The sequence below is a fragment of the Shewanella morhuae genome, from assembly GCF_003028295.1.
Classification (GTDB): Bacteria; Pseudomonadota; Gammaproteobacteria; order Enterobacterales; family Shewanellaceae; genus Shewanella; species Shewanella morhuae.
Window position 1 is genome coordinate 461,371 of record NZ_PYSG01000003.1, and the last position, 57,671, is coordinate 519,041.

The 57,671-nt window shown below is 45.2% G+C and carries 50 protein-coding genes and 1 riboswitch (2 of these 51 only partly in view); of the genes, 14 read left to right on the forward strand and 36 right to left on the reverse strand.

Annotated elements, in window-relative coordinates; translation table 11 throughout:
• Both C9I43_RS16680 and C9I43_RS16685 read right to left on the reverse strand, forming a co-directional pair.
• Positions 1-124, reverse strand: the 5' portion of a protein-coding gene (locus C9I43_RS16680) for a DUF481 domain-containing protein (RefSeq protein ID WP_258192019.1). The gene continues 572 nt to the left of window position 1, outside the view; the window shows 124 of its 696 coding nt (coding positions 1-124); it begins with the start codon at positions 122-124; the stop codon falls past the left edge of the window.
• A 138-nt stretch (positions 125-262) separates the two neighbouring features.
• Positions 263-892, reverse strand: a complete 630-nt coding sequence (locus tag C9I43_RS16685) for a DUF3157 family protein (RefSeq protein WP_107884625.1) — start codon at positions 890-892, stop codon at positions 263-265.
• A gap of 244 nt (positions 893-1,136) precedes the next feature.
• On the opposite strand from C9I43_RS16685, the gene C9I43_RS16690 reads away from it, so the two are divergent.
• Positions 1,137-1,529, forward strand: coding sequence for a DUF1090 domain-containing protein (locus tag C9I43_RS16690; RefSeq protein ID WP_107884627.1), 393 nt, complete (start codon positions 1,137-1,139; stop codon positions 1,527-1,529).
• Positions 1,530-1,935: 406 nt separating this feature from the next.
• Positions 1,936-3,201 carry a mechanosensitive ion channel family protein gene (locus C9I43_RS16695; protein ID WP_076497390.1) on the forward strand — a complete coding sequence of 422 codons (1,266 nt, stop codon included), beginning with the start codon at positions 1,936-1,938 and terminating at the stop codon, positions 3,199-3,201.
• Here C9I43_RS16695 and C9I43_RS16700 read toward each other — a convergent pair.
• Positions 3,198-3,821 (reverse strand): LysE family translocator, encoded by a 624-nt coding sequence (locus C9I43_RS16700; RefSeq protein WP_107884629.1) that lies wholly within the window; start codon positions 3,819-3,821, stop codon positions 3,198-3,200. The genes C9I43_RS16695 and C9I43_RS16700 overlap by 4 nt on opposite strands.
• Before the next feature lie 137 nt (positions 3,822-3,958).
• Between C9I43_RS16700 and C9I43_RS16705 the strand changes: the two genes are divergently transcribed.
• Entirely contained in the window at positions 3,959-4,411 is a 453-nt protein-coding gene (locus C9I43_RS16705; protein WP_076497387.1) for a YybH family protein, read from the forward strand.
• Positions 4,412-4,425: 14 nt separating this feature from the next.
• On the opposite strand, the gene C9I43_RS16710 is transcribed toward C9I43_RS16705, so the two are convergent.
• Positions 4,426-5,226, reverse strand: coding sequence for an NRDE family protein (locus C9I43_RS16710; RefSeq protein WP_076497385.1), 801 nt, complete (start codon positions 5,224-5,226; stop codon positions 4,426-4,428).
• 61 nt (positions 5,227-5,287) lie between these two features.
• Entirely contained in the window at positions 5,288-6,895 is a 1,608-nt protein-coding gene (locus C9I43_RS16715; RefSeq protein WP_107884631.1) for a ZIP family metal transporter, read from the reverse strand.
• A 221-nt stretch (positions 6,896-7,116) separates the two neighbouring features.
• Here C9I43_RS16715 and C9I43_RS16720 point away from each other — a divergent pair, with 221 nt between their 5' ends.
• Together C9I43_RS16720 and C9I43_RS16725 are read left to right on the forward strand one after the other, a co-directional pair.
• A complete protein-coding gene (locus C9I43_RS16720) occupies positions 7,117-7,710 on the forward strand; it encodes a YhgN family NAAT transporter (protein ID WP_076497383.1) in 594 nt (197 codons plus the stop codon).
• A gap of 333 nt (positions 7,711-8,043) precedes the next feature.
• Positions 8,044-10,602: an immune inhibitor A domain-containing protein gene (locus C9I43_RS16725; protein WP_107884633.1), complete on the forward strand. Its 2,559-nt coding sequence runs from the start codon at positions 8,044-8,046 to the stop codon at positions 10,600-10,602.
• Between the two features lie 94 nt (positions 10,603-10,696).
• Here C9I43_RS16725 and C9I43_RS16730 read toward each other — a convergent pair whose 3' ends face one another.
• Positions 10,697-11,260 carry a chorismate--pyruvate lyase family protein gene (locus tag C9I43_RS16730; RefSeq protein ID WP_076497381.1) on the reverse strand — a complete coding sequence of 188 codons (564 nt, stop codon included), beginning with the start codon at positions 11,258-11,260 and terminating at the stop codon, positions 10,697-10,699.
• Between the two features lie 115 nt (positions 11,261-11,375).
• Here C9I43_RS16730 and C9I43_RS16735 point away from each other — a divergent pair, with 115 nt between their 5' ends.
• Together C9I43_RS16735 and rlmF are read left to right on the forward strand one after the other, a co-directional pair.
• Positions 11,376-11,807 carry a flagellar basal body-associated protein FliL gene (locus C9I43_RS16735; protein WP_076497380.1) on the forward strand — a complete coding sequence of 144 codons (432 nt, stop codon included), beginning with the start codon at positions 11,376-11,378 and terminating at the stop codon, positions 11,805-11,807.
• A gap of 72 nt (positions 11,808-11,879) precedes the next feature.
• Entirely contained in the window at positions 11,880-12,971 is a 1,092-nt protein-coding gene (rlmF, locus tag C9I43_RS16740) for a 23S rRNA (adenine(1618)-N(6))-methyltransferase RlmF (RefSeq protein ID WP_107884635.1), read from the forward strand.
• Positions 12,972-13,036: 65 nt separating this feature from the next.
• On the opposite strand, the gene C9I43_RS16745 is transcribed toward rlmF, so the two are convergent.
• The 5 genes from C9I43_RS16745 to ribB form a co-directional block, all read right to left on the reverse strand.
• Positions 13,037-13,291 carry a putative hemolysin gene (locus tag C9I43_RS16745; RefSeq protein ID WP_107884637.1) on the reverse strand — a complete coding sequence of 85 codons (255 nt, stop codon included), beginning with the start codon at positions 13,289-13,291 and terminating at the stop codon, positions 13,037-13,039.
• Between the two features lie 26 nt (positions 13,292-13,317).
• Complete coding sequence (locus tag C9I43_RS16750) at positions 13,318-13,980, reverse strand: Bax inhibitor-1 family protein (protein ID WP_107884639.1); 663 nt, start codon at positions 13,978-13,980, stop codon at positions 13,318-13,320.
• A gap of 83 nt (positions 13,981-14,063) precedes the next feature.
• A complete protein-coding gene (gene moeB, locus C9I43_RS16755) occupies positions 14,064-14,840 on the reverse strand; it encodes a molybdopterin-synthase adenylyltransferase MoeB (protein ID WP_107884641.1) in 777 nt (258 codons plus the stop codon).
• Between the two features lie 10 nt (positions 14,841-14,850).
• Positions 14,851-16,104 (reverse strand): molybdopterin molybdotransferase MoeA, encoded by a 1,254-nt coding sequence (moeA, locus tag C9I43_RS16760; RefSeq protein ID WP_107884642.1) that lies wholly within the window; start codon positions 16,102-16,104, stop codon positions 14,851-14,853.
• A gap of 368 nt (positions 16,105-16,472) precedes the next feature.
• A complete protein-coding gene (gene ribB / locus C9I43_RS16765) occupies positions 16,473-17,126 on the reverse strand; it encodes a 3,4-dihydroxy-2-butanone-4-phosphate synthase (protein WP_076497375.1) in 654 nt (217 codons plus the stop codon).
• Positions 17,127-17,314: 188 nt separating this feature from the next.
• Positions 17,315-17,543, reverse strand: a riboswitch (FMN riboswitch).
• A 169-nt stretch (positions 17,544-17,712) separates the two neighbouring features.
• On the opposite strand from ribB, the gene C9I43_RS16770 reads away from it, so the two are divergent.
• Positions 17,713-19,848 (forward strand): S9 family peptidase, encoded by a 2,136-nt coding sequence (locus C9I43_RS16770; protein ID WP_107884644.1) that lies wholly within the window; start codon positions 17,713-17,715, stop codon positions 19,846-19,848.
• Between the two features lie 11 nt (positions 19,849-19,859).
• Positions 19,860-20,321 carry a GIY-YIG nuclease family protein gene (locus C9I43_RS16775; RefSeq protein WP_107884655.1) on the forward strand — a complete coding sequence of 154 codons (462 nt, stop codon included), beginning with the start codon at positions 19,860-19,862 and terminating at the stop codon, positions 20,319-20,321.
• A 405-nt stretch (positions 20,322-20,726) separates the two neighbouring features.
• Here C9I43_RS16775 and C9I43_RS16780 read toward each other — a convergent pair whose 3' ends face one another.
• The 3 genes from C9I43_RS16780 to C9I43_RS16790 form a co-directional block, all read right to left on the reverse strand.
• Entirely contained in the window at positions 20,727-21,914 is a 1,188-nt protein-coding gene (locus C9I43_RS16780) for a reverse transcriptase domain-containing protein (RefSeq protein ID WP_258192021.1), read from the reverse strand.
• Positions 21,892-22,662: an SLATT domain-containing protein gene (locus C9I43_RS16785; protein WP_181317924.1), complete on the reverse strand. Its 771-nt coding sequence runs from the start codon at positions 22,660-22,662 to the stop codon at positions 21,892-21,894. Before C9I43_RS16785 ends, C9I43_RS16780 begins: the two co-directional genes overlap by 23 nt.
• A 652-nt stretch (positions 22,663-23,314) precedes the next feature.
• A complete protein-coding gene (locus tag C9I43_RS16790; protein WP_107884659.1) occupies positions 23,315-24,142 on the reverse strand; it encodes a DUF4097 family beta strand repeat-containing protein in 828 nt (275 codons plus the stop codon).
• Positions 24,143-24,427: 285 nt separating this feature from the next.
• On the opposite strand from C9I43_RS16790, the gene C9I43_RS16795 reads away from it, so the two are divergent.
• A complete protein-coding gene (locus C9I43_RS16795) occupies positions 24,428-25,195 on the forward strand; it encodes a class I SAM-dependent methyltransferase (protein ID WP_107884661.1) in 768 nt (255 codons plus the stop codon).
• 25 nt (positions 25,196-25,220) lie between these two features.
• Here C9I43_RS16795 and C9I43_RS16800 read toward each other — a convergent pair whose 3' ends face one another.
• The 20 genes from C9I43_RS16800 to C9I43_RS16890 all read right to left on the reverse strand — a co-directional run bounded on the left by C9I43_RS16800 (position 25,221) and on the right by C9I43_RS16890 (position 50,723).
• A complete protein-coding gene (locus tag C9I43_RS16800) occupies positions 25,221-27,266 on the reverse strand; it encodes a M14 family metallopeptidase (RefSeq protein WP_107884663.1) in 2,046 nt (681 codons plus the stop codon).
• A gap of 133 nt (positions 27,267-27,399) precedes the next feature.
• On the reverse strand, positions 27,400-28,557 hold the full coding sequence (locus tag C9I43_RS16805; protein ID WP_107884665.1) for an FUSC family protein: 1,158 nt from the start codon (positions 28,555-28,557) through the stop codon (positions 27,400-27,402).
• A gap of 265 nt (positions 28,558-28,822) precedes the next feature.
• Complete coding sequence (locus C9I43_RS16810; RefSeq protein ID WP_107884667.1) at positions 28,823-30,058, reverse strand: dicarboxylate/amino acid:cation symporter; 1,236 nt, start codon at positions 30,056-30,058, stop codon at positions 28,823-28,825.
• A gap of 357 nt (positions 30,059-30,415) precedes the next feature.
• Entirely contained in the window at positions 30,416-30,742 is a 327-nt protein-coding gene (locus tag C9I43_RS16815) for a DUF3325 domain-containing protein (protein WP_076497352.1), read from the reverse strand.
• Entirely contained in the window at positions 30,739-32,343 is a 1,605-nt protein-coding gene (locus C9I43_RS16820) for a PepSY-associated TM helix domain-containing protein (RefSeq protein WP_107884669.1), read from the reverse strand. The genes C9I43_RS16815 and C9I43_RS16820 overlap by 4 nt, the downstream gene beginning before the upstream one ends.
• Positions 32,340-32,708, reverse strand: coding sequence for a hypothetical protein (locus tag C9I43_RS16825; protein WP_181317925.1), 369 nt, complete (start codon positions 32,706-32,708; stop codon positions 32,340-32,342). Before C9I43_RS16825 ends, C9I43_RS16820 begins: the two co-directional genes overlap by 4 nt.
• On the reverse strand, positions 32,701-35,880 hold the full coding sequence (locus C9I43_RS16830) for an efflux RND transporter permease subunit (protein WP_107884671.1): 3,180 nt from the start codon (positions 35,878-35,880) through the stop codon (positions 32,701-32,703). The genes C9I43_RS16825 and C9I43_RS16830 overlap by 8 nt, the downstream gene beginning before the upstream one ends.
• Positions 35,881-35,884: 4 nt before the next feature.
• Positions 35,885-36,934: an efflux RND transporter periplasmic adaptor subunit gene (locus C9I43_RS16835; protein WP_076497344.1), complete on the reverse strand. Its 1,050-nt coding sequence runs from the start codon at positions 36,932-36,934 to the stop codon at positions 35,885-35,887.
• A gap of 27 nt (positions 36,935-36,961) precedes the next feature.
• The gene (locus C9I43_RS16840) at positions 36,962-37,603 is read right to left on the reverse strand and encodes a nickel transporter (protein ID WP_107884673.1); all 642 of its coding nucleotides are present in this window, start codon (positions 37,601-37,603) and stop codon (positions 36,962-36,964) included.
• Between the two features lie 40 nt (positions 37,604-37,643).
• On the reverse strand, positions 37,644-39,830 hold the full coding sequence (locus C9I43_RS16845) for a TonB-dependent siderophore receptor (RefSeq protein WP_107884676.1): 2,187 nt from the start codon (positions 39,828-39,830) through the stop codon (positions 37,644-37,646).
• A 380-nt stretch (positions 39,831-40,210) separates the two neighbouring features.
• Positions 40,211-41,458 carry a glutamate-5-semialdehyde dehydrogenase gene (locus C9I43_RS16850; protein WP_107884678.1) on the reverse strand — a complete coding sequence of 416 codons (1,248 nt, stop codon included), beginning with the start codon at positions 41,456-41,458 and terminating at the stop codon, positions 40,211-40,213.
• Between the two features lie 48 nt (positions 41,459-41,506).
• Positions 41,507-42,607, reverse strand: coding sequence for a glutamate 5-kinase (gene proB, locus C9I43_RS16855; protein WP_107884680.1), 1,101 nt, complete (start codon positions 42,605-42,607; stop codon positions 41,507-41,509).
• Positions 42,608-42,618: 11 nt separating this feature from the next.
• Positions 42,619-44,115: a sodium/proline symporter PutP gene (gene putP, locus C9I43_RS16860; RefSeq protein ID WP_076497334.1), complete on the reverse strand. Its 1,497-nt coding sequence runs from the start codon at positions 44,113-44,115 to the stop codon at positions 42,619-42,621.
• A 3-nt stretch (positions 44,116-44,118) separates the two neighbouring features.
• Complete coding sequence (locus tag C9I43_RS18945; protein ID WP_167368902.1) at positions 44,119-44,295, reverse strand: hypothetical protein; 177 nt, start codon at positions 44,293-44,295, stop codon at positions 44,119-44,121.
• Between the two features lie 164 nt (positions 44,296-44,459).
• Positions 44,460-46,517: an FUSC family protein gene (locus C9I43_RS16865; RefSeq protein WP_107884682.1), complete on the reverse strand. Its 2,058-nt coding sequence runs from the start codon at positions 46,515-46,517 to the stop codon at positions 44,460-44,462.
• Between the two features lie 7 nt (positions 46,518-46,524).
• Entirely contained in the window at positions 46,525-47,388 is an 864-nt protein-coding gene (locus C9I43_RS16870; protein ID WP_107884684.1) for an efflux RND transporter periplasmic adaptor subunit, read from the reverse strand.
• A 5-nt stretch (positions 47,389-47,393) separates the two neighbouring features.
• Complete coding sequence (locus C9I43_RS16875; RefSeq protein WP_107884686.1) at positions 47,394-47,594, reverse strand: DUF1656 domain-containing protein; 201 nt, start codon at positions 47,592-47,594, stop codon at positions 47,394-47,396.
• A gap of 181 nt (positions 47,595-47,775) precedes the next feature.
• Positions 47,776-49,131: a glutathione-disulfide reductase gene (gene gorA / locus C9I43_RS16880; RefSeq protein WP_076497326.1), complete on the reverse strand. Its 1,356-nt coding sequence runs from the start codon at positions 49,129-49,131 to the stop codon at positions 47,776-47,778.
• Positions 49,132-49,265: 134 nt separating this feature from the next.
• Positions 49,266-49,826 carry a hypothetical protein gene (locus C9I43_RS16885; protein ID WP_107884688.1) on the reverse strand — a complete coding sequence of 187 codons (561 nt, stop codon included), beginning with the start codon at positions 49,824-49,826 and terminating at the stop codon, positions 49,266-49,268.
• Positions 49,827-49,931: 105 nt separating this feature from the next.
• Entirely contained in the window at positions 49,932-50,723 is a 792-nt protein-coding gene (locus C9I43_RS16890; RefSeq protein ID WP_107884690.1) for a hypothetical protein, read from the reverse strand.
• A 269-nt stretch (positions 50,724-50,992) separates the two neighbouring features.
• On the opposite strand from C9I43_RS16890, the gene prlC reads away from it, so the two are divergent.
• Together prlC and C9I43_RS16900 are read left to right on the forward strand one after the other, a co-directional pair.
• Positions 50,993-53,032, forward strand: coding sequence for an oligopeptidase A (gene prlC / locus C9I43_RS16895; protein WP_107884692.1), 2,040 nt, complete (start codon positions 50,993-50,995; stop codon positions 53,030-53,032).
• A gap of 197 nt (positions 53,033-53,229) precedes the next feature.
• Complete coding sequence (locus C9I43_RS16900) at positions 53,230-53,760, forward strand: thioesterase family protein (protein ID WP_107884694.1); 531 nt, start codon at positions 53,230-53,232, stop codon at positions 53,758-53,760.
• 20 nt (positions 53,761-53,780) lie between these two features.
• On the opposite strand, the gene C9I43_RS16905 is transcribed toward C9I43_RS16900, so the two are convergent.
• Entirely contained in the window at positions 53,781-54,428 is a 648-nt protein-coding gene (locus tag C9I43_RS16905; RefSeq protein ID WP_107884696.1) for a glutathione S-transferase family protein, read from the reverse strand.
• A 206-nt stretch (positions 54,429-54,634) separates the two neighbouring features.
• Here C9I43_RS16905 and C9I43_RS16910 point away from each other — a divergent pair, with 206 nt between their 5' ends.
• On the forward strand, positions 54,635-55,324 hold the full coding sequence (locus tag C9I43_RS16910; RefSeq protein WP_107885195.1) for a DNA-3-methyladenine glycosylase I: 690 nt from the start codon (positions 54,635-54,637) through the stop codon (positions 55,322-55,324).
• A 118-nt stretch (positions 55,325-55,442) separates the two neighbouring features.
• Here C9I43_RS16910 and C9I43_RS16915 read toward each other — a convergent pair whose 3' ends face one another.
• The gene (locus C9I43_RS16915; protein WP_107885197.1) at positions 55,443-56,189 is read right to left on the reverse strand and encodes a TorF family putative porin; all 747 of its coding nucleotides are present in this window, start codon (positions 56,187-56,189) and stop codon (positions 55,443-55,445) included.
• An 878-nt stretch (positions 56,190-57,067) separates the two neighbouring features.
• Between C9I43_RS16915 and C9I43_RS16920 the strand changes: the two genes are divergently transcribed.
• Positions 57,068-57,671: the 5' portion of an efflux RND transporter periplasmic adaptor subunit gene (locus tag C9I43_RS16920; RefSeq protein WP_107884698.1), read on the forward strand. The gene runs 542 nt beyond the window's last position; the window shows 604 of its 1,146 coding nt (coding positions 1-604); its start codon is at positions 57,068-57,070; its stop codon lies off the right edge, out of view.

Below are 57,671 nucleotides of genomic sequence, written 5' to 3' on the forward strand. Positions count from 1 at the left end.
CTTTGATTTCACCGCTAATTTTATCGCCATTGAGCAAGAAAACCGTATCGGCCAAGCACAATGGGCTGAGACTAAAGAGTGTGGCAACAAGGTACAATGCTGGATTGGGTATCAGATTATGCATCTTGCTGTGAGCTCAAAATAAGGGGCGTTAGTGTGTGGTTATTCTACCCGAACTGTAGCACTACAAAGCAATAACATTCGCTAAAAGTATTGATAAGGGATTGAACACTGTCTCGCAATCCCTTATTCATTCGCCGTGTTAGCGAGAGTTGATCTCAGTGATCTTGAGGTTGATTAACTGCTTTTGCCATTGTGCTTTATCTATACCTTCGACCCAAATCACGCTGCTGTTACGCTGCTCGCCTTTGCGTAAATAGGTTTCAGGCATGCGGAATATCGCTTCCCACACTGCCAGTTTTTCAGTCTTGAGTAACGTGCCATTATCGGCAAAAAAGCTGGCTTCAACTTCCACTAATGTGACATGTTTATTACTCGTACTCGCCAGCTCAAAGCTAAGTCCGAGTTTATTCTCTTTCCATTGTGCTGTTGTAAAGCTGACTTTAATGCCGTCTTTAGCGGTTGAGCCTAATAATTCTGGCTGGGCAATGGCTGTGGCTGTTAGTGTGGTGACGGGCGCTGCAATAGCCTGACTTGCTTCGGCAGTACTCGGAAGGCTGGTAACACTGCTGGAGCTGTCAATAACGGCGTCAGTGGCTAAAACATTGGGTGCCGCTTGGGTCTGCGTAAGCACATATTCCCAAGTAAAGTCGTCTTTAAGTCTGACTTGGGCACCGTTTTCGAGGGTGATATTGGCTACGTCGGCGGCCATAACCGATGATGATAGCCACAATAATGAGCTAAGTGCGCTAAGGCGTAATGAGGTTTGCATTGATTTTTGGGCTCCAGTATCTGTCTAAGTCAATATTCTGCCTTAACCTAAACAATTTAGCGCATGTTAATCACTGCCTAAGTGTTGTTTTAACTAAAAATCAGGTTTAAAGAGAAGATTCTAACGCTAACACAGATTGAACTAACAGATTGTGTCACTATATTGATAGCGCAGTGGCATGACACCATCACATAGCACAGTCACATAGCAGCATTATCAATAAAGAACGTGAGGAGATAATAGTATGCAAATGAAGTACGGAATTTATAGCTTGGTCATTGGTTTAGTTTTTAGCACAACAAGCTGGGCTGCTGATGCACCTAAAACCGGTTGCGCGGCAAAGTTAGACGCCATTAGCGCACAGCTTGCGCAGGCGAAAGCGGCGGGTAATAAGCATAGAGTTGCTGGGCTTGAAAAGGCCTATAGCGAAGTCTCTGCCCACTGTGACAACGACAGTCTATACGCTGAGCGACTAGCTAAAGTTGAGAAATTAGAAGAAAAGTTAACTGAGCGCCAAGATGAGTTGGCTGAAGCTATCGCTGAAGGTAAATCTATGGAAAAAATCACTAAGAAACGTGAGAAAGTGGCACAGGCTGAGGCGGAGCTGGCTCAAGCTCGAGCTGAGTTAGCCCATTAATCATGCGGCGTACTCGCTTAACTAACTCTACATCACCCATTCGATATGGTTGTTAAGGCTAGGCGTGAGTGTTCTCGCCTAGCCTTAACTGTTTTATGATCTGCTAAGTTTGATGACAGATGTAACTCATTACCTCTGACAGGCATATTCGATGTATTAAGTGGTGAGTATTTATGTGGCCATAAACCCAAGCTAATCAATGAATCATAAACGGCATTGTGCCTTCGTATCGGCTTAAAGATGTTCATTGGCTTTTGTGTTCGGTATGTTCAAAATGCTAATATCTATTTAAGAATAAGTAATTGTAAATAAACTGTATTTATAGTGAGTAGGTATAACTCTGAGTAACTCAATCGTTACCTTTGTATAGATTTATTGCGCTAGCGGCTAAAAATTGGAGTGAATTGTGGATCAGGAAATAAAACTCAAGATTTCGGCATGGTTAGCGAGCTTTGGAATTGATAGCCAGCCTTCGGACGGCATATCAACCAGCATTATGATTATTGCTTTCATGCTGATAGCGGGCATAGCTTATTTTATTGTTCTGCGCGTGGTTGTGCGTGCGGTCAACATGGTGATCTTACGTTCTAAAGCAACGTGGGATGATGTGTTTATGCGTTATAAAGTGCTCGAAAAGTTAGCTATGTTGGTGCCTGCAATCGTACTAAGTCTTTTAGTGCCCATTGCACTCACTGAGTATCAAATTTTAAATACTTTAGTTAGCCGTTTGTTAAGTATTTGGATCGTAGTGCTGATGATCCGTGCTATTTATGCTGGTTTAGATGCGATTGATGAAATTTCAGATGTTAATTTGGTGAGTCGGCGTTTACCCGTTAAAAGCTTTGTGCAGTTAACTAAACTATTTTTATTCTTTGTTGGGATTATCGTTTCTATCTCAATCTTGGCCAATCAATCGCCGGTGTATTTCCTCAGCGGCTTAGGTGTGGCGACCGGTTTTGTGATGTTAGTGTTCCGCGACACTATTTTAGGTTTTGTGGCGGGGATTCAGTTAGCGGCTAACCGTATGGTAAGTAAAGGCGACTGGATCCAGATGGACAAATACGGCGCCGACGGTGCGGTAGAAGAAGTGTCACTGACCACGGTCAAAGTGCGCAACTGGGACAAAACTATTACTATGATCCCCGCTTATGCTCTGGTGTCAGATGCGTTTCGTAATTGGCGCGGCATGTCTGAATCGGGTGGCCGTAGAATAAAGCGTGCAATCAATATTGATATCAATAGCATTGCATTTTTAACTGAGGAAGAGCGTGAACGCCTGAGCAAGGTTCATTGTTTGAAAGAATATTTCCCTGCCAAAATTCATGAAATTCAAGAGTCTAATGCGAGAATTTCAGATCTGGATATAAAAGTGAATGGTCGTCATTTGACTAATGTCGGCACCTTCCGCGCTTATTTGCAAGAATACTTACAGCGCCATGATAAAATCCATAAAGAAATGACCCTAATGGTGCGCCAATTAGCGCCGACCACAGAGGGATTACCCATCGAGATTTATGTTTTTACCAACGATACTCGCTGGGCTTTTTATGAAGCAATACAAGCGGATATTTTTGATCATATTTTTGCAATATTACCTGAGTTTGGTCTAGTGTCATTCCAAGCCCCCACAGGTAATGACATTCGTAGCTTAAAGTCGGCTAAGGTCGATTAATCTCTCGATACTAGAATTGCGGCTAACGTTAAAAAGACACCGCCGCTGATTCTGTCAAACCAATGTAGCTTGTTACTGGTTTTTAAACTGGGAGCAAGCACGTTGGCCATGCAGGAATAGAACATCACAAAACTAAAATCGACCACTACCCAAGTGAGCGCCAAAATGGTGAGTTGTGGTAATTGCGGTGCTGATAAGTCGATAAATTGTGGAAATAAAGCCGCAAAAAATAGTAAATCTTTCGGGTTACTAATACCCACCAAAAAAGCCTGCTTAGCAAGTTGTTGAGGCGTACCTTTACCTTGTAAATGGCACATTTCAATCGTTTGCCCTTGGTTCTTTGTCAGCAATAACTTGATACCTAAAAAAACTAAATATGCAGCGCCTCCCCATTTAAGTACGGTAAAACCATACTCAGAGGCGCTAATCAACGCCCCAAGACCCGCGGCAGAAGCCATCATTAATATTAAGGCTGCACTGACACTACCTAAGGCCGTAGCAAGGCTACGCATTTTGCCAAAATGTATGCCATGAGACATGGACAAAACGGCGATGGGCCCAGGAGATATTCCGATTAACATAATGGCAATAAAATAAAGTAGCCAAGTATCTGTTTGCATAAGTAACGCTCTAAATCTGTTAAATAAAAAATGAATTATATCATCTACTTTTTAGGTTTTGTGCTGACTTTAACGAGCGAGCCTGTGATGATTTCGCTATAGTATAGTTTAGCCTGATTGTGAGGGGGAACAATACTGTGTTGAAAAATGGACTGTGGAATAAAGGTATGTGGCCAAGAGTATTGGCGACATTATTGCTGTTGGTCACTTGTCATGTGAGCGCTGTACCTACGGATGAAATTACGCAAATGCTTAAAGGCCAGCAGGACGCGTGGAATCGCGGCGATCTTGATGCTTATATGCAAGGTTATTGGAAGAGCGATCGATTACGTTTTGTTTCTAATGGTAAATTTCGTTTTGGATGGGATGAAACTCTCGCCACCTATAAAAAGAATTATCCTAATAAAGAAGCTCTTGGTGAACTTAAATTCACTATAAAAGAAATCAAAATGCTGAGTAATTACGCGGCTATGGTGGTTGGTCGCTGGGATTTACGTCGCCAAAAAGATGCGCCTACAGGCGTGTTTACTCTGCTAGTTGAGAAAATAGATGATAATTGGGTGATCACTATGGATCACAGCTCAGATTAATCACGTGATAAAAATTAAGAAAGAATTAAACATTCTGGTGTTGCGGGAGGCTCGGATGGCAGGATTATATCGAAATCCTGTTGCCCGAGCTGTCGGCCTTTGCCATCGTATCTCACCTCGGTGAAATGCATTCTACCTTGGGTATCTTCAAGCAAAATACTGGTGGAGCGCGTGCCGTAGTCGGGATGCTGAATATAAATTGCTGCTAAGCGCCGTTCCCATTCAAGCCCCACGCCCGTATTGGGCAACTCATGATCTTGCGGCTGAGAATCATCTTTCATCAGTTGGATCAACGCTTGCACATCAATATCAGTAGATTGATTAATTAGGGCTTCTAGTGCTTGTTGTCCTTTGGCCATTTTGGGCCAAATATCATCAAGAGTGCCATTACATATCGCATGAAATCCATTGGCTAGTTTTACGGTGTTTTTATTTATGCTATTAAAACAAAATAAGTCCGTTCCTTGGCCAAAAATAAAATTAAATGGCTGATAATTATCGCTATGTTCAATAAGCCAATTTGGGCACACCAGTGAGCCAGAACTAAGTGTATTCGTGACTAACTCACCACGAGTACGCATCGCAGCAGAACTCTTTTGCGCCACTCGCAAATTAGTAACGCCTGCTATTTGCCCTTGCTTATTTACACCAAACCAAGTGCCGCCCGCTTGCAGATCTTTTCCTGCGAGTATGTTTTCTTCAGGTAGCCAGAAGTGTGCTGGCGCTGTGGGTCGATGATGAAACTCATCGCGGTTAGCACAGATGATTAAGGGGTACTTAGGATGGGCATTAATAGCGACAAAGAGTATGCACATAACAGGCTAAATTAATCCAAAGGTAGATTAATTTAGCCTGTCTGCACATAAATGAACAGTGTTAGTGATGTGAATGTTTATCTGTCTTTGTGTGCTCGTGTGCATGTTTGTCAGAATGTGGACTGACTGGGTTGGGCATTTCGGCATGGCTGTGAGCGTGGTTATGTGTATGACCCGCAGGCTTGCTGAGCATCAAACGACGTAAAAATTTACGTGGACCTAAGCGTAGTAGGCTGGCGGCAAATAACCCTGACAGCGCTAAGAGTGCAATTAAGTTGAGTATTTCCGGTAAAGAGATTAACGAGAACCACAAAGGTAGACGTAATGCCGCCATTAACCCTAAGGCAATAATACTCAGTAATATAGCCTTTTGTGGCCAGGTCATTAATTTCAGTTGCGCTAGGTTAAGTACGGGGGCAGCAATCAATGGCATCATCACAGCAACAGAACTCCAGCCGCTGTAAGCCAGTGCTAACGCGAGCACCGCTGCGCCTAAATTACAGAAACGCATCGGTAAAAATACCAATAACAGCACTATGACTTGTAATAATGGATTGCTTAATGGTACTGAAGGGTGACCAATCAGGTTCACGAGCACTAAGCTGAGCAAAATCCACGGTGCACTGCGATCGACCAAATGCGCAAAGCCAAAACGTAAAGATTTAGTGGGTAATGTTGTGTGTGGATCGGTAATGTTGACCTTGGCATGGCTTAAGTAAGCACTCAAGATAAACACAATAAATAGCTGAAATAGTGCCAACCAAGGACCCAGTAGCAAAGCGGTGATAACTAGCGCTTCTGGCCCCACTAAACGTTGGAACCAGCGGCGAGCTAAACTGCTATCCTGCGGTGTTAGGCCACATTTAAAGCGAAGCGCCGCCGCAGCGTAGCTCAGCAACAGTACTGGGGCGAGTGTCAGTAACCAAGTGACTAACTGTTCGGTGCTGTGATCGTGGTGAGTATGCTCGTGGCCACCAGAATCAATCATCAGTAGCATCACCAGTAGACCTATACCCAATAAACTACCAATTCCAGCTTGGTATTCGTATTTACCCTGTACGTTAGTATCGTGCTGGCCATGGGGTTGATGTAGTACAACATGTAAAATTGAGCCCGTAACAAACGCTTGTAAATAAACGGTATTATCTAAGCTTAGTTGAGATAATAACTGTTCACCTGCGAAGTAACCCACAGCTGTAAGAATCATCATCGCGACCAGCACTAAACTGGCCCAGCGCGTGCCGACTTGTGGTTTAAGTAGCCACCAAATAGCCAATCCGACAGGGAGTCGATGCATAATGACCCCGAGCGCAAGTAAGATAGAACTGCCTTCTTGTTGTGCTAATACCATAGCCCCACCATCGGTGATGGTGTGTAACAATAAACCGCCGATGCCTAAGGACAGGGTGAGATTATGGGTTATTTCTGAATAACGATGAAATAGTCGCTCACTAGCCGTTGGCCCCCAGATACCAAGCAATACAAACACAATCGCCAGCACTCCACCATGTTCTAATAGCTCAGGCAAAATATGGATCAGCACTAATCCGCCCAATGAGACGAATATAAAACCGTCGAGCGCTTTTTGTAATCCGCTTCCCGATGAGAAATAACGGTAAAAAAGTGGCCCGATTAATAGTGCGATACAGCTAGCAAGAAGATAGAGCATGGATTCCACGGGAAATTGGCTGAAAAAACGCTGTAGTATATCAGCTACAAGGCAAAGTGAGCAGAAACTTGCTGGTAATTTACTTAACGGTTGCCATTTTTTAGCCTGTTTTTAAGCGGATACTTTTATTCACTGTGGTTATTTTTATATAAATTTTCAGATCTAAGCCGCGAAAAGTTATACAATAGCGATCTATGTTGGCTTGGATGTTGATAAGTTAAATGGATATATTTTCTGCTGCAGTAATGTTGTTTCTTATTATGGATCCCCTAGGTAATTTGCCGATTTTTGCATCGATTCTTCGGCATATCGATCCTAAAAAACGTCGTAAGGTATTGATCCGCGAATTGCTCTTTGCGTTAGTTATTATGCTGTCTTTTCTTTATGCGGGCGAAGCTATCTTAAGTTTCTTAAATCTCCGTTCTGAATCGGTCAGTATTGCGGGCGGGATTATTCTGTTTTTGATCGCGATTAAAATGATTTTCCCTCAGCCTGGCGGTGTGGTTGGTTTAGCCGCGGGAGAAGAGCCCTTTATCGTACCTATGGCGATTCCTTTGATGGCTGGCCCGTCGATTCTTGCTGCCTTGATTTTACTGGCGCATACCGATAGTTCGCGGATGGGTGATTGGACGATTGCGCTTGTTTCTGCTTGGGGCGCCAGTGCGGTAATTTTGATGTTCTATAAGCTTTTTACTCGAATACTGGGAGAGAAAGGTCTTACTGCGGTTGAGCGTTTAATGGGCATGGTATTGGTGATGATTTCGGTACAAATGTTCCTCGATGGTATTTCAAATTATATGAAAACAGCTATGTAAGCAGACCAAGTAAGCTGCCTAAAATCCCAGCGTAAAAACCGTATTCACCCAGTGAATGCGGTTTTTTTATGCCTCAGATACCGTCTAGAGTAAGGTTTATATTGAGAGTTTGCTGAATTAATGCTGACAAAATGGCAAATTCTGCGAATTAACCATTGTATCAAGTTGTTACATCTCTGTCGTGCTGCTAACGTCCACAACCCGTCTCTCAATTTGGGAGATGGATACCCTGAATAAATTGCCCCACGGGCAGAGTTATTTAAATACGAAGAGACATTCGCCTTATAAAAACACTCTCCAAGGCGGAGTTAGCAGTTACTTAAAGGATTAAAAATGCGAAGTACAAAAAGCGCTATAGCGTTTGGCCTCTTGTTGGCATTGATTAGTGGCGCGAGTATGGCGGCTTCAAATCATACCCCTGCAGATGCGGGTGTGATTAATAAAGATCGAATTTTATATTGGCTTATTAAACGGGGCGAAGTGACAACGGATGCCAGTGATAGCGTAAAGCAGGCAGCAATTGAGGCTTATATCTACCGCGCGACATTGGCTCAACCTAAAACCCCGCGCATTGAAGTTGAAGCTGAACATGCGCGCGTACAAAGAGCCCAATCATCGCACATGATGCGCTCACCAGCACAGCGCCTACAAGTTGATGCTGATGTAAAAAAAACCGTGAAAGTGTTGACCGTATTAATTGATTTTCCTAATTTAAAACATGATAACAATGGTTTAAAAGCCGATGATACCGCCATGTATTATCCCAGTTATCCACTATCGCATTATCAAAATTTACTCTTTTCGAAGACTGGATTTAACGGTCCACAGGGACAGAACCTCACATCAGGGTATCAATATTATCAAGCGGTTTCTGGGCAAACCTTTTCTTTTACAGGCGAGGTTAAGGGGTGGTATACCGCTAATCAGAATGCGGAATACTATGGCGCTAATGATCCTCAATCTGGTAGTGATGCACAGGTAAGTCAACTGGTTAAAGAGGCGGTGTCTCAGGCTGTCGCAAGTATGTCCATAGCAGAGTTAGCCAGTTATGATGTTGAAGATCCTTATGATATTAATAATAACGGTAACTATAACGAACCCGATGGCATCATCGACCACGTGATGATATTTCACTCCAGCATAGGTGAAGAAACCGGTGGCGGAGCATTAGGAACGAGCGCTATTTGGTCCCATCGCTATTTTGTCGACCAAGGCACGCAAGGTTATGCGCTACCTGGTACGGTGAAAAAAGTATTTGGTTACACCATTCAACCTATCGACGCAGCAACCGGGGTTTGTACCCACGAGTTTGGTCATGATCTCGGCCTGCCTGATGAATACGATACCAGTGATAATACGAGTAAAGATGGCTCACCAGTAGGCGCATGGTCATTGATGTCTGGTGGGAGTTGGACTGGTGACATTGCGGGTGCACAACCGAGTGGTTTTAGCCCTTATGCTCGCTCTTATCTGCAGGAAAGATATAAAGGTAAGTGGTTAAATGAGCGTGAAATTAGCTTGGATAGCATTCCTAAGTCAGGCATCAATATAACCTTGAATGAGGCGGTTAATCATCAGGCGGTAAACCAGATTTCTATTCCTCTTCCTCCTGCGCCAATTCCTTTTAAAATGCCATATCAGGGCAGTTACCAATACTATTCTGGCCAAGGCAATATGCTGAATAACAGCATGAGTTTTAATCTTGATTTACCTAAGGTAACCACGGAAAAACTTATTCTGAGTATGCAGGCCAGTTGGAGCATCGAGACCGACTATGACTATATGCAAGTTAACGTGAATGGTGTGGCGATTGAGGGTAATCACACTTTGTCCGATAACGCGATAAATAATGCGCGCCATATTATTACCGGTGAGTCGTCTGCCAACTCTCAGGCAGAAGGAAGCGATGCTTGGGTGGCTTTGGAATACGATTTAACCGCATTTGCTGGCAATGCAGTGACGATTGAAATCAACTATGTCACCGATGAGGCGACAACCCTAGCGGGGATAACGCTGGATAGCATCAGCATTAAACAAAATACCACTGAGTTATATAGCGATAATGCCGAAGTGGCGGATAAAGTGAAACTCAACGGTTATAGCCGTATTCAGGATTCTCGTCCAGGCGCCGCATCTCGCTATCTTATTCAGTTACGTAGTCATAATGGCGTTGATGTCGGCTTAAAATCAGTCGGTTTTGACCCCGGAGTATTGCTCTGGTTAGAAGATGTGGGTTATACCGACAACAACGTATCAGATCATGCTGGCCATAGTTTAATTGGCGTGATTGATGCCGACCAAAATATGCTTGGCGTAGGCTTGACGTCTACCGGTGAACAAATCCGTGACGCTGCCTTTAGCACTGTGAAACAAAGCTTTTATTTAGGTGATAATCATCTCGATGCAGTGAGTCTATTTGATGACAGCTTAGACTACAGCGCACCGCTGCAGCCGCAATCTGGTATGGTTTTACAACCGCTCGGATTAACGATGCAGGTATTGTCTCAGTCCCGTAATAACAGCACTGCGGTTATTCGTTTGGCGAATGCGAATGCCATTACACCATTAACGGTCAGTTTTACTAAACAAGTGACTCAATTAGCAGTGAATTTCACCAGTAATGTTGATGGTGGTATGGGGCAACTAACCTATGCATGGCGTTTTGGCGATGGCGCGACAAGCACTGCTGAGGCGCCAAACCATACTTATGCTGCGGCTGGCACTTATAACGTAGAGCTCACAGTAACTGATATGGCAAATACTCAGGTAACGAGCAATGCTACAGTCACGGTTGCAGCGGCAACTGAGGGTTCAGGCGGTGGTAGTTTAGCTTGGCTAAACCTTGCCATCCTCGGAGTATTTGCGTGGCGTCGTCAGTTAAAGTGGCGTTAAACTATTATTATTACTCAATAAAAATTTAGTATTACTCAATAAAAATGCCTCTGATAAGAGGCGTTTTTTATTGGCTCTCAAACCGTAAATCACATTACATCTTATTAATAGCTTGTTCGGCCGCGGGCAAAAAAAACTCACTGACGATCATTTCATGCTCACCGTGATGAAAGTAGCGGCGGCGTCCCCAAAGATCATGTTCGACAGTTTGCTGTAAACTTTCAGCTAAGTGGGCAAGGCGACTACAGGTTTCAAAGCTAGCGACTTCTATTCTACCGGGGATAAAGTTATCTTGGCTAAATAGCAATTCGCCTAAGGGGCGAGAGCCAAGGCTAAGAAAATCGCCTTGTCGTTCAGACATCAAACTTTCGGGGATCAAGGTTCTGGCAAATACCCAAGGCACAGTGTCGAGGCAGAGTAATACTTCGCGGATCCAGACTGAACCCTGTTGAGGATATTCACCGTTTAATGGCGCATAGTGCCCTTCACCTAAGACTTTGACCTCAAATTGAGTGCAGCAGGTTTTGAGCTTTTGCGTTAGGCTGCCAGTGGCGAGCAACCATTCTTTTAAGGGTGAAAGGGGGAGTTTGTTGGCGCTATCGGCACAAAACCACTGAATAGATTCACCATAAGGGAAGCTTAAGCTAGTCACATTCATTAAATACTCGTTACAATATAAGCAAACGTCGGCAGTTTAGCATGTCATGGCGCGAGCAGATAGATTGGGAAGTTTCTTCCATTACCATTATTGTTTTAGGGGGCCGTAAGTCACTATGAAAAAATTACTCTCAACCTGTCTGATTTTATTCACTGGTATTTTTAGTGTTTACGCCGCCGATGAGAAAGAAGTGGCGCCTGCAGATACCGCTGCCGCGACCGCACCTGAGTACGCTTATTATGCTTTTGATCCAGAAATCGTCACCAATTACATTTCAACCCGTAAAAAACTAGGGTTTGTTAAAATCAGTATTGAACTGATGGTTAAAAGCCCCGACGACCTCATTACTATTGAGCGACATGATCCGTTATTGCGCGCCGCCATTGTTGAAGTGTTAGGCAACCAATCGGAAGACAAAGTTAAATCGCTGATAGGACGTGAAGAGATTCGCCGTGAATGCTTCGACATCGTCAATAATTTGATCACTCAAGAGGCGGGTAAGCCATTGATAGTCAACTTACTGTTTACCTCTTATTTGTACGATTAATTTACTGCCCCACTTTAAGGGCTGATGCATGTCGGCCCACTGCATTACACCCACTGCGCTACAAGAGTGACTATGTCAAAACCTGCCGTAAAACCGACTGCTTCAGCACCGCTCAAAATAGCCGCTAGCCCAATAAATACCAAAACCAACCGGGCAAAGAAGGCTGGCGCCAAGGCAAAGGTGAGTAAGGCGCCAATTAAAAACCGCGCCAGTGCCGAAATCAAAAAAACTCTACATCCGCGTAATGCCCATTTGCACGGTTATGATTTTCCGGCGCTGATAAACGCCTTGCCTAAACTAAAAACCTTTGTTCGCCCCACCGCCTATGGCGCTTTATCAATAGATTTTGCCGACCATCAGGCGGTTAAAATGCTCAATACCGCCTTGCTTAAACACCACTATGGGATTGAATTTTGGGATATTCCTGCGGGAGCTTTATGTCCCCCCATTCCTGGCCGAGTCGATTATTTGCATTATGTAGCCGATCTCTTAGCCGAAGGCGATAAATCATGCGCGATGGATAACGTGCGTGTGTTAGATATTGGCACTGGTGCGAATGGTATTTATCCGATACTGGGTAGCCAAGTATACGGCTGGCAATTTGTCGCCACGGATATCAATGTTGATTCCCTTAGCAATGTGCAACGTATTATCGAGCTTAATCCGCCATTGCAGGGGCGTTTACACTTAAGGCTACAGTCGAATGAAAAGGCTGTTTTTAAGGGTATTATTCAAACCGAAGAACGTTTTGAGTTAACGCTGTGTAACCCACCCTTTCATGCCTCTATGGCAGAGGCCAATGAGGGGGCAAAACGTAAGGTGAACAATCTACAGCTTAATCGTCGTAGTGCGGTAAAGACTGCAACTACGTTAAATTTCGGTGGTCAAGCGGCAGAGCTTTGGTGCCAAGGCGGTGAACGGCAGTTCTTGGCGACGATGATCAGTGAAAGCCAAGCGTTTGCCGAACAATGCTTGTGGTTCACTAGCCTAGTATCGAAGAAGGAAAACTTAAAACCTTGCTATCAAGCTTTGGCGCAGCTAAAAGTGGACACAGTAAAGACTATCGAGATGCAGCAGGGTAATAAAATTACCCGAGTTTTAGCATGGAGTTTTCAGTCGGTGGATAAGCGCAAAATCTGGCGCAGTGAACGGTTGTCACGTTAAGCTTTTGATTTAAAATAAAAAAAGGCGCATAAGCGCCTGTTTTGCCATCAAATTAAAAATACTCTTTATTGTGGTTTCTCTGCCTTGTGATCGCGGAGAAATAACGCCCACTCTTCAATGGTTTCGCCATTGGGCAAGGTACAGATGCCATGTTCACCCTCAGCAGTCATCTCAATTATTAAGCTGCCATTGAGGGAGATGCAATACTCTGAAGCGGGATTGGCTATGCTCACTTTCGCAGCAGGTTGTTTGGCTTCACCACAACCCGCTAATGCCACACCCAATAGCAGGGTGGTCACAAACGTTAAACTGAACTTCATAAACAGCCTTTGACTCATTGTCTTGCTTACTTGCGGCCTAAAATTCGCAGGATCCGTAGAAATAAGTTGATGATATCCATATATAAAGCGGCTGCGCTATCGATAGCATTATCTATAGTTTTGGGGATTTGATTCGCCCGTCCCCAGTCGTAACCAATATAACCGCAAAAAATAAGCACCACTATCCAATCTAAAATGCCGTGATGAGTATTAAACACAAACACTTCAATCAGTTCGACAACAATAACGAGCAACAAGGCGATAGTCAGTGCGCCCACAATTTTCTGGAAAAATGCAGGGAAAAGCGTACCTAAACACATCATGGCAATAGTCACTAAGCCGGTAATACGAATGGCTTCAGTCACTAATTCAGGGTCGTATTGGCTAACCACCATATTGATAATCAAACCGAAGGGTACGACCACAAAGTTATAACCAATAAAACTGATGAGTGGATTACTCGATTTTTGAAACAGATAAATCCCCAGAAAACAGCAGGCAAAATAGCCGATAAAGAACACCCACGAATTAACGCTGGCAATCGCTTCTGGGTCGATATTGGTGACCATCCAATAGTTAACGGCAAATCCCCAAATCAGCGTAAGGCCAATCACGAGGTTATAAATACCCGCACCAACGAGAGTACCGTCAGTGGTTACGCGATCAAATACACTATTTTCAGAGTCCATAGGTTTCCTTGTCATTCCTTTATGTTAACTATTCGTTTAGTCTCTACAATGTCGCGTTAAGTTAAGGTAAATAAACTTGTTTATCAAGTATTAGCATCCTGTGTACTACAGACGCTACAACGGGTTTGTTTGGGTAATTTCATCTCGCGAAACTCCATCGTCATCGCATCGATCATCAAAATACGTCCCGCTAAGGTTTTACCCATGCCAGTGATCACTTTGATGGCTTCAATCGCTTGCAAGCAACCGATCATACCCACTACTGGTGCGAGAATGCCCGATTCGACACAACTGAGTTGTTGCTCACCAAATAAAGCGCTAAAGCAATGATAACAAGGCGTTTCGTTGTGGTAGTCAAATACGGTGATCATGCCTTCCATGCGAATAGCGGCGGCGGATACCAAAGGAATTTTGTGCTTAAAACAGCTGAGATTGAGCTGTTCGCGCACGCTGACATTATCGCTGCAGTCCAGTACCAAATGGTGCTCGGCAACGAGGGCATCAATCTCATGGTCATCTAACACGGCATCAATAGTTTTGATTTTGATATAGGGGTTCAGCTGACTAAGACTTTGCTTAGCCGATTCAACCTTCGGCTGACCGATATTGCCATCTTGATGCAGCACTTGGCGTTGTAGATTAGACAATTCGACCCGATCAAAATCCACTAAGGTCAGTTCGCCAATACCTGCAACGGTTAGGTACTGGCTGGCGGCGCAGCCTAAACCGCCTGCGCCTATCATCAACACTTTTGCTGTTTTTAAGCATTCTTGACCGTCGATATCCATGGCTTTAATGGATATCTGGCGGCTGTACCGCAATAGCTCGCTGTCGCTAAGAATATCTTCTGAAACATTCATCGAGATTTTCCTAGCACAGTACGCTGTTAAAGGGTTCAACCGTTACTTGAGTGCCTACCGCGGTATCACCTTGAAATTGCTCTAATAACACAAAGCAGTTTGCTAGGCTCATTGAGGTCAACATGCCTGAACCTTGGCTACCAGTAATGGTAACTTCGAGCTCACCTTGTGCATTGCGGCTTAAAATACCGCGTTGATACTCGACACGGCCTGGGCTTTTACGTATTGGCGTGCTGAGTGTGGCATTTAACATTAAAGGTGCGACAGGGGTTAAGCCCTGCATCTTTTGAAGTATTGGCCAAACAAGTTTATAAAACGTCACCATCGATGATACGGGGTTTCCTGGTAAACCACAGAACACCGCCTTATCTATTTTTCCCATGGCAAAGGGTTTACCCGGTTTAATCGCCAATTTCCAGAAGGTGATTTGGCCTTCTTCATCGAGAACTTGCTTAGTAAAATCGGCTTCGCCGACTGAAACGCCGCCTGAGGTTAATACCATATCTGCTTGGCTGGCAGCATGGCGAAATGCCTGCCGTATCGCTTCAGGATCGTCGGCGATGACGCCTAAATCTAACCATTCGACATTGGCACGCTTGAGTAAGCCTTGGATTGAATAGCGGTTTGAATCGTAAATTTGCCCCGGAGCTAATTCACTGCCAACGGGGCGCAGTTCATCACCGGTAGAGAAAAAAGCCACTTTAAGCTGACGGTATACACGTACTTGGCTAGCGCCAATGGTCGCAAGTACGCCCAGTTCAGCGGCGCCGATTTGAATGCCAGCATTGAGCACCTTAGTGCCTTGGGTCAGTTCTTCACCGCGACAACGTACATTAGCGCCCTGTGCTTTAGGGTGACGAATATGCACAATTTCACAGTCTACTTCGGCTTCTTCTTGCATTTGCACTGTGTCATAACCGACAGGTAATGGCGCGCCCGTCATGATCCGCACACAGGTATTAGGTTTAGCTTCGCCTTGAAAACCATGACCTGCAAATGAACTGCCGATGAGTCGCAATGAGGTCTGATTCGTTTGTGTATTTAAGTCGGCAAAGCGTAGGGCGTAACCGTCCATAGACGAATTGTCAAACGGCGGCAGATCGATGCAAGCCGCTAAATCTTCGGCAAGAACGCGGCCAAGAGCATAGGGAAGTAACACAACTTCAGTGTCTGACACTGGGCTCACTTGTTCGAGCAACAGGGGAATAGCTTGATCTGGGTGCATTAAGCTAGGTTGCGAACAAGGATCGGCTTTTACGGACATAGGGTCTACCTTATATGCAATGGGTCATGATGACGCGAAATGAATTTTTACCTGACCTTGGGGTGATACCCAAGTGACATCAACATACTGATGCCGAATTTTAAGGTTATTGCGTAACATTATGCCATGGTGATTAAGGATGGCTATGATCTGCATGCGAGTTTATGTGATATGCCAGCCAGTTTTTGCCCTTACTTTGACTCAGGGCTCGATTCTAATTTTTTAGTGCGACACATTTTGCAGTAGCAAAAATGATGGAATGAACGTGTGTACGCTGCCTTTTTCGCTAAAACAAAAAGGACGTTTGCCGCAGCTAAACGTCCTTTTTTGTTAGTTAACATCCTCAAGCGAGGATGCTGTCATCTCACTTAACCTACATTCGCCAGTAACGACTTACGATAAACCACGATATCTTCAATCGTTAACACGGGCATATTGTGCAGTGCACCAAAGGCAATAATTTCAGGCAAGCGCGCCATAGTGCCATCGGGATTAGTGACTTCACACAATACCCCAGCGGGTTTTAAGCCAGCGAGTTGCACTAAATCAATAGTGCCTTCGGTGTGGCCGCGGCGGGTTAACACGCCGCCCGGTTGGGCGCGAAGTGGATACACATGGCCAGGGCGAGCGAGATCGCTTGGTTTAGCGTTGTCGCTAATTGCCGCTTTAATGGTAGTGACGCGATCAGCGGCTGAAACCCCTGTTGTTACACCAACAGTTGCTTCGATACTGACCGTAAATGCGGTGCCGTATTGGCTTGAGTTGTGCTCGACCATCGCTGGCAGTTCGAGGGCTTTGATTTTTTCATCGGGTAAACATAGGCAAACAATACCGCTACATTCACGAATGAGCATGGCCATTTGAGCGTTAGTGAGAGTCTCGGCTGCGAAAATTAAATCGCCTTCGTTTTCTCTATCTTCGTCATCGACCACTAACACACCTTGGCCTTGACGCAGGGCATTAAGACCCGCTTCAACGCGTTCGATAGCAGTACCAAAAGGAGCAAGTAAAGACTGATTCATGGTTAATATCCTTAAATAAACGACATTGGAATATCCAGAATCAGGGCGTGCAGAAATACAACGTAATCTAACCCTGTGGTTCGATTTTGTTGTAGCAATAACATTCACTTTTGAGTGACATTATTACAAAACATGAGGCTAACACTGCGATACACAAGCGCGTTGCACTGAGATACCACAATGTTGTCTTACATTCTCTTCCATCCGGACTCAGCACTGTCGCCATTAAAGCAAACAGTCCATTACCGTCGGCTCTGGAATCGTCAGGTTTGCACTTGGCAAAGCCTAAATCACCAGATCTGCTGACCCCGAAAATATATTCGGGCGCTCGCGGGCTTTGATGACGTTAAGTAGAATAATTACTTACCGTTACCATTTACCGCCGGTGGGGAGTTTCACCCCGCCCTGAGAATTTGCTTTTGAGCCATTAACACTCAAAAACGCGGTTATGTTGCCCTTATTTACCCCGAATGGCAACTTCTCGCGCGCAATGTTTGCGCTAGTGCACACCTGACTACTATCATACTGAAAATGTTTAGCCTTTGAGTTATTCGAAGGTTGGTATCAACGTCACAAGGACGTATAAATGCGATCTCTGCTGCTAACTTTAGGTATTGCCATGCTGTTATCCGGTTGTTCGACCTCAAAAGGGCAAGTACCCGCCCCAATTGCTGAAAAAATTCCCCATGTGATGACTTTGCATGGCGTTACCCGCACCGATGATTACTATTGGCTGCGCGATGATGAGCGCAAAGATCCTAAGGTGATTGCCTATCTCGAAGCTGAGAATCGCTACACAGCAGCTTATTTCAAACCCTTAAAGCCGCTGCAAGACCGTTTATTTACAGAGTTAACCGAGCGTTTAGTCGCCGATGAGTCGAGCGTGCCGTACCAATGGCACCAGCATAGTTATTACAGTCGTTACCAAGAGGGCGGCGAATATCCGCTGATCAGCCGTAAGGGTAGTGATGGCGTTGAGCAAGTGATGCTTGATGTGAACGAGCGAGCTAAGGGCCATGAGTTTTATGGTTTAGGCGGCGCGAGTGTCAGCCCTGATGAAACTATGTTGGCCTTTGGCGAAGATGTATTAAGCCGCCGCGTATATAACATCTATTTTAAAGATTTAGCCTCCGGTGACATGATTGTCGATGTGCTCGAAAACACCGAAGGTCGAGTGGTATGGGCGAACGATAATAGGCATGTATTTTATATCGCTAAAGATCTTAAAACCTTACTGGGCTACCAAGTGTATCGCCACGAGTTGGGCACTAAGCAATCGAGCGATGTTTTAGTGTATGAAGAACAAGACGATTCTTTTTATATCTCGCTGGGTAAAACCTTAGATGAATCGCAAATTGTGCTGTTTCAAGAAAACACCACAACCAGCGAAGTCTCTGTGCTTGATGCCAAGGATCCACTAGGTTTATTTAAGCCAGTATTAGCGCGGGAAGAAGGCCATGAGTACAGCGTGTCTAAGCTGGGCGATAGCTATTACATTCTTACCAACTGGCAGGCGACTAACTTCCGTTTGATGAAAGTCGCCATTAAAGATGCGGCAGACAAATCTAAGTGGCAAGAAGTGGTTGCGCACAACCCCAATGCCCGTATCGAAGACGAGTTAGTGCTCAAGGATTATCTGATTATTCAGACCCGTGAAAATGGCCTGAGCCGGATTAAAGTGATGCCGTTCAATGGTCAAAAGCCCTTTGAGCTGAGTTTTGATGAACCAGCCTATGTGATGGGTTTAGATGTTAACGCCCAGCAAGACAGCAATAAGTTACGAATTTTCTACTCTAGCCTGACAACGCCAGAAGCCGTATACGAATATTCGCTGATTAATCCAGATAGACGGGATTTATTGAAGCAAGACCAAGTATTAGGTGGTTTTGATGCTAACCAATATCGTTCTGAGCGGGTGTTTATTACCGCCCGTGATGGCGTAAAGGTGCCTGTGTCTTTGGTGTATCGTAAAGATAAATTCAAGAAAGATGGCACTAACCCTCTGTATCAATACGGTTATGGATCTTACGGTTACACAGTTGAGCCTGATTTTTCTTCATCCGTTATCAGCCTGCTCGATCGCGGTTTTGTATATGCCATCGCTCATGTGCGCGGCTCAGAAATGCTCGGTCGCCCTTGGTATGACGACGGTAAACTGTTGAATAAGCAAAACACCTTCAATGATTTTATCGACGTGACTACGGCGTTAACCGCACAAGGTTATGGCGATAAAAACAAGGTTGTCGCCTCTGGTGGCAGCGCGGGTGGTTTGCTAATGGGCGCAATTGCTAACCAAGCGCCAGATAAATATTTTGCTATCGCCGCTCATGTGCCGTTTGTAGATGTGGTTACCACTATGCTCGATGAGTCGATTCCGCTAACAACTAACGAGTACGACGAGTGGGGCAACCCGAACGAGAAAACCTATTTCGATTACATGTTGAGTTACTCGCCCTACGACAATGTCACTGAGCAAGAATACCCCCATATGTTAGTGACGACAGGTTTGCATGACTCACAAGTGCAGTATTTTGAACCCGCCAAGTGGGTCGCTAAGCTGCGCGATATTAAAAATAAATGGTACAAGAGCGACGATAAAGTCTTGTTACTTAACGTGGATATGGAAGCCGGCCACGGCGGTAAGAGTGGTCGTTATCGCCAATACCAAGATACAGCCCAAGAATATGCGTTCTTCTTGAGTCTGTTAGGTATGGCGAAGTAGGTCATTCGCAAGTGACTGAATCAGCCGTCAGTTTAGGTAATACTGACAAAGAAGTTTTACAGCGACATGAGTCACTGGTGGCAGATACTCTTGCCCCAGTGACTAGCGTTGTGGCTACCAAAGATGGCGTGACTAAAGAAGCGCTGAATCCCGCACCATTAAATTCTGCACCTCTGAAGCCTACACCCATAAAGTCAGCATCCCTCTGGTATTTATATTTAGTCCGCTGCGCCAACGGGCATTTATACACAGGTGTCACCACTGATGTAGCAAGGCGCTTTAGTGAGCATCAATCGGGTGGCATCAAATCCGCTAAGTATCTGCGCGGTAAAGGTCCATTAACGCTGATGTATCAAGAAATGGTTGGCTGTCAGGGCGATGCACTGCGGCGTGAGATAGCAGTTAAAAAGCTAAGCCGTAGTCAAAAGCTGGCGTTGATTGAGTCTGGATGTGAGTTACCTTTGCTCTGCTAGAATTGCATCACGGGTTACGTTGATCTTTTAGTTATTCAGCGACAGTAGGAATGATTAAGCACTGTCATTCCAGTGACTCGCCGTAAATATGTCCCTATAGGCTCGACGGCGGCATCCATGCCGCCAACGGTCACTTCCATGACAGTGCTTAATCTAGTTAACCACAGAGTATCCTGTTAGCCTGTACATGTTCCAATTCTGTCGTTACGTTGCAAAATTTAACAGCGAGTGTCTCGATAAACACTATCTTTAAGACCTAAAGTCTTTAATATCTTCAAGTAAATCCTTTGTTTGTTTTTTAATTCGTCTTCTAAAATGATAGTCAATCTGGGAATCGGTAAGTGTCTTTCCTTCTACATCTTTTGGGAAATATCTATTGAGCAGAGTTAATTTCTGATGGCGTTGTTATTGATCAAAATTTGGTATGTAATTTGTTTGGAAACGATTATGTGTTAACTCCTTAAATGCTCGCGAGAATCGTTTAGGTACACCAGAAATTTTGAACCTTTTGATAAGCTTATCTACATAGTGGTCTAGTTCATGTAGTAGAGTTTCATCATTAATCATTGAAAAGAAAAACAACCAGCCTTTACTTTTTTTCTCAAATACACAACCGGTAATACGCATATCTAAACGCCATAAAAGAAATTCTTCATTGCTGTATTTTGAATATTTACTAGCGGTGAATATGGCGGCAAGTGAGTCTTTGAGTCGATCAATAGTGCCTTGTCTAGCAGTCACTAGTTCACCTTTGAAATAATAACCTAGATAGCTAAAGGGATATCCTATTTTCTCGATCACTGATTTTTCAGAATCTGGATCTGGTTTATGAACAATTAAACCAATTTTCTTGAATCTCTTTATGATGTCTCTGGCTAACTCTTGCGCATTATTGAAGTCACATAATATTAAAACATCATCAACATAGCGAAAATAGCTAATTCCTTTATACTGTTTTAGAGCACGATCAATGTTAGCCATATAAATGGCTGCCAATATGTTTGATACTGCTAATCCTTGGGGAACGCCTTTAGTTTCTAGAACATCATTTTTAAATGATTTAACGACAGTTGAAGACGAAATAGCTGATTGGATTAATTCTAGAATATGTTCATTCTCACCATGAATCCGCTTGCGTAAACGAGAATCGAGTTCGGTATGAAGTATTGATGGATAAAACTGAGTTACATCAAGTTTAATAAAACCATTAAAAACCTTATTATCAAGATCACTTTTTACTTTAGCTATCACATCTTGTGGAAGTACAAAGTTTACTGAATCATTGTAGCGTTCTGATAAAAAATCATTTAGGGCACGAAGAGCAATCCGATCTCTTACTGTGGGGATAGATATCTCTCTAGGAGCCTGGCCTTTTCCTTTAGTAACTAACTTCAACTTATATTTGCTAAACCTATATGTACCAGCAAGAGATTTTCGAGACAATATTTCTAATTGTTCTTCTAGCTGTTTAATAAATGCTGTGGGGTCCAGATTATCTATTCCAGTGGCCCCTGAAAGAGCAACGTTCTCTTTGAAAATGCGCGCCAAATTTTCAATTGAAAAGTGCTTCTCAAACTGATGCCTGACATTCATTGAAGCTCCATAAAATAAAGAATATAGCTATTGGCAGGATATACATAACCAAGAGAATGGCTGCTTGTTTAAAGGTGTCTTTACAAAAAACAAACCAGTGAAAATATGTTGGGCATTTTGTCATCTCAGGTTTCAAGCCTGTCTTTTCATCAGATTCTCCGTGAGCAGAGAGATGTTCTATACAAAGCGCTTTTACCATATCAGAATCAGTATGATTTTCACAAAGGCCCAATAATTTTTCATACTCTTCACGAACACTCTTCCAACTTTCTCCGCTAGAATTTGAGGAGTCTTCCAAAAGCTTTGCTTTATGCTGAATTCCTTTAAGTGCCTCATAGCATTCTTTTATTTGTGAGGAACGTTCTTTAAATGATCTACCAGTTAGGAACCCTGACATGGTAAGTGATAAAACTGAATAGATTACCCAAGCGACGTTAGCATATTCACTGTTTGTATTAAACTTTAAATAATATATGGATACCGCAACCCCAAAAAATGCATACCATAACATTATCAACTGAGACTGATATGCATTTGAAAGCAATCTTTTCTCTGTTTGGATTTTAGCTTTCCTAGTCCACCAAATATCGTTAGATAGCGCCATTAATTCCTTCTTATTATTGATGTCCTGTGCGTTGATTTTAGTAATGATAAGTGAACACCCGTTATATACGGGCAAGGCTTTTACACCTAAGAGCAAAAGCTCTTCATAATTAGTATCACTCTGAATTAAATACAGAGTGGCCAAAAATATTGGCACGCACAGGACGCTAGCGATTCTATCACCATTATTACTTCGAGAAAATAAAACTAACGGTTAAAAATTGGACTTCCAACCTTAATCGGTAATTATGGAACTGGCATAACTCTTTTGGGATGAACAGCCAGTACCTAGGGATCAGCAAAAAGTCAGGCCCAGCATTACTCGGTTATCAATGGTTACACCAAATCAAGCATTGTTGCGCCAGTGACCTTCTAAAACATGGATGTTTTAGTAGAGCCTACAGGGACGTATTTACGGCGAGTCACTGGTGTAACAGTGCGAAAGCCTGCGGCAGGCAATTAGGGAATACGATAGCCAAAAGCCATGTTGCCGCTGATTAGCCCCTCGAACCATTACCGAAGCTACTGGGTTACCGAGTGAGTTTACCGAGACACACATTGTCAAACTTTGCTTCGAAAAGACAAATAGGTAAAACGTTACCAACGACTGTCATGAATTGAGGCAGAGAAAGTCTCAGGCGATGAAAAAAATGCCGCTACCAGGGAGTCGCGGCAAAATTGCAATAACTGCAAAGGGTGGGTAGAAGACTGACATCTTGGCTGGGAACCGTTGCAACATCAGTCTCTACGCCGGGAAGTGGGTAAAACCTTTGGGTGTAGGGTGGTAAAGCAGCGCGTTATTTCATGCTTACTGGGCCGTCGATTTTGTTAAATTTCACATCGCCAGAGCCTGCTGCAAGAATCGTTAATCCCTTAGTGTTAAACACATTAATGTCGCCTGAGCCATCGGTGATAGTCACAGCACTTTGCACATTGGCGACTTCGATGTCGCCTGAACCATCATCGATAGTGATATTGCCGCTAACATCAGTCACCTTGATTGCGCCAGAGCCATCTTTAATGGTTAGGTTGCCGTTGTGTTGTCTGACTTCAATATCGCCAGAGCCGTCGTCGATCGTGAGGTTGCCATTGATTTGGCTGACCTCAATATCACCTGAACCATCTTCTATGCTGACATTGTTACCGCCGTTGATGGTGAGTTCGCCTGAACCGTCTTTGACATTGATGTCTGCTGTCATCTTGCTGATCAAAATGGCGCCTGAGCCGTCATCGATATCCAGTGCTAAATTCGCAGGTACTCGCAGTTTTAGATCGATATAGGGCGAGTCATGATTAAAACCGCTTTGCTCAAAATCAGCTTTGAGCTTGGCTTTATTGGCCTTTTTCTCAAGGGTGAGAATGACTTTGCTGTCCTTATTGCTATAGATATCGGCGACGAGTTTAATTTGGGTTAGGCCTTCGACGCCGATAATTTCAAGACTACCAGCGCCCGTCTCGGCAATTAGGCTTTGTAAGTCTTGGCTATCAAGTGTGAGTTCGCGTTGCTGCTGGTCTAAATCGGACATGCCAGCGGCGTTGACATTAATAATGCCGCCAGTAAGCGATACCCCTACGGTAAACAGCAATATAAAAGCGAGGGTGAACATAAATGGACGTAGTGACATGTTAGCTTCCTTGTTTATCTGGCACTCATTTTTCGTGTGAGTGCTGAGTCGTCTTGCGATAGACAAGATATTGCACAGCCCATGCCAATTTTAAGTTTCATTTATAATCAATTGTTTAAGCTGAAAGTGTCCGCGCTTGGTTGTGCGGACATGTCCGCCGAATGAGGGATTTACTCACAGATTAGTGAAATTGCTCATTTATTAAGTTAGCTTGAGCCTCATAGGTCTGGCTGGGCAAACATACAGACAATACAAAAAATACAAAAAACATAAGAAGGGATGCAGATGGATTATTTAACGACGAACAAGACGGCTTGGGATGCGCGCACTCGGGTACATTTAACTTCGGATTTTTACGATGTGGCGGGCTTCCTGCGTGGAAATACTTCATTACGGGAAATAGAGCTGAGCGAGCTGGATGTGGCAGGAAAAAGTTTGCTGCATCTGCAATGCCATTTTGGCTTAGATACCCTGTCGTGGGCGCGCATGGGCGCTAAAGTACTGGGCGTTGATTTGTCTGAGGTGGCGATTGATGAAGCACAAAAGCTGGCGCAGCAGACACAATTGTCCGCCGAGTTTATCTGTAGCGATGTTTACAGTGTGGCGAGCAAGATTGAGCCGCAAGATATTGTGTTTACGTCCTATGGTGCCATTGTGTGGCTGCCGGATTTAACCCTGTGGGCGCAGACGGTTGCTGCTTGTTTAAAGCCCGGCGGACAGTTTTACATGGCCGAGTTTCATCCGGTGCAGCAGTTGTTCGATGGTTACAGCTATTTTAATCGGGGTGAGCCAGACATAGAGCTGGAAGGCACTTATACCGAAAATGCCGGTGATGACCAGCAAACCTTAATGTGTTGGTCACACAGTCTATCTGAAGTGATCAATGCGTTATTGCAGGCGGGCTTAGTGTTGGAGTTCTTCCACGAATTTGATTTCAGCCCGTACAACTGTTTCGAAGGGCTCGAAGCCCAAGCCGATGGTCGTTATGTGTTAACACACCAAGGGCAGAATGTGCCCTTGGTGTATAGCATCAGTGCCCGTAAGCCCGCGTAATCCTAGCCGTTTGTGATGGCGAGGATTAACGACTACGGTAAACCGGATACTTAAGGTATTGGTTATCGTAGTAAGGGCTGCGTTCATAGAACCAGCGCAGGCGCGCTTCGGGATCGGCGGCAAATTCGGCGTTGGTCAGTGCTTTATCGAACTGTGCCTGTAACTTAGGATCCTCTTTTAGCATCTTGGCCGCTAGTGGCTCTACGGCATAATCTTCAATGTATTCAGTGTTGGTGAAGATAGGATTAAAGAAACCCCATTGCAACAGAGAATCTGGCGATTGCGGCTCAAGCAGCAAGATTGCCAGATCGCCCAGCGGTTGCTCTGTGCTGATTTTAACCGTGCCCACGGGCAGAGTGGTGCTGACTTTCGTCAATTCAGACTCGGCTTTAACCGTTTGGCGCCCCTCAAGATCCTGAGTATTAAACACTGGGTTACTGAGCTTATATTGCTGTAATTTAAGCTCTGTCGGTTTAGTCAGGCGCGTCATGCGAATGCCATGTACGTTAAGGCGATCAATCACTTGCGTCCACTGCGCCGGAATATAGTAAGCACTCGGGCGAGTGACTTTAATATCGGGCACAGTTTCAGCCATCACAGGTAAGTTCGGGTACAGCTTAGGTTGACCGTTCCAGCGCACTACCTCTGTGCCACTGATTGGGCTAGTTTCAAGGGCATAATCGATGCCTTTAAAGTCCCAGCCTGTTGCTAATGGCGCCGATTTCCACGTTAGGGTAATGAGCGGCGAGGCGCGGTATTTATCCTCTTGAATTGCACTTTTGAGCTTAGTTGCCTGTTCCCCTACGGTTTTAAGGGTTTGCTCAAGCATCACATAGGTGCCGAGCACCCTTTGTTTAAAGGGTTTTAAGCTGTGGTTCTCAATCAAAATAGTCGGTAAATGGCGCGCATCACCATAACCGTTGGAGAAGCGTGGGCTAGGATTCCACAGCGACATACCTTTAGTGATATCGGTATTATCTACGGCAAAAATCAGCGGGCCGGGAATATGGCCTTGCTCGGTTAATGCCGCTTCAACCGCGGGTCTGTAACTGTTTTCGAGCCAGCGGAAACTGGCAGGGCTTAACCCTTGGGCAAGGTTATAACCAAAGGTGACATCGTATTGGTAATCGATGCCGTCGGTGACATGCACGTCGATATACAAGTCTGGCTGCCACACATTAATGGCACGCAGCATGTGCTGCATTTCTAAGGTGTCGGCCTTGGCATAATCGCGGTTCAGGTTGAGATTATTTGCAGTAGTGCGCCAGCCCATATTCACTGGGCCACGTTGATTCACTCGATTAAATTCGCTGCTGCGCTCATGGGCATCAACACTAAACATAGGCACAAACAATAGGTTGGCTTTATCGAGTAAACCACTTTTATCGCCTTTGATGATGTCGCGCAATAGCATCATGCTGGCATCTTTACCGTCGATTTCTCCGGCATGAATACCCGCCTGTACTAAAACCGTTGGTTTAGTGTTTTGCTTGAGGCGAGCTGATTCATTAATGCCTTCGCTACTGGCGATATACATCCACATATCGCGCCCTTGTGGGCTTTTACCTAGACTAACCTTTTGTAACTTATTGGTTTCTAGTGCGAGTTTATCAAGCCAAGCGATAGTGGCATCGTAGCTTGGGCTCTCAAGGCCGCGACTTTGCTCGAAGGGCGTTGCCCACTCGTTGTCGACACTGAGTATCAGTGATTCACTGGCGCCATGCCAAGTGATACTGGGCGGTAAAATGGCATCGTTAACAAAAGTATTGGCTCGCTCAGGAGTGGCCGCTGGCTGAGCTTCTGCAGTGACAACTACGGGCTCGGTTATTACATCGGCCGCAGGCGCAGTGATTGTCGTATTCTCAGCGGAGTTTACGACTTGTGGCACAACAACAGGAGTATCAACTAGCGTTTTTTCAGGGGCAGTTGTGTGAGGAGTCGCGACTGCAGTCGCCTGTACCTGAGTTGTTTGAGCTAAGGTTTTTGCATCGTTGGCAAAGGTATTACCAACGGAGAGACTACCAGTGGAGATGCAGGCAATCGCGATAACGGAGAGGGGAAATACGCGCATAAAAAGAGTCCATCTATCGAGTTTTTATTAGGACGGTATCTTTTCATTAAACGCCCCGCTAACGCAAGGGCGGTCAAGGGTTTATCTGACTTTTAGGGCATAGATTTAACCCATAAGCTAACGGTCGAATAACTTAATCTGTTTGGTCTGGCTTTATCTCAGCTGCTGGTGGTTTATGGTAGGCAATGTCGATAACGGCAATGTCATCATAAAGTGCTTCAACGGCAATCGCCAGTTGGTAAATAAGCCAGCTATATCCCGTAAGTGCAAAGCCCTGCTGGGCATCATAACTGTGTAGCGAAGTTGCACTGGTGGCTAGGCTCGACTCGGAGGATGAAACTAACGCGAGTTGTAATCTGTGTTGTAATTGTGACTCTAAATTTTCAGGTAAATGGGGGCGCTGCGGTGTTTTTCCGCCAGTAAATGCGGCCAGTTTTTGCAGATAAAGTGCGAGTTCAGCGGCAATGCTATTGATTTGGTTGTAGGCATCTTTATCTTTTTCCTGCCAGCGGGTTAAGGGCAAGAGTTCAAGTAGGGTGATTAAGCGCACTTGTTTATTCACTAACTGCGACAGTAATATTTTATGTTTTTTGAGTGTTTGGCTTTCCCACTCCAAAGAGAAAAATAACTTCTTTTGAGTGAGTACGGCCTTCATTGCGGTTTCAAGTTCAGTGCGAAAATCAAGATTATGATTTGCGGGCGCTTGAAGGTGTTGCGTTAATACATTGGCCATATTCCCAATAGTATTAGTTAGTTGTGAACGCCAATCCTGCTTAGCCTTAATCGGGAAAATAAACAGTGATACTAAAATAGCAATCACGCAACCGGAGAGAATATTCGCTGTTCGCCACAGCGCCTCAGAGGTACCGTGATTGGCATCGCCGACCACTATGATGATGGTAAATCCTGCCACTAAATAGGCGTAGCTATAACGTCCGGCCGAGATAAAGCAAATCAAACTAACGGCCAAAATAAGCAGGCTCATGATCAACCAATAACTGTCGATGGTCGCCACCAACATTATTCCATAAATCGAGCCTAAACAGGTGCCGACCGCCCGTTGCAATGATTTTTCAATCGCGCCGCCCACCTGCGGCAAACTCATCATAATGACCACAATGGTTACCATGCTCCAAATAAAGTGTGGCGGCGCCCAAATAGCATTGATGGTGACAGCAATCAGCAGAGCCAAGCCCAGCTTTAAAGCATGGACCGCGCGAAAATGACGGTAGATAAAGTCGGCAAAGGGTGTTGCTGGTGCAAAGGGTGTAGCAGGGGCAAATACAGACATAGGGCAGGATTCCTTTTACACGTTAACTTAATGTTATTATCGCAGAAAAATCCTATGACTTGCCGTTTATAGGTGAGAAAGAAATGTAAATTGCGAAATTTAACCGCTTACTCTGCGCGATATGAATGTTAGAGATCACATTAACATTCATATAGTTGAATTACTGAGCTTACGTATGAGTGGAAAACTGAGCATTATCGGCTTTAGGGGATAAAAAAGGCTTGAATAAGCACTGCCTATTCAAGCCTTTGTTGATGTTTTACGGTTAGCTTATGTTGTCCGTTTTTACCTCAGCGTATTTATCCATAATTAATGCGCAAGCCGCATCACCTGTGATATTGAGTGCTGTGCGGATCATGTCAAAAATCCGATCTAAGGCAAACAATAAAGGTAAACCATCGATTGGGATCCCCGCTGCTAATAGTACGGCTACCACTAAAAAGGAGGGGCCGGGTACACCCGCTTGGCCGATAGCGCCCAAGGTTGAGGTGAATATGATGGCGGCATAAGCCATCATCGATAGATCAACCTGATACATTTGCGCAAAAAACATGGCCACTAAACCATAATAAATCGCGTTGCCGCTCATATTAATGGTGGCACCTAACGGTAATACGAAAGCGGTGGTAGCTTTAGAAACTTTAAGATCTTCTTCGCAGGTTTCCATATTCACCGGTAGTGTAGCCATAGAGGATGCGGTTGATAACGCCATCACCTGTGGTTTTTTCATTGCCGAAATAAACTGGCGCGCTGATACTTTTGAGAACAGATGTACCACCAATGGAAAGAAGATAAAGCCGTAGATCAAAATCGCCGCCACAAACACGACAAACAGCTTAAATACCACTTCTAAGGCATCAAAACCGAAGGAGCCGACCGAATCTGCCATTAAGCCAAATACGCCAATGGGCGCAATGATCATTACGCAGTTGATCATCCACACAAAGGCATCAACTATGGTATTCAGCGCCGCCAAAATAGGTTTAGCGCCATCGCCTTTCACCTTCGTCAGTGCAATACCAAAGAAGATACTAAAGACCAGAATTTGTAAGATATTCCCGCCGTTCAACGACTCGAACACATTGGTTGGGATCATACCAATAAAGGTCTCGACTACCCCAGGTAACGCCCCTTGATCTTTAGTCACTTCCATCAAACCTGTGCTGCTATGGGCGGTAAAATCCACTCCCGCACCAGGTTGGAATAAATTTCCCATTACCAAGGCCAATGCTACGGCGATACCAGAAGTGACAATAAAGAAGCCGAAAGTACCAATGCCAATTTTTCCCGCAGAAGGGCTATCACCTAAACTCGCGGCACCGCTGATGATAGAAACCAGTACCAGTGGGATCACGAGCATCTTAACTAAATGAATGAAAATGGTGCCCAGTGGTGCAAATACGCTTGCACTGTCGCCCATAATAAAACCCACTAACGCGCCTAAAATCATGGCAATAACCACTTGCACACCAATATTGCCTAATAAATTTTTGCTTTTCATCCGTGCGAAACTCCCCATTACCGCAGTCTTTAGTGTTATTTGCCGGCGATTATAACCTTAACGTCCATTTTCCATATTATTTAGTCGCGTAATCTACCCTGAGCCACAAATAGAGTTTAAATAGTGCAAATGATAAAGCTAAGTTGTTAAACCGTTACGGTGCAAAAATTTCCATTATAATCAGTGGCTAATATGGTGGGCTGACAAAGTGTCGGGGTTAAAACCATGCCCGTTTAATTTGCACATGCAGGATCTCATGATTATCAGAATTGTGGGATAAATGAGCATGATGAGAGCCACTTAACTGAGCATACCTATTATGTGTGCAGATTGGTGTAGTTTGGCGCTGGTAGTGGCTTAATACAGTAGTCCGAGCAAGCACACTAAAGCGCTGGCGGGTAATAGGGGTTGCAACCAGCGCGGCTTATAGCTGATTAAAATCACTAGGATTATTGAGCTAAAGCACACCCAACCGAGCAGTAATACGCTGGCGTAGGCGGGGCCATAATGATGACTAGCAAGCCAATAGCACAAGGCTAGCATTGCAGTGCCGGCGATGCGAAACCCACGGGCTTGTGTATCAGTTAGCGGACGATTACGCACGGCTCGGTGGTGGCTGAAATAAGACAAGGCCAACAGCCCCATGGCGATAAAACAGGTTAATAACTCGCTTGTGGCTGTCATGCTTCGATTCCTAATTCTGTTGTCGCTTTGGTTGCCTGCGTAGCTCGCACTTTTTTAGGGCTACGTAAGCGCTTAGCTGCCATGTAAAACAGCGCTGCAAGTGCGAGCATCATCAAATCAAATCCTGCCAGAACATAGGCTTGGCGCTGTAGGTTGCTAATCAGCTGATATTGCGAAGTTATAGCATTGAGCAGGGGCAGCAGACCATAAAGCAAGGCGGTGAATAAAAAGAGTCGTTGCCATATTTGTCTATCTCGTTTGAAGCAGGCGAGTAGCGCGACTAACGCCCAACTGATAAAGAAACACTGGATTTCCCAATACTCTCTATCCGCAAAGGTGACAGGTAACAGTCGGTTGGCGTAGAAATAACTGGCTAACGCTATGGGCAGGCCTGCAAAGGTTGCCAGATTTAGCATTTGCACTAAGGCTAAACCGGGTTTGAACTGGCCGCTTTTTTGTTGTTTCTGAGCAAGTTTTTCTGCCCACATGATGGCGCCTGTCGCAATCATCACGCAGCCTGTAATCCCTGCTAATAAGTACAATAACCTCAAACCTTGGCCTGCAAAGCGGCCGCTGTGGAGCGCTATCATAGTGCTTTGGGTTTTATTTGCTGCCGATGTAGCCGTTGATTCTTCTGTTAATTTCCCAGTTACTGCGCTGAAGCGATACCAAGGTGCTTGCTGGTTTAAGCTGTGCTCTGGACTCACTCGTACCGTTACGCTGGCGTTGGCATCATTCAAGTGCTCGACCTGCAGCATCTCTATTGGACTTGCCGTTTCATCATTCATGGGGATGACAGCACTAAGGCTAGCAAGCAGTTGCTGCGGGCTTAGCATGGTTGCTGCTTCGCCGCTGGGAGTGCTTGAGTTGAAAATAGGTCTCAATTGTGAGTAAAAGGCTTGAGTTTCATCACCATATTGTGTGCTCAGTCCCCATGGCATATACATAAACATCAGCGTCACTAAACCTGTGTAAGTGATCATAAGATGAAAGGGTAATGCGAGAACTGAGCTGGCGGCATGGGCATCGAGCCAAGAACGCGGGCCTTTTGCTGGTCTAAAACTAAAAAAATCCTTAAAAATCCGCTTGTGGATCACTATTCCACTGATGATGGCGACCAGCATGAACATAGTGCAAAATCCAACAATCCAACGCGCCGTTAATGCGCTCATATAGTACAAGTCGAAATGCAGCCGATAGAGGAAATCGCCACCTCGGCTTTCCCGGGCTTTGGGTAGGGTGTCACCCGTCGAAGGGTTAATAAATCCTTGATGATAATCACCAAATCGCTGACCTTCAGTGGCGGGCTCACTCCACGCATAGGTCAGTAATGGCATCCGTTGTGTGGGCAGGTAAACCCACCATGACTCAGCGTTGGGCGCTTGTTGTGCCAAGGACGTTAGGCCCTTAAGTATCAGTTGTTGGTTATCCGCGTTGGTATCATATTGGCTGATGTGGTTTTCGGGTTGCATCCACAGGTTAATTTCAGCACGGTAATAGGCCGCTGTTCCGGCAAAAAATACTAGAAACAACACCCAACAGGTGAGTAATCCTACCCAAGTATGCAGCCAAGTCATAGAGCGAAAAAAGGAGTCTTTCATAATCCGCCACCTTGAATAGGATTGATATCCAATGCTTTAGTCGCAAGATAGGCTAAATACAGCAGGCCGCTCAGCGCTAATATATCCAACCAGAATCGCCACATTGATTTAACGCTAAAAACCCATAACACAGTGCAGGTATACACAGTGAATGACAGCATCATGGCGGTTAATACTCGATCAACCTGAGATAACGGTAGGATTTGCGCCAGTAAAATGGTGGCGACAGCAGCTAACAAATAGCCACCGAATATGGCCGCGAGACAGCGACTACCTACGTGTAGGCTATCGCGCCAAATAGTAGACGTTTTCCAACGCGTTAATCTTTGTGTTAACGGCCGAGTCATTTCGATTTTTTCAGTCATGATGATGTGCCACTTTTGCTGAACTGGCTGTTAGGTTAGCCCTGTTGGTGTAAGACAACACAGAGATTAGAAGGGCGGGTAAAAAGGTTAAGCTGAGTAGCGTTGCGACTACAAGGCCAGCCAGCACGACTATGCCAACGCCGCGGTAGAGTTCGCTGCCTGCACCCGGGAATAGCACTAGCGGCAATAGGCCAAATAAGGTTGTCGCGGTAGACATTAAAATCGGCCGTAATCGATTAGCGATGGCAGACTTTACGGCATCAACGACACTAAACAGACCAGATTGCAGGTTTTTACGGCTCTGTTCCACGATCAAAATCGGGTTATTAACGACAGTGCCGAGCAGGATTAAAAATCCAAGCATGGTAATCATATCAAAGGGTTGGTGCCAACCTTGGCCGCCAAGATACGCAAACAAGCTACCGGTATAATTGAGCGTTTGTAAACCGACTAAACCGCCTGCGAGCCCGAGTGGAATAGTGATCAGCACAAATAACGGATAACCCCAGTGATTAAAAATCGCCACTAATAACAAGTAGATGATCAGCACTGCGACCAGAAAATTACTAGAGAGTGCCGCTTTTGTTGCTTCGAGCTGATCGGCAGCGCCTGAAATATCCAAACTGACATCTTTGCCGACAGCACCTTGTTGATAGAGGATAGGGACTAATTCTTCCCGCACTTTAGCTACAGCGGTTTCCAGCGCAATGGCGCGCGGCGGAATAATGTAAAGAGTCACGGTTCTGCGGCCATCGACGCGGCGTAAACTGTCGCTATCCATCTGCTCGCTAATATCGGCCAAGGCTTGCAGTGGCAACACATTGCCCTTAGGTGTGACTATCGGTGCGAGTGCTAATTGCGACAGGCTCTGTTGATTGCCAGCAAGGCTAAAGAGAAAAATATCTACTTTGTTATCATTGAGGAAAAACTCATCGACATAGGCGCCATCACTCAGTGCCGAAACGGCATAGCCAAACTCGCTGCCACTAAAATCTTGTTCTACAAGACGTTGCCAACGAGGGGAAATCTGCCACAGCGGTTGATCGAGCGACAAGCTCGATGGATCTGAATACAACTGTGGATCGGCAAACACTTTTTCTGCCGCTTGATATGCCGCTTCGGCAGCGCGATAGAGGCTGGCTTGATTCGGACCAGAAATATCCAAGGCGACAGCGCGGGTGCCGCCATCGTTGCTGGAAATAATCGACCCCCGCGATGAATAGGCGCGCATGCCCGGATATTGCTCAAATAAAGCGGTGAGTGAGCTCATCATGGCATCCATATCTTGGCTGCGAACGGGTTCGCTCATTACCCAAATACTGCCGACACCTACGCTGAGAGTATAGTATTTTAGCGGCGGGATTTTTTGCTCACCACGTTCAAAGGATGCCGCCTCGGCATTGACTCTTGCAGATAGCTTGGTGGTTAACTCTTGTGCAATCTTAGCCATTTCCGAAAGGTTATAACCCGGCGGCGCGACCATTGAGGTAAAGGCTTTTGGCTCTTCGCCTTCGGGTAAATATTCGGCCGGAGGCATCAGCCAAGCCGCAAGCCCAATCGTTAAGACGAGTGACAGCACAATCACTGCGGCGCGGCGTTTGGCCGACAGTACCAACTGGCTGACTAAGCTCAATATGCGTGATGCTTTGGGCGGTTCACTTTGGTTTGTGCTTGCCGAGCGCATTTTACCAAAGCCAAAACGGGCAATGGCGGCGGGTACGATGAACACCGCGACCAACATAGAGGCGACAATGGAGGACGCGATGGCAATCGCGATATCCGAGTACAGTTGTCCTGCTTCTTGTTTGATAAATAGAATGGGCACAAACACCAGCACTGTGGTGAGTGTCGAGGCCAGTACCGCAGGCCACACATCGTAAATGCCACTTATGGCGGCTTCGAGACGATCTAATCCGCGCCTGCGCGCTTGTTCAATGCTTTCGAGCACCACAATGCTGTTATCGACTGTCATGCCTATGGCAAAGGCTACACCCGCCAGCGAAATAACATTAATGGTGCGATTAAACACCAGCAGCCCGACGAAGGCGGCTAAGGTACACAGCGGAATACCGATAACACCAATCAGTGTGGCTCGACTCGATCGTAAAAAGAGGTACATGACCAAGGTTGCCAGCAATGCACCTAGGCCTAAATTCACCCACACATTTGCAACCGAATCTTGCACATAGCGCACATCATCACTGAATAACTCTAACTGCATGGCGTGCTGGGCGAGTTGACTTTGATTGATCTGTGCTACCACAGGCATCATGGCGGCTTTGATGGCGATGACGTTAGAACCCACGTCTCGCTTAACCGCTAAGCTGAGGGTACGTTCTTGTTCGGCAAAGGACAGCTCACGGATTTCGGCGTGGTCGAGTTTTATCTCGGCAACGTCTTGCAGCAGAATATTCGTATCACCTTGGCGTTTTAAAATCAGTTGCTTAAGTTGATTTAAATCCTCGAAACGGCCAATCACCCGCAGTAAATAACGTTTTTTACCACTATCGATATCGCCCGCAGACGTGTCTTTGTTGCGATCTCTAATGGCTTGGCGCACATCCATAATGCTGATGCCGCGTTGGGCGAGTTTGGCGGGGTCGAGTAATATTTGGATTTGCCGTTCAGCGCCGCCTTGAATAGTGACGGAGGAAACGCCTTTGACGCGCTCCATTTGTGGGCGAATGAAGTCGTTAGCGAAATCACGCATCATGTCTATATCTAGATTCAGCGGGTTGCCAGCGACAGGCACGAGACGGAAATACATGAAAGCGTTATCTGAATATGAACTGCTATAAAGCCTTGGTTGGTCGACGTTTTCTGGATAAGACGACACTTGACTGAGCGCATTGCTAACACGAATAAGCGCGTCGCTGATCTCAGTACTTTGGGGGAATTCGAGTTCTACCCATGCCGAACCTGTATCGGCCCAAGATGTCATACGTTGTAAGTTGGGCAGGGTGCGTAGGTAGCGTTCCTGCTCAAGTAGAATTTCTTTTTCTACGTCTTGTGGCGTTGCTCCCGGCCAACCTGTGGCGACACTGATGGTGCGCACATCTAAGTCGGGGATCATTTGGATTGGGATACGCAGTGCGGCAGCGGTGCCCAACACGCAAAATATCAATACTATGACCGACAGTAAGGTGCCATGTTTAATACCAAACTTCAGCATCCTACTAACCTCCTATGACAGGGTTGAGTACAGAGACTGACTGTTGGTCTTGTAGGCTTTCGTTACCGCGGATAACCACAGGCGCGTCTTTGGGTAACGGACTAAGAATTTCAATTCCGATGGCGCTCGTATGGCCAATTTGCACGCTATGACGTTGGGCTATGTTGTTTTGCACGGTAAAGACGCTGAACTGGCCGTCGGGATGACGGATTAAGGCATCTTGCGGCACCACAACACTGTGTTTTGCTCGCAGTAAGTGGAAGGTCGCGGTGGCCGAGGTGCCGGGCATCAAAAGTCTATCCGCCTCGGGAATGGTTAAGCGCACTAAAAAGCTGCGAGCATTATGGTCGCTCACAGGGACAAGGGCACTTACATGGCCGCTAAACTGTTGTTCAGGCAGCATGTCGGCGGTAATGTCCACGTGAGTCGCCGTGGCTACGCTTTGGAACATTTCTTGCGGCACTTGAATGTCGAGCCAAAGCTGCTCTTGAGACACTAAGGTGAAGATTTCAGTGCCGACATTGACCCATTCACCGGTTTCAGTTTGTTTACTTGAAATGACTCCCGCAAACGGCGCCATTAATTGGTGGCGGGCAACTAGCTCTTTTTGGTGTGCCAGTGCCGCCGTTAAACTTTGTAGATTAGCTTCGGCCTCGGTTAACGCCGCTTGGCGTATCGCGCGCTCCGTTTCGGGAAATAACTGCTGAGAGCTGAGTGTTTGCGCCTCTGTAAGGAGGCGCTGTTTTTCTGCCAGCATGGTTTTAGCGGCCATGACATCGGCTTGGCGCTGTGCTAATTGGTGTACGGCTAAGGTGTCATCGAGTGCGAGCAAAGGCTGGCCTGCGCTGACTTGCGAGCCTGCATCGACCAGCACTTTAGCCACTAGGCCATCGGTGCGTGCCGATAAGCGGGCCACCCGTGCGGATTTAATTGAGCCACTGAGTGGCAACAGTTCATTGGTGTTGCCTGTTTGTGGCAAGGCGACTGTTACAGGTACTGCGCTTGCGTGGACTGCAAAACTCAGCAGATATAAACCTATCATTAAATACCGCACGTTAACTCCATCTGACTATTAAGATTATTACTGAGTGATAAAACTCGTGGTGGTGATGTGTAAAACGCTATCAACCTCGTTGCCAGCCAGTGTTTGTTTACCATCAGTGGTGTGGTTGCTGACGAGTAAATAGCGGCCTGCATCTGGGGTGTCTAGGGCGAATTTACCTTGGGCATCGGTAGTGAAAGACTTGCTCCAAAAACCGGGGCGATACACTTGCACGGGATGATTAACCAGTGGCGCGCCTTTGTAACTAAGCACAAACTCGGAAGCGCCTGCCTTTACTGGTGTAAATTCAAAATCTTGCAGCGCTTTGGTGTGCTCTTGTCCCGTGCGGGCGTAGAGGATTGCGGCCTGCAGCCCGGTCTCAGTTTTCCATGGCTGCCATGCGGTATCGGCATAGAAACTGACATCACTCTTGCCATCTTGTGTTTTAACCAGCAAATGATCGGCCTGCGCTGTGGCGGTCAACGGTGCTTTGGCATTGGCATCGAAAATTCGTGCTGCGCTTAACGACGCTAACTCTTCGGCGGTGGCGTACTCTGAACCAGGTTCACCAAATTGCACTTTGACCGAACCATCGCTGCTGCGCTCAAGCCATACTTCATGTGCTTGAGCCGAAAAAGCGATACCGCCGAGTAAAGTGAGTAGTACAAGTGCTTGTTTCATTTGATTATCCTTAATGTTATTTAGGGTTTAGTAGAAAATTTTACAGTGTCCAACGTAATGACAGGGTGGCATTACGTGGCTCGCCAAAGTCTGCGTAACCCCAAAGAGAGCGGTTATAGTTTTTGTCGAAAATATTGTTGATATTCAATTGCATCGAAATTGACGGTGTTATTTCGTAGCCAAACATGAAGTCAACCAGCGAGTAGGCAGCCTGTGTTTGACGGTAAGCCACATTCGGCGCGCCATCGACGCCATAGATGGTGCCATCATAGAAGGTGCTGCTCTGCCAGCGCCAGCTTGCGCCCGCAGTAACACCTGGAAGGATGTCTTCAAAGTTGTACTTAGTGGTTAGTTTGAAAATATCTTCGGGTAGATAGGTTTGGCGACGTAGGCCATCTGCATCTTCCGCGTCGTTATGGGTATAACCGCCACTAATATCCCAAAGGTCGGTAAGTCGCCCAGCGATTTCAAGCTCGTAGCCCTTGGTGGTAATGCCATCGACACTTTCGTAGATAGAATCCCCTGAAGGTAGCTGGCCTTTACCCGCATATTCGGGTTCGTTGTCTTTGTTGGTTTCGTAGATTGCCGCTGACATATTGAGGGTGTCATCGAACAATGCGACCTTGATGCCACCTTCAACGTTGGTGCCTTCTGCGGGTTCGAGCAGTTGGCCATCTTCACCAAAATAAGTGCCGGGCTTGAAGATTTCAGTACGGCTGGCGTAGACAGAGATCTGCTCGGTCACATCGTAGACTAGGCCATAGTAAGGAATGAAAATGCCGGTTTTTTCCATGCTTGCATCTGTGCTATTGCCTACGAGATCATGTTTTTCGTAGGACCAATCACTCACGCGCCCACCGACCATTAACTTTAGCGAATCCAATACATTGATACGGACTGTACCGTAAACACCTGATTGACTTTGTTCATTCGTTTGGCCATTGGTGGGTGAATTAGGCAGATTAGGCTTGGGGTAATTGCCTTGATCGGCGACGTTATAGCGACGTTGGCGATCAGATTCAGTATTGATGTTGTCAAACTCGTTGTCACCGTAGTTAAAACCAATCACAGCGCTATGTTCACGTCCGAGTAAGTCAAAGTTACCCGTGGCGTACAGGTTGAAACTGTTGGTATCGGATTCTCTATCATGCTGGGCGGCATAGGTATCGCCCCAAGGACCGACAAATTCGCCGGTTGATTTCACTATGTAGTCACCAGGGTAAAACGCCAATGCGTCTATGGTGGCATTAGCAATACGATAGGCACTGACGAGTGACCAGTCGTTATCGAATCTATGTTTAAACTCGGCCATGAGACTTTTTTGGGTCACGTCCCAATGGGTCCAGTCCTGTGAGCTGGAATAACTGCGGCCGAACTCGACAGGTGTGCCATCGGTATAGAATGCAGGATTAGAGTTCCAGTTATACACGCCGTCGGTTTGTGATTTTTGATAGTCCGCAAACAGTGACAAGCTAGTATCTGTGCCGAGACTTGTTTCAACTACGCCATAAAGCACCGCTGTATCGCGTTGATAGCGGTCGATAAAAGAATCGCCTTTTTTCACTGCACTGACGAATCGGCCTTTAACATTGCCCGAATCCGTTAGCCAGCCAGAAACATCGGCCTCTAATCTATAGGTATTCCATGAGCCATAACTGACACTTGCGGTGGCGCGGGTGTCATCGGTTGGGCGTTTGCGAATAAAGTTAACTGTGGCAGAAGGTTCACCTAAACCGCTTAAAATCCCGGCGGCACCTTTTAACACTTCAACCCGTTCGGCAATCACAGGATCTAAACCTTGATCAATTGAACCGCTGTAAACATGGGATGAAGAGGTCGTGATTAGGCCGTCAATTTGGACACCGCTATCGAGTGCATAACCGCGCACAAAAATCTGACTATTTTCAGAGGCATCGCCCACCATAGTGACGCCCGGAGTATGGTTTAACACTGACTCCATAGTGACCAAACCTTTGTCACTGATCATCTCTTCGGTAATCAAAGTGACGCTTTGCGGGGTTTCTTTGAGCGACATAGACAAACCCGTAGCGCTATTCATTGCTGCTCGAGTGTAAGTGCCCACCACATTTAACCTTTCTATCTGTTTTGTTTCATCTTTTTCATCTTGTGTAGGGGCGGTGTTGGCTTGAACCGTCAGAGTAAGCGTGCTGAGAAGTACAGGAATCAATGGCGAACGCCATGACGTTAAAACAAATGGGGGAGGCATGGTATTTCAATCCTTTCAGGCGATATTTAAATTAAATGATGATGAGTTATTCCGGGCACACATCCATGTTACTAGTAAATCTTACTTGTAAATGAGAATTACTCGCATTGTATGTTTGTTGAAAATAAATGCAACATGCTGAATGTGTAAATTATTTCAGCGAAGTGGTGACTTATTGGTGAATATCTTGTCGGCGGTCTTTAGCGGGGGAGTTATTAATGGGTTAGCAGTTCGAGTGTATACCTTACTATCACTCGGTTTTATGGGTTAGCCTTGGAATACAATTAGTTGTAACTCAAGTTCCTTTAGCTAAAAAAAAAGGCCGCAGTCGTTATCGATTGCAGCCTTTAATCTTTACAATTGAATCGGGACCCAACTAATTAAGCGCGCACTTGGCCGGTTCCTGAGACTAAATACTTTTCAGCAGTTAAAGACTCGAGCCCCATTGGGCCGTAGGCATGTAGCTTAGTGGTGGCAATACCAATTTCGGCGCCAAGGCCGAGTTCGCTGCCGTCAGAGAAGCGCGATGAGGCATTCACCATGACGACAGACGCATCGACACTACGCTGAAAGCGGGCGGCCGTGACTTCGTTTTCGGTGCAAATCACTTCAGTATGTTGGCTACCAAAACGGGCAATATGTTGGATTGCATGGTCGAAGCTGTCGACTTGACGAATGGCGATTTCGAGATCTAAATACTCTTGGCCGAAATCGTTTTCTTCCATGTAAGTACAGTGTTCAAAGTAGCCACCGGCCTGAGTACAAGCGTTGATTTTAACCTTGTGCTCTGCCAGCGCTTTGGCGACTTTAGGCAAAAATTGCGCCGCGATATCTTGATGTACTAATAGGGCTTCGAGGGCATTACATACGCCTGTGCGCTGCGTTTTACCGTTGAGCAATAAGGCTAGTGCGTTATCTAAATCGGCATCCTTATCAACGTATAAATGGCACACACCTTTAAAATGCTGGATCACTGGGATTCTACTATTATCAGTGACAAAGTTAATTAAACCTTCGCCGCCACGGGGAATGATCACATCGATATAGTCACGCTGCTGCATCAACTCTAGTAACAGCGCGCGATCAGGATCAGGGACCACAGTGATTAACGCGGTTGGTAAAGCGTATTGTGTTAATACGTTTTGCAAAATAGTAGCGATAACTTTGCTGCTCGTCAGCGCTTCTTTCCCACCGCGCAGGATCACCGCATTACCAGATTTAAAGCACAGGGCGCCCGCATCGGCGGTAACATTGGGGCGCGCTTCATAAATCATACAAACCACACCTAAAGGCACACGCATTTTACTGATGGATAAACCGTTAGGTCGCTTGCCAATATAGCGCTCGTTACCAATGGGATCGGGCAGAGCAGCGATGGTTTCAATGCCTACTGCCATGGCTTCAATGCGTTCAGGTGTTAGCGTTAAGCGGTCTAGCATCGCTGGGGCAACGTTATCGGCTGTTGCTCTGTTCAAGTCGATTAGATTAGCGCTTTGGATTTCATAGGCTTTTTCGCGTATTGAGCGCGCCATATCGAGGAGCACAGTATTTTTAAGCTGTTCGTCAACTTGGGCGAGGATAAGAGCCGCTTTGGCAGCTTCTTCAGATAAATTTTTGATTAAAGTCATATTTACTCCGCTTAGATGTTTACTCGCTCATATTTATTCGGCTGATGCTTATTCGAGAATGGCGATGTTTTTCTCGGAAATGATCGGTCCAGTCTTTTGCTGAAATTCACTGGCAAACTCGCGATCGTCTTGGTCCGTAATAAAGCTAAGTAAACAACTGCTGTAATTGGATTTGGCTTTTGCCAACTTAGTACCGTCACCTTTGCGTACTAAAATAGTGTCACCCACTGAAAAATCACCATTAATGGCGACCACATCGTCACTGGTCAATTGCTCGCTATGGGCATCAAGGTCAATATCAAAATCATTTTCGACAATGACTTCGCCCTGAGCCTGCGAGGTATGTGTCATCCAATGCAAATGTTCCTGCATGGGTTTCTCGTGGGAAGTGAACAGCGTACCGGGATTTTGACCCTTCAATAATTGGTTGAAGGAGTCAGCATCAAAGCCATTGATAATAAAGGTTTCAATCCCGTGAGATATTGCCTTTTTGGCGGCTTGGATCTTAGTTCGCATGCCACCGGTACCGACGGCGCTACTGGCACCGCCGGCCATAGCGTAAATCTCGGCAGTAATTTCGGTGACTTGTTTTATCAACGTTGCATCGGGATTTTCATGGGGGTTTTGCGTGTAAAGCCCATTCACATCCGAACAGATAATCAATGTATCGGCATCGGCCGCCGCGGCGACCATGGCCGAGAGATTATCGTTATCGCCGACTTTGAGCTTGTCGGCGGTCACGGCATCGTTCTCGTTGATAATCGGCAGTAGCCCGTGTTCGAGTAGGCTAAAAATCGTATCTTTAATGCTGATGTAACGATCACGATTACGTAAATCGCCGTGAGTTAACAGTAGCTGGGCGGTTGGGAAATCAAATAACTTGTTCCATGTGGCCATCATATCGGCCTGACCCGCTGCTGCCATGGCTTTTTTCACTGTGACGCTGGGTTTATCAACCTCGCCAAAGTGATGCCATCCCGCGGCGACTGAGCCCGAAGAGACCAAGACAACTTGGATCCCTTGGGCACGACAATAAGTAATAAATTGGGCAATGCCGAGTAAGTAGTGGCTGCTGCAACCTTGTTTTTGGGGAGCAATCAGGGCACTACCTACCTTAACGACAATGCGTTTCCAGGGTAAGTCAGTCATACCTTAATGCCTTATCTGTCTTCGGCTAAAACACGGCCAGCCTTGTGGAATAATTTAGTGGTTTTGGCACAAGGGTCGGCATCGAGTAACGACACTACCCAAATCACCATACTGCTCACGGCAAAGCCGGGGATCATTTCATACACCACTGTGGTTAAGGCTTTGCCATCTGCTAATACTGGTGCATAAATCCAAAACAGGACAGTGAGAGCGCCTGACACTATGCCGGCTATCGCGGCTTTGTGGGTTAGGTTAGCTTTATACAAACTAAACAAAACTAACGGACCAAAAGCGGCACCAAATCCTGCCCAGGCATTACTCACCAGTGATAACACACTGCTAGAGCGGTCGAGCGCCAGTAGACTCGCAACAATGGCCACACCTGCGACGCCATAGCGTCCCATTTTAACCATGTCTTTCTCGGTAGATTCTTTCTTCGAAATAACACGATAGATATCTTCCGTGAGTGAGCTTGATGACACTAATAGCTGCGATGAAATGGTACTCATAATCGCCGCTAGAATCGCGGCCAGTAAGAAGCCACTAATAATCGGATGGAATAACAATTCTGAGAACACGATAAAGATGGTTTCAGGATCGCTCAACTTCATACCAAATTTATTGGCGTATGCAATACCAACCAGTCCCGTTGCCAGCGCACCAACAATGGTTACTGTCATCCAACCCATACCAATGCGTCTTGCAGTTTTTATGTCTGCTACTGAACGAATCGCCATAAAGCGCACAATAATATGCGGTTGACCAAAATAACCCAGTCCCCAAGATAAGCTCGAGATAAGCCCTAACATAGTGACGTTTTGCATGGCATCAGAGAAATGTGGAATCGACTGATACGCAAAATTCATCATCTTGTCGGCACTGTTAAACTCTTGGTAAGCCACTACAGGCACTAAGACTAGTGCGATAAACATAATGCAGCCTTGAACAAAGTCAGTCAGGCTCACGGCCAAGAAACCACCTAACAAGGTGTAAGAAACCACCACGCTAAGCGTCACAATTAGGCCAATGTCATAGTTCAAACCAAATGCTGACTCAAACAATTTACCGCCAGCAACCAGTCCTGCTGAGGTATACAAGGTAAAGAAAATAACAATAATTACAGCAGCGATAATACGGATGCTGCTATTAGCGTTACCAAAACGTTTAGCAAAAAACTCTGGAATGGTCAGTGCGTTGTCGGCCACTTCGGTATAAACACGCAGTTTAGGGGCCACAATCAAGTAATTGATTAGAGCACCAATCAATAGGCCAAGGGCGATGTAAATGGTTTCAAATCCAACCAAAAACATAGCGCCTGGTAGGCCCATCAGCATCCAACCACTCATGTCTGATGCACCCGCTGAGAGTGCCGTGACCTGTGGGCTGACTTTACGCCCGCCGAGAATATAGCCAGATACATCGCTGGTGGAATTTTTATAGGCAAATAAGCCAATGGCAAGCATAGCAATAAAATAGACCGCTAAGGAAACGTAAGCGAGATAGTTCATGGATTATTTATCTCCTAACGCTTTGTTATTTTGAATAATACTCGGTTTCAAAATGACAAAGAGATAGGTGCTTAATACGGCGAGCAAACACATAAACTGCATTGATTCTTTGGCGTGTACTAGGGTAAAACGTGTTGCCTGTGAGATGAGATTTTCCTCTGATGGGTTCCCCGATGACATAGTCTCTCCTTGGTTGATAATTGAATTAATATCACCAATATAGTTAGTGATCTAATTATATTAAGACATTTTATTGGCTAAACTTCAAGCTTTCATTGGATTTTAATAGGGTTAGTGGCTGTAACGTGGTGGGGTTTTTAGACGGAAAATAGTTTGATGTATGATTATTTTTCAGTGGCTTCTTTCTGCTCAGCGATGGTGTGGGCGGTGCGTTCAAAGGTTAAATTAACGCGTTCAAACATCCCTTCGATCATCGTAAGTTCTTCTGGTGGGAGTGGCGATGTGGCGAGTTCTTGCAGTAACGTGTCGCAGCTAAGTGCAAACTCTTTGGCGACTTTGCCTTGAGCGCAAGTAATAAAAGCTTTACCTAAACTGAGTTGCCAAAGGTGTAATGCGGACTCTAAATGGGCTGCAGGTATTCCCTGTAAAATGCGCATTAGACGAATAGATACATGGCCAAGATTGAGTGCGGTAAACGCCAAGTCGGTAAAGACCCGAGAGCTATGACCCGAGCCTTTTTCGTAAGTGGCAATCCGCAGCAATCGATCACCCATACGGGCATTAAACCAAGAGGTTGGGTCGGGACGTTTAGCCAGATTAACCAGATCTTTTTGGATGGATTGCAGCAATCGATATTGCATTAAGCGTTCGCTGGGTTGAGTGATTAGCTTAAATAACCAATACAGTACGGTAACGCCTACAAAAATAGCCAGTGCATTACTGACCGTGTTTTCTATTGCAAAAGAAATATTATTGCTGGGCTGCACAAGTACAGCAAACGGTACGCAAATGCCTAAACCATAGGGTAAGGTCGGTCGATTTGCTAATGCTAATAAGCCGATAAAAAACGGACCAGCTAGCACTAGAATGAGGATTTCAAAATCGCCGCTACTTTGTGCCAATAGGGGCAAGGCATAAAATATGGTAACTGGCACTATGATGATAATGCCGACAAGAATATGGCGTAACCCCGTTGTTAACGTCGGCAGTGGCTGGCGTGCCATCATAATAGAAAAGACCACAGGCAAAAGGATCATCATCAGCACCGCATTAGAACCTGTACCTATCCACAACGAAGCCCCAATCACAAATACGGCCATACTGCGCAGGCCAGTAGTCAGACCAATAAGCGGATCACGGTGAAACTCCATTGGCGGCGCATTGAGGTTAGCAGCGCTATTACTTGTCAGTACATTATAGCTTTTGAGTACCATAATCAGGTCGGCGCTTAATTCCATCGTGGCCTTGAGTAAGCGGGTTTCTAAGGGGGTTTTACTCTGATATTGCAGCAGGTTTTGCTGCACTTGATGGCGAAGGCTACGCGCCATTTTATAGCATTCTTGGTAATCACTTGAGTGTGCCATTAGGGTAAAACAACTGCGCATATTCTCTAATATTTTCGCCAGTGGCTCGCTAACCAGTTGAGGGTGATTACGCTGTAGGCGGCCGAATATTTGGATTGCTGCCAGTAATGAAAGGGTTTTATTACAGAGCAAATTCACGGCATGATTTTGTCCCCGCCCTTGCGGTCCTTCATAAATTACCGCGCTTGCGTCATCACTGAGGGTGGATATAGACTCTAAAATAGTATCAATATGCTCATGGCGACTGGCATGTAATCCTGCGGGGTCGAGCTCTAATGCAAGATAATTCAGCGTTTGATTAATGGTGTTTTTAGCGCGTAGTTGCAAGCTATGTTTTACTTTTACTGGCCACAGCAGCTGGCTGACTAATACGGCACAAATCGCACCAACAATTATTTCGCTGATCCTTGCCTGCGCCACATCAAATATTTTTGCACTATCGGCCGTAGTCGGGCTGGCCATGACTATTAACACCACCAAACAGGCGGTCATACCGGCCATGGCGAAGGCGTATACAAAGTTTTGTTGGCGCATCATGGCCGATAGCCCTGAATTGAGCCCTATCCAGCAGGCGAGTAGCCCTAAGGCGAGTGTAGGATATGGAGCAAATCCGTTGAGTATCATGATCCCAACCAGTGCGCCAACTAAATTGCCGCCGATCTGGCATAAGCCCTTTTCGATAACTAAGCCACTTTCTGGGCGAACTTGCAGAAAAATGGCTGATACCAGTGCCCAATAGGGTCGCTCTAAATTCAAGAACATCGCCACATATAAGGCGAGCGTCATCGATATTACGCCTTTAACCGCGAATATAATGGTGCGTCTATCTGGGAAAAATAAGCTCTGTAATAACAGCATCTTAATTTTATTTATCAGTATGTAACTGGATAGATGCTGTCATGCCCACGCTTAATTCAACGTCAGGTGGAATAGCCTCTAGTTGAATATCGACAGGAATACGCTGTGCGAGTCTTACCCAGTTAAAGGTCTGATTTATCTGTGGTAACAGCTGTCCGTTGGTGGTGACATTAGTGTTAGCAATGGCTTTACCAATGCTGATGACTTTGCCATGCAATACATGACCACCGCTCATTAGATTGATATCGGCACCTTGACCTAAGTGAATTAAGGGGATTTTAGTCTCTTCAAAATAGCCGGTAACATAGAGGGAGTTTTTTTGGACAAGTGAAAATACCGCATTACCTTTGCTGACGTAGTTGCCATACCTAAGGTTTAAATTGATCAGAGTGCCGTCTTCAGGGGCGAGAATTTGAGTTCGTTCTAAGTCAATTTTGGCAGTATTTAATTGTGCCAGCGCAAGGTCATAACTGGTCCTTGCCAGTTCAGTATTAATAAAAGCCTCATCGATAGTCTCTTTGCTGACTAAGTTGCCATTAGTTAATGCGATACGCCGTTTGTACTTATGCTTGGCAAGCTCCCATGCAAATTTTTGGCTTTCTGCTTTCGCATTCAATTCGGCAATGGTGGCCTTGTAGCGGGTATCGTCCACAGTGAATAACACATCTCCCTTATTGACGAGCTGATTATCTGCCACGTTTAGTTGGTTTACCCAACCAGAGACATCGGGCGTAATGGTGATGATATCGGCGCGTACTCGACCGTCACGGGTCCAAGGAGAATAAAGATAGTGTGACCATATCCAGTGCCCTGCGATACCTGCAACCGCGACCACTATTAATGTCAGCATGATACGTAAGATTTTGCCCATGAAAATCAACTCCCAAGCAAGTAAATAACGAAAGCCAGATAGCAGATAAATAGCCCTACCTCGAACCAAGCGGAGCGCCAAAGCCGGTGATAGAGCCCTGTTTGATACAGTACCAAACGAGTGATGCAGGAAAGCAGAAAAGCCAAGGGAATAAAGATAATTAATGGGCTGAATAGCAAACTATTGAACGCGAGCTCTTTAAGCATAACTCTCTTATCCCGATTGCTGCGGTGCAATAATAACAGCGCAGTCAATTTAAAAATGCACAGTACTCAGCCGAGGTTATAGTAAAGTCGCGTAAGAGTTAATGTTTTTATCATATATCGGATCAATTAGGGCCAGCATAAGCTAGCCCTAATTATTATGAGAATAAAGTCAAAACCGCAGTTATCTCATAGTAACAAATTCTTCGGCGCCCGTTGGGTGAATAGCAACCACAGCATCGAAATCAGCCTTAGTTGCACCCATTTTCATGGCCACGCCAAAACCTTGAAGGATTTCGTCCATACCAAAACCAATACCATGAATACCGACGACTTTTTCGTCCTTACCCGCGCAGACTAACTTCATCTTACAGGCTTGACGATGGGCCGTGACGGCGGTGTACATTGAGGTAAAAGTTGACGTATACACTTTGACGTTATCATCGCCATATTGGGTACGCGCTTCTGGCTCTGTTAGACCCATAGTGCCAATCGGCGGATGACTAAACACCACCGTTGGGATCAGGTTGTAATCCATTTTGGCATCTGTCATGCCGTTAAATAAACGCTCGGATAACAAACGGCCTGCTTTAACTGCAACTGGGGTGAGCTCTACGCCGCCCGCCATAATATCGCCGACACAGTAAATCCCTTTGTGAGTGGTATTTTGCTGTTCGTCAGTGATCACATAGCCTTTGTTATCTAATTCGACTTTAGTGTTTTCTAAGCCAATATTACCGGTTGCGGGTGAGCGGCCAATCGCCCAAATTAGGCAATCAACCGTTACGCTTTCACCGTTTTCTAAGCTTAAGGTTAGGCTGTTATCGGCATTTTTAATGACCGCTTTTGGCACGCTATGCGTATGCAATGTTGGACCTTCACTCGCCATGGCATCGACGAGGGCATCGACTAAGATAGGGTCAAAGTTACGCAATGGTGCATGTTTACGCACTAATAAGTGAGTTTCACTACCAAGTGCATGCAAAACGCCAGCGACTTCAACGGCAATATAGCCAGCACCTACAACGGCAACACGCTTAGGTTGCTCACGCAGGGCAAAGAAACCATCGGAATCGATACCGTATTCGGCACCAGGAATATTCGGGATCGTCGGCGCGCCGCCAGTGGCGATAAGGATATGATCGGCAGTGTAATGTTCACCGTTTACTTCAATAGTGTTGCCATCGACAAAGCGGCCATAGCCATTTAGCAAAGTGACTTTATTACTGGCAAAACCACGGCCATAGGCATCGTGAATGCGGCCAATATAGGCTTCGCGGTTTTCAACTAAGGTGTTCCAATCGAATTTATTAACCGTGACGTCAAAACCATAATCTTTAGCGTAAAGGTTCATCGCTTCGGCAACATGGGCGCCATACCACATGACTTTTTTCGGTACGCAACCTACGTTAACACAGGTGCCACCCACATGCTTGGCTTCGATGAGTAGTACTTTTGCGCCACGCATTGCAGCTCGGTTTGCTGAGGCGATACCGCCGCTGCCTGCGCCTAGGCAGATATAGTCAAAATGTTGAGCCATGAGTTTCTCCGTCTTACTTCAAGGATGAGATGCTTTACAGCAGAAGGTCATTGTAGGGATGTTTATGGTAACAGACCAGCCCATTAGGTTAGTTATGCACCTAGATATCAAAGATTTCCTGTTAAAGAGAGCGATCACTTCGTGTTTGTTTCGCGGCGATATTGGCAATTGGAATGATCGTTTTGGTCTGGCCCTTCGGCACCACATTTAAGGCATTGCCATTCCTTGTTACGGATGCTGGCTTCATCACTAACATGTTGCAAGTTATTGCTTTGTTTTCCGTTGAGTTGTGCTTCAAGTTGGCCAATACGCTGATCGAGCCAGCGACAGTTGGGATCGTTCGCAACGTGGTTACGACTGGCGAGTTGTTGTTTACGGTTAAGTTTCTTTGCTTTAGAGGTTTTAACAGACTGAGTTGTTTTGGTTTTTGATGGATTGATAGGGACGGTCACTGGAGTGGAATACTCTAATGCACTCTGTGTTTGGTGGGGAATATTTATCGGTTGTCCATGGCTGTCGAGCAAGGTACCTAAAGGTAAAGGTTCGGTTTTTTTCAGTTTAGATAAAGATGTTACACTAGGCTCGGATTCAGGTTCGGATACCAGCTGTGCACTTACGGGAATTATGCTCTGCATAAACAGCATCATTAATGCCATAAGCACAATACGAATAAAATAAAGTTGATGCGCTAACATTCCCTGTCCCTCAGCATAATTGGATATAAACGGTAAAGTCGCTCCGTCGACATTTTGAGTTTAGTGAGTGGAATGTCGTCTTGCCAAATTTAGTGTCTAAATTAACTAAAACGTCATTGCAAAGTGGATGCCTGCATAAGTTTGATCCTGCGAGCTCGTATCGCCATTGGCCGCAGCTTCTTGTTCAATATCCCCTTGGGCAATGCTATGGCTAATATGGCCGCTGACACTCATGTTGGGTGATAATTGATAATTGCTTTCGAGACCAAACTGCAGGTTGTTCTTACCATTGTGCTCAGCTGTTCGGTATTTAAAATCAAACCCTTGGGTGATGTAGGGCGTGAGACTCAAATGGTCGGTAATATTCCAAAAACTGTGTAGACTCATTTCCACAAAATAGCCGTTAGCTTCGGTCGAATAAACATAATTTATTGATGGAATTAACCAAGGTGTGGCGGTGTAGGCGAGTTCAGCGAATAGCTCATTATCTTGGCAGCGACTACTGCCGTAGCCTTCAATGCGTTGATATCCCAGATTCGCTTCGAGATTTTCGGCCAAGTTAAATCCATATTCAAGGCCAAGATTCCACTCGGTATAGACTTGGCTATCGCCACGACCAACTAATGCGTAGCTGGTCAAGTTGCCATATTGGACTGATGTATTCAGCCAATAAATACCGCCATTTTGTAAGTTATCGCGGCCCTGTGAGATATATTGACTGTCCCAACCTAAATCGATTGTTACCGCCAAAGGTTCAGTCATCTCGCTGGGCATTAAATTGTATGATTTACTCTCGATGTGTTCTAAGTTCTCATTGGCGAATGCACTGTGGCTAAGGCTATTGATGCCTAAAATACAGAGGATGCTTGCCATCATTTTTGCTGAGTGTATTACCATATTTTTATAGATTTAGGTCGAGTGTATTTATACAGCAGAGAATAACTCTCTAATGATTAAACGTTAATGCGAATTGATTCCATTTGCGATCTGGTTTGCAACAATGCTTAAGTAAATTAAGCGTAAATAAAAAGTGCGAACCAACTCGCATTTTTCCGAATAAAAAATCGCTAGGTAAAGATTATCGAAGTGGGCAATCGGTTTTCTCGCCTTGATAAATGGGACATTAGCCCTTATTTATACCCTATACAGATTGTTGAGGAATCATTATGAGTAACCCTTTGCTTAGCGGCGCAAAATTACCGCTTTTTTCACAAATTAAACCGGAGCATATTCAAGTCGCTGTTGAGCATGCTATTGCTCAGTCTCGCGCTAAGATTGATGAGGTATTACAACATCAAGGGCCTTTTACTTGGGACAATTTAGTCGCGCCACTCGAACAGGTTGACGATGAACTGAGCCAAATTTGGTCACCTATTTCTCACATGAATTCAGTCACTAGCACAGATGAATGGCGCACTGCCCACGATGCTTGCTTGCCATTATTGTCAGAGTACGGCACTTATGTTGGTCAGCATCAAGGTTTATATGAAGCCTATAAAGCCCTACGTGCATCGGATCAATTTGCACAATTGAGCCAAGCGCAGCAGAAAGTGATTGAGCACAGCCTGCGCGATTTTGAACTCTCAGGGATTGGTTTAGATGACGGGCAAAAAGTGCGTTATGGCGAAATTGTAAAACGTCTGTCTGAGCTTACCAGTGGCTTTTCAAATCAATTATTAGATGCGACCCAAGCTTGGACTAAATTAATCACCGATGAAACTGAACTAGCAGGTTTACCCGATTCAGCTAAAGCTGCTGCTAAGGCAATGGCGCAGACGCGTGAGTTAACAGGTTGGTTATTTACCTTAGATTTCCCTTCATATTTACCCGTTATGACCTACAGCGAAAACCGCAGTCTTCGGGAAGAGTGCTACCGCGCTTTTGTCACCCGCGCCTCCGATCAAGGTCCTAATGCCGGTGAATTCGATAACAGCCCGTTAATGGACGAAATTTTAGCGCTGCGCCATGAACTCGCGCAGCTACTAGGCTTTGACAGTTTTGCTGATAAATCTCTGGCGACTAAAATGGCCGAAACGCCAGCGCAGGTAATGGCATTTTTAAATGAATTAGCACTGCGCTCAAAGGATCAAGCTAAAGCTGAACTGGTTGAGTTAAGAGCTTTTGCCGAGGCTGAATATGGCGTGACTGAGATGGCATCTTGGGACTTAAGTTTCTACGCCGAGAAGCTACAGCAGCATAAGTATGAGATTTCACAGGAAATTCTGCGCCCCTATTTCCCAGAAGATAAAGTGCTCTCGGGATTGTTCTACACAGTATCGCGTTTGTTTGGCCTTAAAATCGTTGAGCAAACAGAGTTTGATCGTTGGCATAAAGATGTTCGTTTCTTCGATATTTTTGATGAAACAGGTGAACACAGAGGCAGTTTCTACCTCGACTTATATGCTCGCACCGGTAAACGTGGCGGTGCTTGGATGGATGATTGCCGTGTGCGCCGTCAAACTGCCCATGGTTTACAAAAGCCAGTGGCTTATTTGACCTGTAACTTTAATGGTCCGGTCGATGGTAAACCTGCGTTGTTTACCCACGATGAAGTGACGACCCTATTTCACGAGTTTGGCCACGGTATCCACCATATGCTGACCAAAATCGATGTTGCTGGCGTGTCGGGTATCAACGGTGTGCCTTGGGATGCGGTCGAATTACCAAGCCAATTTATGGAAAACTGGTGCTGGCAGGAAGAAGCGTTAGCTGAAATTTCTGGCCACTTCGAAACGGGCGAGCCATTACCTAAAGCATTGTTAGATAAAATGTTGGCGGCGAAAAACTTCCAATCTGGTATGACGATGCTGCGTCAACTTGAGTTCTCGTTGTTTGATTTTAGAATGCACCATGAATACGATCCTGTTAAGGGGGCGCGCATTCAAGAAACCTTAGATGAAGTGCGTCGTCAGGTGGCCGTATTAACACCACCAGACTTTAACCGTTTCCAACATGGTTTTGCCCACATTTTTGCGGGCGGTTATGCCGCAGGATATTACAGCTATAAATGGGCCGAAGTGCTGTCGGCGGATGCGTTTTCGCGCTTTGAGGATGAAGGTATTTTCAATCCTGAAACCGGTCGTCGTTTCTTGCATAATATCCTCGAAATGGGCGGCTCAGCTGAACCTATGGACTTATTCAAGCAGTTTATGGGGCGTGAGCCAAATATCGATGCTCTGTTAAGACACTCAGGCATTGCTGCATAAACAGGCTAGATAAGTCATTGTTAGTCAATCATATCAACATATTTAATCCGTTAATTATGTTGATGTAATGAGCTCAAAATAATCTGAGTTACACAGTAAGAAGGCGCCTGATAGCGCCTTTTTTGTGACCTAGATCTCGCTTGCCCTGTGGTATGACCTCTGTTAGCCTGTGGCTCTTATTTCAAGGGTGACTGGCTATGAATCTGTATTTTCGTTTGTTTTGGTTATTATTTTGGCGTATGCGCCACTGCCGTGAGATCGACTTTCTCGGCACCAGTCGCATCACTTATCGTGCTTTGCCGAGCGATTGTGATATCAATTTTCATTTGACTAACTCCCGTTATCCCGCCTTTATGGATCTCGCGCGGACTTATATGTTGGCTGAGATGGGTTTGCTAAAGCGCTTTATAAAGTTGAAGTGGATGCCAATCGTCAATGCCGCCGAATTTACCTATATTCGTGATATTAAGCCTTTTCAACAGTTTGAGATTGAAACCAAGGTTGTCGGTTGGGATGAGAAATATTTCTATATTGAACAGCGCTTCGTAAGTGAGCGTGGCCTGCATTGTATCGTGCATGTGCGTGGAGTGTTTGTGTGTAAGCGTAAGCAAATACCGCTGGATGTACTCGTGAAAGAGGCGGGGTATAACGAACCCGCGCCTGAGTTGCCACCCGAAGTAATTAAGTGGAAGGCATTTTTACAGTTAAAGAAAGAGCGTAACATTTGATTTTACAGAGGCATGCTCGCCTAGGGGATGCCTCTTTTCTCTCTATTATCCTCCTGCTCAATCAATAGTATTTCCTCCTGTACTAACATCCAAGCCCCGCGCAGTTGTGCTTGTTGCCAATAGCGTACTACTTGGTCAAAATCTAACAGGTTTAAATTTTTAAAAGCATAGTTTAAACATGGTATTAGAGCGCAGTCAGCGAGTGTAAAACTGTCGCCACAGATCCAATGATGCAGTGCGAGTTGTGCATCTAAGTGTTGAAATTGTAATAGTAATTGCTTCTCTATTTTCTTAATTTCAAATTCGTTACTGTTGTCGATATCTTTCATTTTTTCTAATTGAAGTAATGGGTTACTAATATCATTATCGATAATGCGATCAAATAGTCTGACCTGTAAATTATGCATTGGCTCCGTAGGTAGAAGTTGGGTACTGCTATAAAAATGCCTGTCTAAGTATTCAATAATAATGCTGGATTCGGGGATTAGCTGTTCATCTTGGGTTTTAAGTAAAGGCACTCTTGCTTGTGGATACAGTTGATAGAATTTTTGGCGTGAGAACGGATCGCGTAAATCGACAGTTATGGCGTCAAAGTTGGCCTGCTTCTCATAAAGTGCAATTAGTACCTTTTGCGAATAGCGTGATAAAGGGTGATAAAAAAACTCCATAGATACAGGCTCCAAAACCAGTCTTTTTTTGATTTCACGCTTTAACTTTAGTCGTAATTGAGGCGTTTGTTATAAGAGTTTGTTTTAAAAATGCTCGAGAGAATCCCATTTTTGTAATGAGGCTAAATGATCTATTGGGGATTAAAATCGGTATTATTAATGCTGTATTTAAAGTGTCAGAATTTAATCAGTTTAAAGGTAGTTATATGAATCAGTTAGAGCGTTTCTCATCCATTTATGCCAGAGCCAGTGATCGCAAAGGTGGTTCCGCTGGGCTCGAAGCTTTGCTGTCAGGTTGTTTAACTGATGATGAGATCCGCCGGTATCGTGATGCCGAGTTATTGTCTGCGATGAGTCGACAGGTATTTCAAAGTGGTTTTGTGTGGCGGGTAGTTGTTAACAAATGGCCTGAGTATGAGAAGTCTTTTTTTGGATTTGAACCACACAAGGTATTGATGTTATCACCTGAGCAAATTCAAACTCGCGCGAGTGATGCAACTTTAATTCGTCATTTAAAAAAGACCCAAGCTATTTATGATAATGCGTTAATGATCCACGATATTGCGCGTGATCATGGCAGTTTAGCGCAGCTAATTGCCGATTGGCCAACGCAAGATATTATCGGTTTATGGGCATTGTTAAAGAAACGCGGTACGCGATTAGGTGGTAATACGGGGCCATATTTTTTGCGCGGTATTGGGAAAGATACTTTCTTGTTAACCGATGATGTAAAGGGGTATTTTAAAACACATAAGCTCGTGGATGCTGGCTTTACATCACAGACTGCACTTAAACAAGTACAAGCGGTGTTTAATCAGTGGCAACAGCAGTCAGGTCGTTGTTTGGCCGATATTAGCCGCATATTGGCTTGTAGCGTGGGTGATAATCGGATTTAGTGTAATACGCCTGATGTTAATGCAAACTGACCAGCCGATGGCTGGTCAAAGCTTTATGTATCAAATGATTATACGCTTGTTGAGACGTTGTATCCTAGACAGGCTAACCGCGCTAATCTTAAAAGCTTTTGCTTATGCTAACTACAAATCTGTCATCGAAGATTTCAGTCTGAGTGCCATAAACTTTATGATCGTTATTAACTGTGCTGCCGTGGTAACGAACATCAAAACTCAGTCCGTAGAACTCTTTGCTAAGACCTAGGTTCCAGTGCCCCCAACCTTCGGCACCTTCACCGCTTAAATCTTGGTAACCGACAGAACCCGACATTTTTACACCATTGGTGAAGTGATAACTTGGGTGCAGCGCGTAGTTTACGCCTTGCCAGCCATCTACCCCAAACCAGTCATCAAGTGTTGGGGTTACTTCTAATTGTAAATTAGCACTGCCAAACTGCTTACCGACTTTTAGCCAGAGTTCGGTGTAATTTGAATAGGATGCACCTGGATAAAGGTATGAAAACAACATGACATCATAGGTGAAGCCAGAGTTGCCAAATTCGCCCGCTTTACCGACAAAGGGAGCGGTGACGATTTCTAAATTGGGATCGGCAAATTTAATGTTGGAACTAAACACCCCAGCATACCAGCCTTCATTGTGGCTCCAGCTCAAAGTGCCTTGTACTGCGGGGATATCACCATCTAAAGTTTCAGATTCACCACGAAATACATAATCGGAGGTAAAATTGAGTTTACCATTAATCGTGCCACCCAAGAGTTGATTATCATCAGCTGCTTGAGCATTTATGGCAAAGGTAAGTAATGCTCCGCTGAGCAGGAGTGTGGTGCGAGTTGTCATGGTTATCATCTCAACATTATGTTTAATCAAGGGAGTTGTTAGCGCACCTTTATCATAAAAGTAAGTTGTGAATAGCGGTGTTACTGAGGATGAACCAATCACGAAAAGATATGAATAAATATGAAAAATCAGTTTTAGCCTTAGAGTTAATAGGTTTGTGAACAATTGCCTGCATTATAGAAGTCTTATTTGTGGGAGTCTTAGTCTCATTTTATGAGGCACTAATTTGGCTTTGCTATTTGATCCGCTTTGGATGAATCACTAAGATATCCCGCTCAGTAATATTTGTACTGATTCGATTGCTGTAGATTGATGATGTAAAGTTGTCATTAAACGCAGGAAAGTACTTGATATGATGCACAGCACTCATTCGCGCTCTATTTATAATTAAGCTATAAACGGTATGAGCTTTTTCTGCTAATATCTTATGTAAATCTGCTGTTTTTAACGGTTAAACCAATTAAAAATAGATTATAAAGACTATTTATAAGGCTGTTCTTGTCATCTAAATAAATGATTATGAGAAATATGCTCACATTATGTCGAAGAGAATTCATTTGATTCACGGTTAAGCCATTAGTAACCGATTTACAGTGTATGCATAGGTTACAAATTCAACATGTGGAGTCGGCCGATTAATTTTTTATGGCACACTCTGCTAACAAAATGACTCATCTTTAATAGACTTTTTAAATCGAATAACAATTCGTTGAGTTGAGCCATACCTGAACAGTGAAAATTTTTATTAGTTTACAATTTAGTTTCGTTATCTCCCTTGTTGCTCCCAATAGACTATGAGATAAATAACGGATTTAGTTACCATTACCGCTCGTGTCAGCGCAATAAGTGTACTGGTATGTGGGCAGTTAATATTTGAAGGAGTTCTCATGCGGCAGACAATTAAACTTGCCTCAGTTATAAGCGTAGCGTTATGGATGGCAGCTTGCAGCCCTCAGGAAGATAAAGCTCCGGCGAGTGCGGGTCCACAGAGTACGGAAGTGGGAATCCTTAATGTTGTTGCCCAGACTCAAGCGATTCTGGTGGAGTTACCTGGCCGTAGTAAGGCTTTTCTTGAGGCGGAAGTTCGACCACAGGTTAGCGGTATCATTACTAAACGTAGCTTTATCGAAGGGAGTAACGTGAAACAAGGTGATTCACTTTATCAAATCGACTCCGCAACCTATAAAGCCGCTCTAGTGAGCGCTAATGCAGATTTAGCTAGAGCAAACGCGAGTTTGGCCTCAGCAAAAGCAAAAGCAGCTCGCTATAAGCAGTTAGTCAAAACTAACGCTATCAGTCAGCAAGATTTTGATGACGCAGAAGCGGCATATAAAGAAGCCTTAGCGGGTGTAACTGTTGCGGAAGCTGCCATTAATACCGCAAAAATCAATTTGCAATATACCGAAGTGCTAGCGCCTATCTCTGGGCGTATTGGTAAATCAAGTGTTACTGCAGGTGCGTTAGTTACCGCAAATCAAAGCCAAACGCTGG

Bases quoted from the DNA above. Each gene is read 5' to 3' on its own strand.
- C9I43_RS16830 (WP_107884671.1), bottom strand. From the start codon at position 35,880: ATGCTGAAGTTTGGTATTAAACATGGCACCTTACTGTCGGTCATAGTA.
- C9I43_RS16710 (WP_076497385.1), bottom strand. From the start codon at position 5,226: ATGTGCATACTCTTTGTCGCTATTAATGCCCATCCTAAGTACCCCTTA.
- C9I43_RS16800 (WP_107884663.1), bottom strand. From the start codon at position 27,266: ATGCGCGTATTTCCCCTCTCCGTTATCGCGATTGCCTGCATCTCCACT.
- C9I43_RS16820 (WP_107884669.1), bottom strand. From the start codon at position 32,343: ATGAAAGACTCCTTTTTTCGCTCTATGACTTGGCTGCATACTTGGGTA.
- C9I43_RS16770 (WP_107884644.1), top strand. From the start codon at position 17,713: ATGCGATCTCTGCTGCTAACTTTAGGTATTGCCATGCTGTTATCCGGT.
- C9I43_RS16890 (WP_107884690.1), bottom strand. From the start codon at position 50,723: ATGGTAATACACTCAGCAAAAATGATGGCAAGCATCCTCTGTATTTTA.
- ribB (WP_076497375.1), bottom strand. From the start codon at position 17,126: ATGAATCAGTCTTTACTTGCTCCTTTTGGTACTGCTATCGAACGCGTT.
- C9I43_RS16725 (WP_107884633.1), top strand. From the start codon at position 8,044: ATGCGAAGTACAAAAAGCGCTATAGCGTTTGGCCTCTTGTTGGCATTG.
- proB (WP_107884680.1), bottom strand. From the start codon at position 42,607: ATGACTGACTTACCCTGGAAACGCATTGTCGTTAAGGTAGGTAGTGCC.
- C9I43_RS16795 (WP_107884661.1), top strand. From the start codon at position 24,428: ATGGATTATTTAACGACGAACAAGACGGCTTGGGATGCGCGCACTCGG.
- C9I43_RS18945 (WP_167368902.1), bottom strand. From the start codon at position 44,295: ATGTCATCGGGGAACCCATCAGAGGAAAATCTCATCTCACAGGCAACA.
- C9I43_RS16780 (WP_258192021.1), bottom strand. From the start codon at position 21,914: ATGAATGTCAGGCATCAGTTTGAGAAGCACTTTTCAATTGAAAATTTG.
- C9I43_RS16735 (WP_076497380.1), top strand. From the start codon at position 11,376: ATGAAAAAATTACTCTCAACCTGTCTGATTTTATTCACTGGTATTTTT.
- rlmF (WP_107884635.1), top strand. From the start codon at position 11,880: ATGTCAAAACCTGCCGTAAAACCGACTGCTTCAGCACCGCTCAAAATA.
- gorA (WP_076497326.1), bottom strand. From the start codon at position 49,131: ATGGCTCAACATTTTGACTATATCTGCCTAGGCGCAGGCAGCGGCGGT.
- C9I43_RS16865 (WP_107884682.1), bottom strand. From the start codon at position 46,517: ATGCTGTTATTACAGAGCTTATTTTTCCCAGATAGACGCACCATTATA.
- C9I43_RS16810 (WP_107884667.1), bottom strand. From the start codon at position 30,058: ATGAAAAGCAAAAATTTATTAGGCAATATTGGTGTGCAAGTGGTTATT.
- C9I43_RS16870 (WP_107884684.1), bottom strand. From the start codon at position 47,388: ATGGGCAAAATCTTACGTATCATGCTGACATTAATAGTGGTCGCGGTT.
- C9I43_RS16745 (WP_107884637.1), bottom strand. From the start codon at position 13,291: ATGAAGTTCAGTTTAACGTTTGTGACCACCCTGCTATTGGGTGTGGCA.
- C9I43_RS16840 (WP_107884673.1), bottom strand. From the start codon at position 37,603: ATGAAACAAGCACTTGTACTACTCACTTTACTCGGCGGTATCGCTTTT.
- C9I43_RS16720 (WP_076497383.1), top strand. From the start codon at position 7,117: ATGGATATATTTTCTGCTGCAGTAATGTTGTTTCTTATTATGGATCCC.
- putP (WP_076497334.1), bottom strand. From the start codon at position 44,115: ATGAACTATCTCGCTTACGTTTCCTTAGCGGTCTATTTTATTGCTATG.
- C9I43_RS16915 (WP_107885197.1), bottom strand. From the start codon at position 56,189: ATGATAACCATGACAACTCGCACCACACTCCTGCTCAGCGGAGCATTA.
- C9I43_RS16885 (WP_107884688.1), bottom strand. From the start codon at position 49,826: ATGTTAGCGCATCAACTTTATTTTATTCGTATTGTGCTTATGGCATTA.
- moeB (WP_107884641.1), bottom strand. From the start codon at position 14,840: ATGAATGTTTCAGAAGATATTCTTAGCGACAGCGAGCTATTGCGGTAC.
- C9I43_RS16850 (WP_107884678.1), bottom strand. From the start codon at position 41,458: ATGACTTTAATCAAAAATTTATCTGAAGAAGCTGCCAAAGCGGCTCTT.
- C9I43_RS16900 (WP_107884694.1), top strand. From the start codon at position 53,230: ATGAATCTGTATTTTCGTTTGTTTTGGTTATTATTTTGGCGTATGCGC.
- C9I43_RS16910 (WP_107885195.1), top strand. From the start codon at position 54,635: ATGAATCAGTTAGAGCGTTTCTCATCCATTTATGCCAGAGCCAGTGAT.
- C9I43_RS16905 (WP_107884696.1), bottom strand. From the start codon at position 54,428: ATGGAGTTTTTTTATCACCCTTTATCACGCTATTCGCAAAAGGTACTA.
- C9I43_RS16685 (WP_107884625.1), bottom strand. From the start codon at position 892: ATGCAAACCTCATTACGCCTTAGCGCACTTAGCTCATTATTGTGGCTA.
- C9I43_RS16825 (WP_181317925.1), bottom strand. From the start codon at position 32,708: ATGACTGAAAAAATCGAAATGACTCGGCCGTTAACACAAAGATTAACG.
- C9I43_RS16845 (WP_107884676.1), bottom strand. From the start codon at position 39,830: ATGCCTCCCCCATTTGTTTTAACGTCATGGCGTTCGCCATTGATTCCT.
- C9I43_RS16715 (WP_107884631.1), bottom strand. From the start codon at position 6,895: ATGCTCTATCTTCTTGCTAGCTGTATCGCACTATTAATCGGGCCACTT.
- C9I43_RS16790 (WP_107884659.1), bottom strand. From the start codon at position 24,142: ATGTCACTACGTCCATTTATGTTCACCCTCGCTTTTATATTGCTGTTT.
- C9I43_RS16730 (WP_076497381.1), bottom strand. From the start codon at position 11,260: ATGAATGTGACTAGCTTAAGCTTCCCTTATGGTGAATCTATTCAGTGG.
- C9I43_RS16690 (WP_107884627.1), top strand. From the start codon at position 1,137: ATGCAAATGAAGTACGGAATTTATAGCTTGGTCATTGGTTTAGTTTTT.
- C9I43_RS16700 (WP_107884629.1), bottom strand. From the start codon at position 3,821: ATGCAAACAGATACTTGGCTACTTTATTTTATTGCCATTATGTTAATC.
- prlC (WP_107884692.1), top strand. From the start codon at position 50,993: ATGAGTAACCCTTTGCTTAGCGGCGCAAAATTACCGCTTTTTTCACAA.
- C9I43_RS16805 (WP_107884665.1), bottom strand. From the start codon at position 28,557: ATGTCTGTATTTGCCCCTGCTACACCCTTTGCACCAGCAACACCCTTT.
- C9I43_RS16875 (WP_107884686.1), bottom strand. From the start codon at position 47,594: ATGCTTAAAGAGCTCGCGTTCAATAGTTTGCTATTCAGCCCATTAATT.
- C9I43_RS16750 (WP_107884639.1), bottom strand. From the start codon at position 13,980: ATGGACTCTGAAAATAGTGTATTTGATCGCGTAACCACTGACGGTACT.
- moeA (WP_107884642.1), bottom strand. From the start codon at position 16,104: ATGTCCGTAAAAGCCGATCCTTGTTCGCAACCTAGCTTAATGCACCCA.
- C9I43_RS16815 (WP_076497352.1), bottom strand. From the start codon at position 30,742: ATGACAGCCACAAGCGAGTTATTAACCTGTTTTATCGCCATGGGGCTG.